The organism is Streptomyces tateyamensis (assembly GCF_003205575.1).
Lineage (GTDB): Bacteria > Actinomycetota > Actinomycetes > Streptomycetales > Streptomycetaceae > Kitasatospora > Kitasatospora tateyamensis.
The window spans coordinates 23469-81139 of the sequence record NZ_PYBW01000004.1; the positions used below are offsets into that span (position 1 = coordinate 23469).

The window sequence follows — 57671 nt, forward strand, 5'->3', positions numbered from 1 at the left end:
TGAGGTGCGTTCGGGGGCGCAGGGACGGGCCGGGCGGCCCCTACCTGTTCAGCGGGCGCCGAGCAGGTGCTCCAGCGCCAGCTGGTCGAGCTGCTCGAAGGCCATGCCCCGGACCGCCGCGCGATCGACGTCGAACTCCTCGAAGGCGGTGCGGTCGGCCAGCAGGCCGGCCAGGCCGTCCTCGGCCGTCCGGGCGGCGAGTTCGGGCAGGCGGGCGGCGGCCAGCGCGGCCTGCACCTCCGGGTCGGCCCGGAACGCGCGGGAGCGCTCGGCGAGCAGCAGGTAGTTGCGCATGCAGGCGGCGGCCGAGGCCCAGACGCCGTCGAAGTCCTCGGTGCGCGGCGGCTTGAAGTCGAAGTGCTTGGGGCCCTCGTAGCCCGCCGACTCCAGCAGGTCGACCAGCCAGAACGCCTGGCGCAGATCGCCGGCGCCGAACCGGAGGTCCTGGTCGTACTTGATGCCGGACTGGCCGTTCAGGTCGATGTGGAAGAGCTTGCCGTGCCAGAGCGCCTGGGCGATGCCGTGCGGGAAGTTGAGCCCGGCCATCTGCTCGTGGCCGACCTCCGGGTTGAGGCCGACCCGCTCGGGGCGCTCCAACTCGTTGATGAAGGCGAGCGCGTGGCCGACGGTGGGCAGCAGGATGTCGCCGCGCGGCTCGTTGGGCTTGGGCTCGATGGCGAAGCGCAGGTCGTAGCCCTGCTGCTCGACGTACTCGCCGAGCAGGTCGAAGGCCTCCTTGAGCCGGTCGAGCGCGGTGCGCACGTCCTTGGCGGCGCCGGACTCGGCGCCCTCGCGCCCGCCCCAGGCCACGTACACCCCGGCGCCGAGCTCGGCGGCCAGGTCGATGTTGCGGATGGTCTTGCGCAGCGCGTAGCGGCGCACGTCCCGGTCGTTGGCGGTGAACGCGCCGTCCTTGAAGACCGGGTGGGTGAACAGGTTGGTGGTGGCCATCGGCACCCGCAGGCCGTTGGCGTCCAGGGCGGCCCGGAACCGCTTGACCGCGGCCTCGCGCTCGGTGTCCGAGGCGCCGAACGGGATCAGATCGTCGTCGTGGAAGGTGACGCCGTGGGCACCGAGCGCGGCGAGCCGCTGCACGGTCTCCACCGGGTCCAGCGCCGGGCGGGTCGCGTCGCCGAACGGGTCCCGGCCCTGCCAGCCCACCGTCCACAGGCCGAAGGTGAACTTGTGCGCGGGGGTGGGGACCAGCGGGTCGGTGCTCATGGCAGGCTCCTGGCTCTATTCGTCATGACAGAAAACAAATTAGTATGCCGAGACCCGGAAGGAAACCCACCCAGCGGAGGAATGCATGGCTCAGCGCGTCGCGATCGGTGTGGACAGCTCGACGCAGTCCACCAAGGCGCTCGCCGTCGACATCGACACGGGCACCGTCCTGGGCCAGGGGCGGGCCGCGCACACCGTCAGCGGGGGCGCCGGTCGCGAGAGCGACCCCGAGCAGTGGTGGCGGGCGTTCGACGCCGCGGTCCGCCAGACCGGCTGGGCCGACCGCGCGGCCGCCGTCTCGATCGCCGGCCAGCAGCACGGGCTGGTCGCCCTCGACCCGGCCGGGCGGCCGGTCCGCCCGGCGCTGCTCTGGAACGACGTCAGGTCCGCGCCACAGGCGGCCGAGCTGGGCGAGCTGTTCGGCCCGAAGGAGCTCGCCGACCGCACCGGCAGCGTGCCGACGGCGGCCTTCACCGCCGCCAAGTGGGCCTGGCTGCGCGCCACCGAGCCGACCGCGGCCGACCGGGTCGCGGCCGTCCGCCTGCCCCACGACTTCCTGACCGAGCGGCTGACCGGTGCGGCCGTGACCGACCGCGGCGACGCCTCCGGCACCGGCTGGTGGGGCCCGCACGGCTACGACCAGGACATCCTCGACCGGATCGGCCTCGACGCCGCCCTGCTGCCGCAGGTCCTCGCCCCGGGCGCCGCGGCCGGCACCGTGCGGCCGGGCCTGGCGCTGCCCGAGGGAACCCCGGTGGCCACCGGCACCGGCGACAACATGGCCGCCGCCGTCGGGCTGGGCCTGACCCCCGGGCGGCCGGTGGTCAGCCTCGGCACCTCCGGCACCGTCTACGCCGTCGGCCGGACCCGCCCGGTCGACCCGAGCGGAACGGTCGCGGGCTTCGCCGACGCCCTCGGCCGCTGGCTGCCCCTCGCCTGCACGCTCAACTGCACCCTGGCCGTCGACCGCTTCGCCGCCCTGCTCGGCCGCGACCGCGCCGAGGTCGAGAGCGGCGGTACCGCCGTGGTGCTGCCCTACCTGGACGGCGAGCGCACGCCGAACCTGCCCGCCGCCTCCGGCCTGGTGCACGGTCTGCGCCAGGACACGACCCCCGGGCAGCTGCTGCAGGCCGCCTACGACGGCGCGGCCCACGCGCTGCTCACCGCCCTGGACGACGTGCTGCGGGCCGGCGGCGAACAGGGCGCGGCGGACGAGCCGCTGCTGCTGATCGGCGGCGGCGCCCGCGGGCGGGCCTGGCAGCAGACCGTACTGCGGCTGTCCGGCCGGGCGGTGCAGGTGCCGGTCGCCGAGGAACTCGTCGCGCTGGGCGCCGCCGCCCAGGCCGCCGCCCTGGTCACGGCGGAGCCGGCCGACGCCGTCGCCCGCCGCTGGGGCACGGCCGCGGGCCCGGTGCTGGCACCCGTGGCCCGCGACGAGTCCACCCTCGAACGGATCACGGATACCCTGCGTCGAGCCGGGGCCTTGCAGGGCGCCCCGGCGCAGGAGCGATAGGAGAGGAAGGCCCGTGGCGGCGGTCGGCAGCGCGAGCAGGGAGCAGCAGGGCGGCCCCGCCTCGCAGCAGGACATGCGTCGGCAGAACCTGGCGGTGGTCCTCGGCACCGTCGCGGCGCACAGCCCGCTCTCCCGCGCGGATGTCGCCGGCCGCACCGGTCTGACCAGGGCGGCCGTCTCCTCCCTGGTGGACGAACTGGCCGCCCGCGGCGTGCTGAGCGAGACGGAGACCGCGCCCAGCGGCCGGGTGGGACGCCCCGGCCGGGCACTGGCGGTCAGCGACCGCGGCCCGGCCGGCCTCGGACTGGAGATCGGCGTGACCCACCTCGGCGCGTGCGTGGTGGACCTGCGGGGCGAGCCCCGGGTGTGGCACCGGGTGGAGCGGAGCAACGCCGGCCGCGCGGCCGGGCAGGTGCTGGCGGAGGCCGCCGAGCTGGCCGCCGAGGCGGAGGCGGCGGCCGCCACCCTCGGGCTGCGGGTGGCGGGCCGGGTGCTGGCCGTGCCCGGTGTGGTGCCGAACGAGCCGCGCGGCCTGGTCGAGCACGCGCCCAACCTCGGCTGGCACGCCGTGCGCCCGGCCGACCACTGGCCCGATCCCGCCACCGCGCCCGAGCCGGAGAACGAGGCCAACCTCGGGGCGCTGGCCGAGTACTGGCACGCCGAGCAGGCGGCGGAGACCCTCGTGCACGTCTCCGCCGACGCCGGGATCGGTGCCGCCCTGGTCATCGGCGGCCGGCTGTTCCGCGGTGCCCGCGGCTTCGCCGGCGAGCTCGGGCACGTCCCCGTCCAGCCGGACGGGGTGCCCTGCTCCTGCGGCGCGCGCGGCTGCCTGGAGCAGTACGCGGGCGAGGCCGCCGTGCTCGGCGGGGCCGGACTCGTGGGCGGCGCCGACCCGGTCACCGTGCTGGCCGAGCGGGCCGGGGCCGGCCACCCGCCCACCCTGCTCGCCCTGGAGCGCGCGGGGCGGGCGCTGGGCCTGGCCCTCGTCTCGGCCGTGAACCTGATCGACCCGGACGGCCTGGTGCTGGGCGGTGCCTACGCCGAACTCGCCGACTGGCTGCTGCCGGCGATGCGCGCCGAGCTGGCCGCCCGGGTCACGGTCCGGCCCTGGGCGCCCGAGGCGCTGCGGCCCTCGGCGCTGGGCCGGCGCGGACCGGTGCTCGGCGCGGCCCAGTTGACGGTCCGCCGGATCCTCGCCGACCCCACCCTGCTGCCCGCCGCGGCCACCGAGTCGCCGACCGCGACGGCCACCTCGTCGGTCAGGTCGGCGGGCGAGGTGTAGGAGTGTGCCCGCAGAAGTGGTCCCAGGCGCGCGGGAAGTACGGCGCCACCACCCGGGCCGGCACCTCGGCGCCCGGACGGGGCCGGGCGCCGTACCTGATCATGTCGTATCGCTGCGGATACATAGGATGGATCTACCTAGGGTTCGTCATCTGGCGTCTAGATCGGGCAAGGACTCGGCCCATCTCTTCTCAGACATCGGACCACCTGTTAGGTTGACGCCGTGTCACTGACCGACCGGGCCATCTCCCGCATTCGTCAGCTGATCCGGGACGGAGAGCTGCCCCCCGGGTCCAAGCTGCCGCCCGAACAGCAACTGGCCGCCTCGCTGGGGCTCTCCCGGAACCTGCTGCGCGAGGCGGTCAAGGCGCTCGTCGTCGCACGGGTGCTGGAGATCCGGCGCGGCGACGGCACCTACGTGACCAGTCTGGAGCCCGCCGTACTGTTGGCGGGCCTCGCCGGTGCGGTGGAGCTGCTGCAGGGCGAGACCGTCCTGGAGCTGATGGAGGCGCGCCGCCTCCTCGAGCCGGCCGCGACCGCGCTGGCTGCGGACCGGATCACCGACGAGGAGCTGGCCGAGGTGGGCCGCCACCTGTCGGCCATGCGGCAGGCGCGCGACGACGCGGAGCTGATGAACCGGCACGACGCCGCCTTCCACCGGGCGGTGATCCGCGGCACCCACAACGAGACCCTGACCACGCTGCTGGAGCACATCGCAGGACGCACGCTGCGCGCCCGGCTCTGGCGCGGCCTGGTCGACGTCGCCGCGGCCGACCGGACGATCGCCGAGCACGAGGCGATCCACCAGGCCCTGCTCGCCCGGGACGCGGCTCTTGCGCAGGCCGCAGCCCTGATCCACGTCAGCACCACCGAGCGCTGGCTGCGCGAGCACCTTCCCGAGCGGGAGCACCCCGCGGCCGGCGGCCCGGCGGCCGCGGCCGTCCGGGAGCAGCGGGCCGCGGCCGGCCGGCGCCCACCGCCGCCGGACGACCGCAGCCGCACCGTCCTTTCGACCGGACCTGCCGGGCGCCGGTAAGCGCTCGGTCAGGCCTTCCCGGCGAGCCGCCAGATCTGGTTCTTCTTGGTGGCGAGGGTGCTGCCGGTGTCGCAGGTCCACTGGTGGATCAGGGCGCCGGGGGTGGTGGAGACACCGCTGACATCCACGCACTTGCCGCTGTGGGCGGCCACCAGCTGGTAGTCCTGGCTGTTGCCGAGGGCGGTGACGGGGCTGAGGGTGAACTGCTGGTTGGCCTGGCCGCCGCAGTTCCACTGGATCACCGCCGCGCCGTCGGCGGTGGAGGCCCCGGAGACGTCGAGGCACAGGCCGCTGTGCTCGTTGACGACGGTGTAGGTGTTGGGCTTCCCCACGACCGGCTTGAGGTCCAGCATCTGCTGGTAGCCGCCCTCGCAGAGGTACTGCTGGTACTGGGTGCCGGGGCTGCTGGAGAGGTTGGTGTCGTCCAGGCACTGGCCGCTGTTCTCGCTGACGGCGACGGTGGAGACGGTGGTGTTGGCGGGCGGCAGCAGGGTGACGGTGTAGCCGTCCTTGGCGTTGCCGTAGGGCAGGGTCACCGAGGCGGCGTTGCCGTTCACCGCCAGCAGGGTGTCGGCGATGGTGACCGGGCCGGCCACCGCGGCGCCGTTGCCGTCGGGGATGCGCTGCACCACGGCGCGGACCCGGCCGTTCTGCACCACGGACGTGGTGTTCAGGCCGGTCAGGTTGACGGTGGTGTTGCCGGTGTTGCCGTTGGACCCGAGCAGGACCTTGGCGTTGCCGGCGGCGTTGTCCTTGGTCGCGAAGCCGTCGACGCCGTTGCCGGGGACCAGGTTGACGATGTTGCCGGTCTGCGAGCCGTAGTAGCGGTAGGTGAACCACTCGCCGAGCGGCAGGTACTGGTTGACGCTGTTCCTGGTGAGCAGGTTGGCCTCGTCGTCGTGCAGGCCGGTGCCCGAGGCCCAGTTGCCGCGCAGGCCGTCGGCGCCGGCCCGCTCCAGGCGGCCGATGAACCAGGCGCCGCCGCCGGCGTTCTGCTGGGAGAGCGCGCCGTACTCGTTGATCTGGTACGGCCGGGTGTTGGTCAGTCCGTGCGCGGCCAGGGTGGCGTTGGCGCTCGCGGTGCCGGGGACGGGGTCAGCGGGTTCGTCGTGCCAGCTGTAGATGTCGGGCGCGACGTTGTTGGCCTTGACGTAGTCCAGGTAGGTGTTCCACCAGGCGTAGGAGGAGGAGGGCTGGCCCGCGATGCTGGGCCCGACGATGAGCTGGCCGGGGAAGTTGGACCGCACGTCGGCGTAGAAGCGGGACCACATCTGCAGGTACTGGCTCTGCGGCCCGGGCCAGAAGCCCCTGCCGTCCGGCTCGTTCCACAGGTCCCACTGGACCGTCATGTGGTTGGCCCTGACGTCGGAGAAGAGCTGGTTGACGAAGTTGTCGAACTGGGTCCAGTTGCCGTTGTCGCCGGGGAAGGACTGGTGGGTGGTGCCGTCGGCGCCCCACAGGTCGTGCGGGAGCAGGACGAAGGTGCCGCCGAGCGCGGTGGTCCGCTTGTACTGGGCCAGCGTGGCGTTCCAGCGGGTCTGGTAGTCGGCGAGGCTGGTGGCGTAGCCGCCGCCGTTGAGCTGGGCGCCGCCGGCCCGCTCGAGGTGCCACTTGATGTCCGTGTAGAAGTGGTCCTGCGGGAGCGACCCGTCCGGGGACATCCCGTACAGCGTGCCGGAGGCGTGGTAGGTCGGGGCGCCGCCGGCGGTGGCGAAGTCGACGGTCACCGAGGTGTCGGCGGCGTGCGCCGGACTCGCGGCGAGCGAGGTTCCGGTGGCCGCGGCCAGCGCGCACAGGAGCGCTCCGGCCTTCTTGGGCAGGTGCACAGCGGTTCTCCTCTGGGTGGGGAGGCCACCCGGCCGACCGGCCGGGTACGGCTCGGGGGTGGTGGGGTCAGCCGGCGAACGCGACGGCGGCAAGCCGTCGAAGGGGTCTGGGCATGGCGAACCGGTCCCTCGGTCGCCGAGCCGATTCATCGAACCGATTCGGCGAACCGGTTCGATGGGAACGTAGGGTCAGTTCCCGGCGGCGTCAAGGGATCTGACAGCACCTCGTCCTTACCGGTGCGTGCCTCGGTGGCTGCGGGCAGCGAAACGGTTCGATCCGCGCCTGCGGGGCGCCTCGCGACTTCTCCCTCGTCGGGGCCGCCGCCCGGCGTGATCCGAACGACCCGGGCCCCCGGGCCGGGCTCAGGGACCGCCGAGCGCCTGCGCGCACCAGATCGTCTTGCCGCCGGCGGAGTGCCGGGTGCCCCAGCGCTGGGTGAGCTGGGCGACGAGCATCAGACCCCGGCCGCCCTCGTCGAAGATCCGGGCCCGGCGCAGGTGCGGGCTGGTGTCGCTGGCGTCTGACACCTCGCAGATCAGCGAGGTGTCCCGGATCAGCCGCAGCCTGATCGGCGGCCGGCCGTACTTGATGGCGTTGGTGACCAGCTCGCTGACGACCAGTTCGGTGACGAAGGCCGCCTCGTCCAGGCCCCAGGCGGTCAGCCGGTCGACGGCGAACTTCCGAGCGAGCGGCACCTGCGCGGTGTCGGGCTCGACCTCCCAGACCGCGACGTGGTCGGGGGAGAGCGCGTGCGGGCGGGCGAGCAGCAGGGCCGCGTCGTCGCTGCGGTGGTCGGGGAGCATGGCCTGCATCGCCGCGTCGCACAGGGCGTCCAGCGAGTCGGCCGGGCGGCTGAGCACCTGGAACAGCTCGGCGGTGCCCTGGTCGACGTCGCGCTCGCGGTTCTCCACCAGTCCGTCGGTGTAGAGGGCCAGCAGACTGCCCTCGGGCAGTTCGAGCTCGGCGGCCTCGAACGGCAGGCCGCCGATGCCGAGCGGCGGCCCGGGGCGGGCGGGCACCGGGACCGCGGTGCCGTCCGGCCCGATGAGCAGCGGCAGCGGGTGGCCGGCGCTCGCCAGCGAACAGCGCCGCGAGACCGGGTCGTAGACGGCGTACAGGCAGGTGGCCCCGGCCTCGCCGGTCGACTCGTAGGGGCCCTCGGGAGTCAGGCCGCTGGGAAGGTGCATGACCAGGTCGTCCAGGTGGGTCAACAACTCCTCCGGCGGCAGGTCCACGTCGGCCAGGGTGCGGACCGCCGTGCGCAGCCGGCCCATGCTGGCCGAGGCGTGCAGGCCGTGCCCGACCACGTCGCCGACCACCAGCGCGACCCGGGCGCCGGAGAGCGGAATGACGTCGAACCAGTCGCCGCCCACACCCGCACTGGCACCGGCGGGCAGGTAGCCGCAGGCCACCTCGATCGCCTGCTGGCCGGGCAGCCGCTGCGGCAGCAGGCTGCGCTGCAGCGTGAGGGCGGTGGTGTGCTCGCGGGTGTACCGGCGGGCGTTGTCGATGGCCACGGCGGTCTTGGCGGCCAGCTCCTCGGCCAGGATCAGGTCGTCGGCGGTGAAGCTCTCGGGCCGCTCGCTGCGGGCGAAGGCGGCCACGCCGAGCAGGGTGCCGCGGGCCAGCAGCGGCACGGTGATCCGCCCGGTCAGCCCGGTCGCGGCGATGCTCCCGTCGATCACCGGGTTGCCCGGCGGCCAGTGGGCCGGGTCGGCGGCCAGCCCGGGGCCGAAGCCCCACTCGCCGCCGGGACCGGGTTCGGCGGCGAGCTGCACCGTCGACCTGCCGGAGGCCAGGCAGCGGACCGCGACGGCATCGGGGGAGTAGCGCACCGGCGGCAGGGGCTCGGTGCGCTGCTGCGCCTCCCCCTTCGCGCCGTAGCGGCCGGCCCGCCGCAGTGTGAGGGTCCCGTCCACGGTGAAGGTGGCGGACAGCGGCGGTTCGTCCCCGCGCAGCACCTCCTCGAAGAGGTCGACGGTGACGAGGTCGACGAAGCCCGGCACCGAGGTCCGGGCCAGCTCCTCGGCGGTGCTGACCACGTCGAGGGTCTGGCCGATGCCCCTGCTGGCCGCGCCGAGGAGCAGCAGGCGCTGCCGGGCCCAGTACTCGGCGCTCATGTCGAACCCCCAGTTGGCGACCGCGCGGACCCGGCCCTGCTCGTCCCGGACGGGCCACATGCTGGTGGCCCAGGCGTTGGCGTAGCTGCTGCCCAGCGGGCGGAAGACGGTGATCAGACGCGCTCTCCACGCGACACCTCCGTGCGGTGACAGCGGTGACCGCCGGAACGGCGTTCCGGCGCCTTTTCCCCACCGTAGGACGGGCCCTGGCCGTGCGCAGCAGCGGCCGGGCGGGTCGCCGGGGCGGGCGCCGCCGGCACGGCGGCCGGTGGCGCCCGCGGCCGGGTCAGCTGCTGAACACCTGCACGGAGTACAGCGAGTAGCTCCACCGGGTGGCGCGGGCCGTGCCGTACATCCGCAGGTACCGGCCGGAGCCGGACAGGCCGCTGATGTTCTCCACGCCGCCGCTGCCGCTGGTGGTGGTGTAGACCGTGGTCCAGTTGCTCGCGTCGTCGGAGGTCTGGAGCTGGTAGGCCGTCGCGTGCGAGAACTCCCAGTTGAGGACCACCCGCCCGATGGTCCGGCTGGAGCCGAGGTCCACCTGGAGCCACTGCGGGTCGGAGAACTGGCTGGACCAGCGGGTGGACGGGTTGCCGTCGACGGCGTTGGCCGCCGCCAGCGAGGTGTTCTCGTCGGAGGAGGAACTGGCGGGCCGGCCGAGGGCGAGGTCGCCGCCGGAGAGCGAGGGGTCGAGGAAGGGGCGGTCGTAGACCTCCAGCGAGCGGATCGACGCCCAGGTGCCGGCGTCCAGGCCGCCGGTGACGGTCACCCGGAGGTAGCGGGTCCGGGCCGCGAAGGTGAGGGCCTGTACCTGTGCGGCGGTGGTGCTGCCGGTCCGGTCGGCCAGGGGGGACCAGGTGGATCCGTCGGAGGAGCCGTCGATCCGGAAGCGGTAGGCCTTCGCGGGCTGCTCCCAGGCGATCCGCGCCCCCGTCACCGCGCGCACCGAGCCGAGGTCGACCTGGAGCCAGTGGCCGGTGCCGCCGTCGGCGGCGCACCAGCGGGTGGAGGTGTCGCCGTCCACCGCGTTGGCGGCCAGGTTGCCGTGCGCGGTCTCGACGCTGTCGGCCGTGGCCGGGCAGCCGCGGGCGATGTCGGCGGGGACCACCGGGCGGTCGAGCACGATCGCCACGACCGTGTCGTCGGGGTAGCGGGTGCGGTCGATGCCGGTGACGGTGACGCCGTTCCCACCGGTGGAGCTGAAGGAGAGCGTGTTCCTGGAGACGAGGTCGTAGACCGAGGTGACGTGCGCGTCGCCCAGCGAGGGGGTGGTGAAGCTGCTGCCGCCGCTGTAGCCGGCCAGCAGGTGGGCGTAGACGGTCTGGCCCGAGAAGGTGAACCCGTACTGGCCGTCCACCGGGTGCCACGGGCCGCCGCGGGTGCCGTGGAGGGCCTCGTGGTTGGCGCTCATGAAGCCGCCGACCTGGCGGAGCACCGCCGCCTGGGCGCTCGGAACCGTACCGGTCGCGTCCGGGCCGACGTTGACGATCGCGCACATGTCGCGGACGAAGCAGTTGACGAGCACCGCCATCACCGCGGCGAAGGACATGGCGTGGTTGCCGTCGTAGCCCCAGCTGGTGCCGGAGACGCTGAACGCCTTCTGGACCAGGCGGCCGTACCGGATGGGCCCGCTCGGCACCGCGCCGCCCTCCTCGACGTCGTAGTCGCCCACCCACCCCGAACGCGGGTTGGCCACGGCGTTCGGCTGGTGCCGGCGCACCAGGCCGGTGAGCCCCAGCGGCTTGCCGGTGCCCGGCTCGTTCTCGCCGTACGCGGCGTCGACCGGCCAGCCGTTGCCGGCGTCCCGGTACTGGCCGGGCTCCCAGAAGAACGACCCCTGTGCGTCGGTGCCCTGCTGCGCGAGCCAGCCGCCGTCCCACCAGATGTCGTCGATCGCGCCGTAGTCGGTGACCAGCTCCTTCACGGACTGGTACACCTCGTTCTTCAGGGTCCGGGCGTTCTCGTGGTAGTCCGAGGACGCCGGGTCGGTGCCCTCGTAGTTCCACGGGTACAGGCTGTTCGGCAGCACGCAGTCCGAGGTGAGCGCGGGGCTCGGCGGCTTCGCCCCGCTCACGTCGTAGTAGCCGGGGTAGCGCCAGTCGATCGGCGAGTAGTAGAGCCCGACCCGCAGGCCGGCCGCGCGCACCGCGTTCACGTAGCCCTTGACGAAGTCCGTGCCGGCGGGGAACGGGGTGTCGCCGGCGGTCCAGGCGTTGGGGTGGCCACTGGGCCACAGGGCGAAGCCCTCGTGGTGACGGGTGGTCAGCACCACCTGGGCGGCGCCGAGGTCCTTGGCCAACTGCGCCCAGGCGGTGGGGTTGTAGGACTGGGACTGGGTGGCGAACGCACCGGCGTACTGCGACCGGTAGGCGGTCGGCTTGACCTTCGAGGAGAACATGTACCACTCGCCGCGGGCCGGCACCGAATAGACGCCCCAGTGGATGAACATGGCCAGCTTGTTGTCGCGCATCCACTGGATCCCGCTGTCCGGCTGCTGCCAGACGCCCTGGTCCACCTGCGGGATGCGCAGCGGGACCAGCGGCAGCGGGTCGCCCTCGACCACGGCGGCTTCGGCAGCCGTGCCGGCGACGCCGGTGCCGACCACGCCGGCGACGGTCGCCACAGCCAGGCCGGTGAGCACGCTTCTGCGACTGACGGATCGTGACATGGATGCTCCGTAGGAGTGCTCGACGGGGGACGGGCGCCGCGGGCCACGTACATGTATCGCCGCTGCTGCCATCGCCTGTCAAGGTCTCGGACAGCTATAGATCCTATGTATTCAGCGAGCCGGCTTCGAGTGCAGCTCCCCTTCGACTGCCTCCGACGCGGCTGGATATGCGTGCCACTCGGCAACGCATCAGCTCAAGCTCGCAATTGCGCGACGCCGGCGAACACCCGTGCGTCGCGAAGGGCCCCGCAGTCATCTGTGCGGCTCCTTGGTGACGCTCTATTCATCGGATCAGTAGCGCGCCCGGCTCAGTCCGCGGACCGGACGGCGGGTGCCGCTCCGGGCCGGTGGAGGCGGTCTGACACCGCGTCGGCACCGGCGGGGAAGTACCGGGCGAGGAACTCGTTGCGGAACTTGCCCGCCGGATCGAAGTCGCCCAGCAGCGTGCCGAAGTCGGCCCAGCGCGGATACCGCTCCCGGACCGTCTCGGGAGCCATGGTGAAGACCTTGCCCCAGTGCGGCCGTGCGGCGAACGCGGACAGGGCCTCCTCGACCGTCCGGACCGCCTCCGCCACCGCGACCGCGTCGGGGTGCCAGGTGAAGTGGAAGGCGACGCAGTCGCGTGCGTACGCGGGGCTGAGCCACAGCGCGTCGGCCGCCACCGTGCGGATCTCGCTGATCTGCAGGGCCGGCGCGATCCGGTCCCGGACGGCGTCCAGCGCGTCGAAGGCGGCGACGGCGTCGGTCCTGGCGACGAAGTACTCCGACTGCAGCTCCTCGCCGCTGCTCGGCGTGAAGTCCAGCCGGAAGTGCGGCAGCCGGGCGTGCCACCGGCCCGGGACGCCCAGCTGCCGGGTACAGGGTTCGGGCGGACACCCCGGCACGGGGTGGCGCGGACCGTCGGCGAGCGCCGCACCGTGCCAGGTCGCGGGGGCGTCGGGACCGCCGCGCCGCTTGATCCAGACCTGGTCGATCTGCTCGCCCCGCCAGCGGGTGAAGAGGCTGACGCTGTACGCCGCCGCCACGATCTCCTCGAACCGTTCGCGCAGCGCGGCCGTCGGCAGACCCTCGTAGACCCACTGCCGGATCTCGAACGCGGGGACCACGTCCAGGGTCAGCCGGGTGACCACGCCGAGGGCACCCAGGGCCACCACCGACCCCGGGAACTGCGCCGCCCCCCGGTCGATGGTCCGAAGGCCGCCGTCCGCCGTGACCAGCTCGACGGCCCGCACCGCCGTGGCGAGCGAGCCGTTGGCGACCCCCGAGCCGTGGGTGCCGGTGGCGCACGCCCCCGCGACCGAGATGTGCGGCAGCGAGCCGAGGTTGTGCAGGGCGTACCCCGCCCGGTCCAGCACCTCGGCCAGCTCGCCGTAGCGCATCCCGGCACTCACCGTGACCGTGCCGGCCCGCTCGTCCAGCTCGACCGAGCGGGGCAGCCCGGCCACGGAGACCAGGTCGCCCGCGGTGTCGGCGATGGCGTTGAAGGAGTGCCCGCTGCCGAGGACCCGCAGCGACCTGCTGCCGGCCACGATCCGCTGCAACTCGGCCACCGAGGCGGGCTGGTGGAACCGTTCGGCGCCGAACACGATGTTGCCGGCCCAGTTCGTCGCGGCCACGGTCATAAGTGCTGCCTCCTCGGTTTCGGGAACGCGCCGGTGCGAGTCAGCAGCGCGTCAGGCGGACCGCGAGGCCGTCGTGGCGGTAGTGCGGCGTCGCCCGGTAGCCGTCCGCGTCGACCGTGACGCCGGCGAACTCGCCCTGCAGCGTACGCCCGGTGATCACCGGGATGAGCTCCTCGCCCAGCGCGCGGGCGTCCGGCAGCCGCAGGACGAGCTGCGCGCCCTGGCCCAGCGTCACCCGGCCCGCCACCGTCAGGACCGGGGCGTGCCCGTGACGGATCGTCAGTTCCAGTCGCGTCCCCGGGGCCGACTGCAGGTAGTCGCCGTGCACCCGCAGGGCGCCCTGCCGGGTGTCGACCCGCAGGGTGCCGCCGCGGACCTGGACGTCGCCGCGCCCGAGGGCGTCGCGGGAGGCGGCCGCCAGGACCCCGGCCGCCACCACGGTGGTGCCGGTGTACCGGTTGGTGCCGGTCAGGGTCAGCGTGCCGGTGCCGCGCTTGGTGAGGCCGCCGGGACCGCCGATGTCGTTGCGCCAGGCGTCGGCCGCGCAGAAGCCGCCGTCGGCGGCGTCCAGCTCCACGGTCACGTCGTGTTCGAAGGAGCCGTAGCCGTCCGCCGCGGCGAACAGGTTGAGCCGGCCCCACAGCTCCGGGCCGTCCAGCAGGGCGTAGCCGGAGGGCAGCGCGGTGGTGCGCAGCACCTCGCGGCGCTGGGCGGCGTCGAGGTAGGGCAGCCGGGTCTCCAGCAGCACCTCTGCGCCCTTGGGCACGGTCATCGGGACGTCCCGGCCGCCGCGGTGCAGGACGTACGTCAGCCGCGGGGTGACCTGCTCGGCGTTGGCGGCACGGTCGGCGTACGGGTCCTCGGTCACCGGGGCCCGGTGGGCGAAGGCGTACAGGGTGTCGGCGGTGGTGCCGGTCTTCGCCTGGAAGTAGGCGGCTGCCTGGGCCCGGGCGGCCGCCTTGAGCCCCGCGTTGCGCGGGTCGGCGAGGGTGGCGGCGGCGAGCGCGGTGGCCAGGGTGCGGCCGCCGACGACGTCGAGCGGGGAGTGCATGCCCGCGGTGATCCGGGTGTGGCTGAGGTCGAACGCGCGGGCGACCAGTTCCTGGAACCGCTCGGGCACCGCGTAGGCGAGGGCCAGCGCGGCCAGGTGGAAGGCGTTGGTGTGCCCGCTCACGAAGCCGCCGTCGTCGGCCGGGGAGGTGCTGCGCTGGCGCAGCAGTTGCGGGGCGACCACCACGTCCGAGGCGTAGACCGGGTAGCCGAGGGCGTCGGTGGCGCCGGTGTCGACCACCGCGCTGTCCTCGGTCAGCCGCCAGGGCCGCGGGTAGCGGTAGGCGTACTTGGCCGGATTGCCGGAGGCGTACGGTCCGCGGAGTGTGTTGACCAGGGCGACCACCTGCCCCAGCTCCGAGTCCACCGCCCCGGGGCCGATCTCGGATCCGGCGGGCGCACCGGCCGGGACGGCGTCGTCGATCTTCGCGGGCGGGGTGGAGTCGGGCGCCGTGGTGATCGAGGTGACCGCCCTGGCACCCGCCCGGTACAGGTCGGCGAGCGGGCCGAGGCCGGCGATGACGGCGTAACTCTGGTGCTGCCGGTCGTAGATGAAGGCCTCGCGGGCCTGCGCCGCGGTGCGCTGCCCGGTGGTCCGCACGCAGTAGCGGACGTTGGCGCGCAGCAGGTCGGCCATCAGCGGCGAACCGGTGTTCCAGGACCCGCCGGTGTGCCAGACCCGGTTCATCCCGGTGAGGATGCGCACGGCCGCGTTCCCCTCCGGGGTGAGGTCCGCCATCGTGTTGGTCGAGTAGGAGTCGACGAAGGCGGCGCCCTGGGCGGCGTCGGCCGGGGCCGCGGCAGCCTGCTGCTGGGCGGTCAGCAGGCCCAGGGCCGTGGGCGCGACGAGGATGCCGAGCGAGGTTCCTGCGGAGTTCCGCAGGAAGCGGCGGCGGTCCAGGGTGGGCTGATCGGTCACGGCTGGTTTTCCTAGGGTGGTCGGCCTGGTCGGCCTGGTGGGCGAAGCGGCGTCCGGGCGAAGGTCCCCGGCCCGGGTGGCGGCCCGGGCCGGGGAGGTGCGGGGTGGTCAGCGACGGGTGAACAGGAAGCCGAGCTTGTCGACCTCGTCGCCGGCGCGGCCGTGGAACCCGGCGAGCTGCCAGCCGGCGGGCGCGGTGCGGGTGACGCAGTCGGCGGTGGTGCCGCCGGCCAGGGAGCGGCCCAGGCTGGTGGTGAACGAGGCGTAGAAGATCCGGGTGTGCCCGTTGTACGAGCCCTGGCAGAGGGTGGCCGAGCTCAGGTACTCCCCGCTGCCCAGGGTGAGCGAGGAGGCGGTGCCGCCGGAGCCCCCGTGGACCAGGGAGGTGCCGTCGGCGAGGGCCAGGCCGACCTGGTCGACGCGGGAGCCGGACCGCAGACTGACCATGGTGGCCCGGGCTCCGGCGGTGACGCGGTCGATGTCGGTGTAGAAGTCGCCGTGCGGCCCGCCGAACTGATCGCTCGCCAGGTACGCCGGGTTCCGGCTCCAGCTGAAGCCCACGGCGACCGGGTCGTGGTCCGAGAGCATCCGGCCGGAGGCGTCCAGGAAGTCGGCGTGCTTGTCGGCGTACGAGGTCGCGGTCAGCGAGACGAGCGAACTGCTGCGGTACAGGACCTTGTCGACCACCTCGCAGGTGTCGGTGGGCGCGTTCTGGTCGCACAGCAGCGGGTCGCCGCCGCGCGCCGGGGCCACGCCGCCGCGCTCCAGCTGCACCCACGCGTCGGTCAACCGGTTGTCGGCGGCGAAGGCGGCGATGGTGTCGTCGGCCCGCGTGTAGCGCGTGTTGGTGTCGCCCATCACGACGACGGCGTTCCCGGCCGAGTGGGTCGCGATGTAGCCGGAGAGCTGCGCCAGATTGGCGGCGCGGGCGGTCTCGTCGCCGGCCGCCGTCCCCGCGTTCGCGTGCAGGTTGTAGAAGTCCACGTACACGCCCTCGGCCAGCCGGGTGCGCATGAAGGTGAAGCCCTTGGGGGTGAGGCAGTCACCGGAGTCCAGCTGGCAGTCGTTCCACTTGACCCGCTCGAAGTCGTCGGTGTCGTACGGGAGGTCGGACAGTGTGTTGAGGCCGCTGCCGAGGCCGGCTCCGCCACTGGTCGCCGTGCGGTCCGGGTGGGTGTCGGCGGCGTACAGCGCGGCGTGGTAGTTGAAGTCCTCCTGGACGTTCACCACGTCGTACGGCGCGAGCCGGCTCCCGATGGCGGTGGTGCTGCTCTGCCGGTCGGTCGAGGCGCTGGACAGCGCCTGCGGCAGGCCGGCGACGTTGTACGTCAGCACGGAGAGCGATCCGCCGTCGGTGGTGGCGGCCTGGGCGGGCGGTGCGGCGATCAGCGAGCCCAGTGCGGCGGCCGCGCCGAGGGCGCCCGCGAGCACGGAGCGGACACGTGGGTGGCGCAGACGGGCGTTGGACATCGGTGCTCCGATCGGAGGACGGCCAGGGGGATCCGGCGTTGGGAGCGTATGAGCGAACCATGAGTGCGTCAACATGCTTGAGCTTCCCCCGAATCGGTTCTGAACTGGCTGTTTGTGATGCCATGTCAATTCGTTCGGGAAGATTTTGTTAGCGTTAACGCAATGTTCTTGCCCTGCCGGCCGATGAGGACCGGGCCGCCGGGGGTTCCTGGCGGCCCGGCCCCCACCCCGCCTCACCTGCGGCTCAGCCCAGGTTCCACTGCTGGTTCGCCTGACCGTTGCAGCTCCAGAGCTGGACCAGGCTGCCGTTGCCGGTGGCGGCGTTGCCCACGTCGAGGCACAGGCCGGACAGCAGGCTCGTGACGGTCCCGTCGGGATTCAGGCTCCACTGCTGGTTGGTCTGGCCGTTGCAGGTCCAGGTGACGACCGCGGTGCCGTTGGTCGTGCCCTTCTGGTAGGCGTCCAGGCACAGTTGGCTGCCGCCGCTGTAGACGGTGACCAGGTTGGACGAGTTGTGGGTGAAGAGCTGGTTGCCGCTGCCCGAGCAGTCCCAGATCTGCAGCCGGGTCCCCGGCGTGGTGCTGGAGCCGTTGACGTCCAGGCACCGGCCGGCGCCGACCGCGTGGAGCGCGCCGGTGCCGGTGGTGCCGCTGCCGACGCCGGCCTGGGAGATCACCTCCTGGGCGCCCGCCGGCCAGTTCGTGCCGCTGACCTGGACGTTGCCGGACAGCACGTTGTTGTGCGGGGAGCCGGTCGCCACGTTGGCGGCGCCGTGGTTGTACCAGTTGCCGGCGAAGGTGCTGTCGCTGGTGTTGTTGCTGGCGCTGGCGTTGGTGAAGGCCCAGAGCCCGTTGTCCTGCAGGACGTTGCCGGTCAGTGTGAGGTAGCGCGAGCCCTCGTCCAGGTAGAGGCCGGTGGTGAACTGGTTGTCGTAGACGTAGTTGTCGCCGAACACGCTGCCGGGGTTCGCGGACAGGTTGTAGATGCTGCCGCCGTCGTGGAAGACCTTCTTGGTGCCGTGGACCTTGTTGTAGGTGACGACGGTGTTCTTCAGGGTGGTCGGCGTGGTGTAGGTCTGCTGGAAGTTGTAGGTGCCGCGGTTGACGTAGTCCTGGCTGCCGCCCGCGTCGTTGATCCCCCAGCCCCACCCGGTGTCGATGCCGTCGTAGGCGAGGTCGGAGACCTCGTTGTGGGTGATCACGGCGTGCGTGACGTAGGTGGACAGGATGCCGGGCATGTCCTTGTAGTCCTGCGCCACGCTGCTCACCCGGTTGTTGCTGACCGTGATGTTCTGGTCGGTCATCGCCGGGTTGGACGGGTGGTGGGCGTCGGGCTGGACCCCGCCGACCACCACGCCGCCACCGGAGTCGTTGCTGAAGGTGTTGCCGTTGACGGTGATGTTCGAGGCGCCGAGGCCGGTGCCCGAGGCGACGGCGTCCGCGTCCTGGCCGATGCCCAGGCCGACCTCGCCGAGGTCGCTGAAGGTGTCGCCGCTGAAGGTGATCCCGCTGGCGGCCGAGACCTGCACCGCTGCGGGGACCTGGCCCCAGCTGTTGCGGGTGGACTCGAAGGCCGGGCACCCGGTGGCGCAGGCCGACAGGAAGTTCGACGGCTCGTTGGAGTAGGCCTGGTTGAGGAAGGTGCCGGTCTGCTGGTCGGCGTAGCCGATGCTGCTGCTGGGGGCCAGCCACGTGGTGTGCTTGAAGGCGATGCCCTGGAAGGCGAGGTTGCGCACCGGGCTGCTGTAGCTGCCGCTGATGTTCAGCAGCGAGGTGGTCAGCGGCAGTTCGACGTCGTGGCCGGCGGGGTTCCAGCCGGCCGGCGCCTTGTAGTAGAGCTGGCCGGCCCGCGGGTCGAGGTACCACTGCCCGGCCGTGTTGAGGAACGCGTAGGAGTTCTCCAGCTGGAGTGAGCCGCCGGCGAACGGCTTCTCCATGGTGTCGTAGCCCCAGCCGTTGTTCTGCCAGGCCGGTTCCTGCATGGTCACGTTCGTGCCGCTGATGCTCTGCACCGGCGTGAAGCGGTCGGTGAAGGAGTTCTGGGCTTCGAGCTCGATCCGGTCCTGCTCCGGCAGGTTGGCGATCCAGTCGAGGTTCGGGTTCTGGATCGTCAGACCGGAGCTGGTGAAGGCGAGGTCGCTGCGGGCGACGGACATCGCGGCGCGTGGTGCGATCGAGCCGTCGACGAAGAGCTGCCGTGAGTCGGCGCCGACGGGGACCGGTGCGGCGTAGATGTTGTTGGTCGAGTCGTGCAGGGTCCAGCCGGTGACCTGCGTGCCGCCGGAGAGCACCGGCGACTGGCCGGGGGTGGCCTGCCAGCTGACGGTGTGTCCGTTGCTGCCCGAGTCGGCGCTGGTGAACCGCAGCGGCGTGGTGAGGCGGTAGGTGCCCCCGGCGAGCTGCACGACGATGTCGCCGGTCATCGAGCCGTTGATCGACTCGACGGAGGTCTTGGCCTGGGCCGGCGAGCAGGGCGCGGTCGCGGTGCACGCGGTTCCGGACCCGGTGGGGGAGACGTACAGGGTGGTGGAGGTGGCGGCGTGGGCCGTCGGCGGGGTGGCGACGGCCGCCGCGAGCGCGAGCGCGCCCACCGCGGCGGTCCGCACGGGGCGGCGGTCGCTCCGCTTGTGGGGTTGAGGCGTCATTGTCCCTCTGCCTTCTCGGTCAGGGTGCTGCGGTGTGCCCCGGGCGGGGCGATGGGACACCTTCGGACCGTCCGCAGGACCGGCGGAGCCCATCTCGGGTGGCGCAGTGACGACTTCGGGCCGACCGGGGGCGAGGGCCTGGCTCCGCCCTGCGCGTCGTCCCGGGCCGGCCTGCCCTCGAACAGGTGCACCAAGTCCGGATCCGCGACCCCATCGGGCACCTATGGATCGTATTTATCGGGTCATTAGCAGGCGATGTCAAGAGGATAGGCGGACATATATGACCGGAAACGGCACTGGGAACAGGGCTTCCGATCGGGCAAAGTGATGTCTGCTCAGGTCAGTGGCAGAGTTTCCGGCTTCCTGGCGGTCGCCCGACCCGTCGGGCAACCCTGATGTTGTTCGCCAGAGCTCCAAATGAGTCCGATACATCTTTCACGCTCTCGATGGCCCGTCGTCGGGGTCGGAACGATTCGGACGAGCGTTCCCGCCCGGCCGACCGGGCGCGCGGATAGGCTGGGCCCGGCACGCAGCCCCCGCTGCGGCCGTCGCGTCTCGGGAACGACCAAGGAGTTCGGATTGGGAACAGGGACCGTCGGGCCCCAGAGCCGTCAGCCGGTGATGGCCGACGTCGCGGTCCTGGCCGGGGTGTCGCACCAGACCGTGTCGAGGGTGCTCAACGACAGTCCCAACGTGCGGCCGGAGACCCGGGAGCGGGTGCTGACCGCGATCCGGGAGCTGGACTACCGGCGGAACACGGCGGCGCGGGCGCTGGTGACCAAGCGGTCGCAGACGCTCGGCGTGATCAGCTTCGACAGCACCCTGTACGGGCCCTCCCACATGCTGTACGGGATCGAGCAGGCCGCCCGGGGCGCGGGCTACTTCATCAGCATCGCCAGCCTGCGCCACCAGGACATCCGCTCGGTGCTCGAGGCGGTGGACCGGCTGCGGGACCAGGCAGTCGAGGGGATCGCGGTGATCGCCTCGCAGACCTCGACGGTGGCGGCACTGGCGCAGCGGGTCGGGACGGTGCCGATGGTCACGGTGGGCGCGACCGAACCGGGGCGGCTGCCCGGGGCCGGCGTGGACAACCAGGCCGGTGCCGAGGCGGCCGTGCGCTACCTGCTCGACCTGGGCCACCGCACCGTGCACCACGTCGCGGGCCCGGCGAACTGGCTGGAGGCGGGTGCCCGCGAGGCAGGTTGGCGCACGGTGCTGTCCGCGCAGGGCCGGGAGGTGCCGCCCGCGCTGCCCGGTGACTGGTCGGCCCGTTCCGGGTACGAGGCGGGTCTGCGGCTGGCCGCCGATCCGGCGGTCACCGCGGTGTTCTGCGCCAACGACCACATGGCGCTCGGCCTGCTGCGGGCCCTGCACGAGCACGGGCGCCGGGTGCCCGAGGAGGTCAGCGTGGTCGGCTTCGACGACATCCCCGAGGCCGGCTACCTGACCCCGCCGGTCACCACCGTCCGCCAGGACTTCGGCGAACTGGGCCGCCGCGGCTTCGAGTTGCTCCGCGACCTGGTGCGGGCCGCCGACCGGAGCGCGACCGGGGCCGGCCACCGGGTGGCGACCGTCGCCCCGGAGCTGGTGCTGCGGGCCAGCAGCGGTCGGGCGACGGGCTGAGCGGCGGGTCCGAGTGGCGGGTTCACGCGGCGGGGACTGAGCGATGCGGCCGCCTCCCGGCCGCTACGGCCCGCCCGCCGGCCCCGGTGCCACGCCGCGCGCCGACCAGGCGCGCAGCACCGCCGGCAGCGCGCTGACCGTGGCCGAGTAGCCGTCGTGCATCAGGACAATGCCACCCGGGTCGGCCGCGGCCGCCGCGTCGGTGATCGCCTGCGGGGTCGCGCCCGCCCAGTCGCGGGTGTCGGTGGTGCACAGCACCTCGGTCAGGCCGGCGTTCGCAGCCGCGGCCCGCACTGCGGGGCCGGTCTCCAGGTAGGGCGGGCGGAACAGGGTCGGCGCGGTTCCGGTGAGCTCGCGGACGATGCGCTGGGTGCGTGCGATCTCCTCGGCGAGGGCGGCGGGTGGCAGCTCGGTCAGGTGCGGGTGCGAGTAGCTGTGGTTGCCGATCCACATCCCCGCCCGGTGCAGGGCGAGCAGCAACTCCGGGTACCGCTCGGCTTGTTGGCCGCAGACGAAGAAGGTGGCCCGGTGGCCCGCCGAGCGCAGGACGGCGAGCAGGCGCGGGGTGGACTCCGGGTGCGGCCCGTCGTCGAAGGTGAGCGCGATGGTGGGCCGGCGGCGGCCGCCGTGGGGAGCGGCCGCCGCCGGTGACGAGGTGTCAGCCAACGGAGCAGGCGCTTCCGTTGAGCGTGAACGCGGTGGGCGCCGCGGCGTTGCCGGTGTGGTTGGCCTGGAACCCGATGGTGGTGGACGCGCCCGGTGCCAGCGTGCCGTTGTAGGACAGGCTGGTCGCGGTCACCGCGCCGCTGTTCGGGCTGATGCTCGCGTTCCAGGCCGAGACCAGGCTCTGGCCGGACGGGAGGGTGAAGCCGAGGGACCAGCCGTTGAGGGTGCTGGTGCCGGTGTTGGTGAGGGTGATGTTCTCGGTGAGGCCGGTGTTCCAGGCGTTCACCGCATCGGTGACCTTGCAGGAGCTTCCGCCGCCGGTCGGGGTGGGAGTGGGCGTCGGGGTCGGGGTCGGTGACGGGGTCGGCGTGGGGGTCGGGGTCGGTGTCGGCGAGCCGTTGCCGCTGCCCAGGGCTGCCGCTGCCGCGTAGTAGGCCGGCTTCGGCTGGTAGTTCGCGTCGTACATGGTCGCCGCCCCGTACCCGGAGAAGAACCCGGGGATCCACGAGTCGGCGTCGCCGACGCCCCACTGCGAGACGCCCACGCAGCGCGGCACCGCCAGGCAGTCGTTCACCACCGTGGTGTAGTCGTTCGCCTGCTGGGTCAGGTTGGCGCTGCTGGCGGGCAGTTGGATCCGGTCGTCGAGCTCGGTGATGGCCACGTCCAGGCCGAGTGCGGCGAACCGCTGCATGTTGGCCTTCATGCTGCCGGGCACCTGGCCCAGCACGAAGTGGCTCTCGAGGCCGATGCCGTCGATCGGTACGCCCTGGGCCTTGAAGCCGGCGACCAGGTTGTAGAGCGCGTCGCTCTTGGCGTTCTCGCCCTCGATGTTGTAGTCGTTCAGGTAGAGCTTGGCGCCGGGGTCGGCCGCGTGCGCGGTGCGCAGCGCGTCGGCGAGGTAGCCGCTGCCCATCGCGGCGTAGAAGGCGTCCTGGCGCAGCGTCCCGTCCTCGTTGAACGGCTCGTTGACCACGTCCCAGGAGTAGACCTGGCCCTTGTAGTGGGTGGCCTCGGTGGTGATGTGGGCCTCCATCGCCGCCTGCACCTGACCGGTCGGCAAGCTGCTGACCCAGTTGGGCAGTTGGCTGTGCCAGACCAGGTTGTGGCCGCGCACCCGCATGCCGTTGGCCTTGGCGAAGGAGACGATCTGGTCGCCGGGGCCGAAGTTGTAGCTGCCGTTGGCGGGCTCGGTGGTGTCCCACTTCATCTCGTTGCCGGGGGTCACCATGTCGAACTGGGCCGAAGCGGTGGAGGTGAGCGTGGAGTTGGAGAGGTCGGACCGTTGCACGGCGGTTCCGAAGTAGCGGTTGTTCGCCTCGGCCAGGGTCTTGAGGCTGGTCGAGGCGGCGCCGGCCGAGCCGCCGAGGCCGGCGATCAGCAGCGCGCCGGCGGCAGCCGCGGCGGCCGCCGCGCAGAGTGCTCGGCGGGTGCTGCGGGGGTGGGTGCTGCGAGGGTGGATGGTGTTGGGCACCGGTGTTGTCCTTCCGCGTCGGGTGGGGGAGCGGACGAGCGGTGGTGCGGGGACATGGCGGTGCCCTTGGCGGCAGATCCCGAGGGCGGTGCCCTTGGAGGGAGCCTCCGAATGTTTCGAGCACGTTGCCGAATGTCCGCGGCGACCGTAGCCGTCCTCCCGACGGTCCGTCAACAGGACCCGACCGGCCGTCAGGCGGCGGGCGGCGCGGTGCTGTCCCGTTCGACCAGGGTGGTCGAAAGTTCCACCCGCAGCGTGCCGGGCCGGTTGCCGCGGGCCAGGTCGAGCACCATCCGGGTGGCCACCTCGGCCATCTCGGTCAGCGGCTGGCGCACCGTGGTGAGCGGCGGGCCGACCCAGCGGGCCAGCGGCAGGTCGTCGAAACCCACCACGCTCAGCTGCTCGGGGATCCGCAGCCCCAGCTCGCGGGCCGCCTCGTAGAGCCCGAGCGCCTGCAGGTCGTTGCCGGTGAAGACGGCGGTCGGCCGGTCGGGCATCCGCAGCAGCTCCAGCCCGGCGGCGTACCCGGCCTCGTGGTGGAAGTCCCCCTCGCGCACCAGTGCCGGATCGAAGGGGACCCCGGCGGTCTCCAGTGCCGCGCGGTAGCCGTCCACCCGGGCCCGGCTGCACATCATCCGGCCCGGCCCGGCGATCACCGCGATCCGCCGGTGGCCCAGTTCCAGCAGGTGACGGGTGGCGGCCAGCCCGCCGTGCCAGTTGGTGGCGCCGACCGCCGGCACCTCCTGGCCCGGATCGCCGGCCGGGTCCATCACCACGAACGGAATGTCCCGGCTGATGAGTTGCTCCTGCTGGGCGCGGTCCAGGCCGGACAGCACGAGCACCACTCCGGTGGGCCGGCGGGCCAGTACCCCGTCCACCCAGGACTGCCCCAGGCTCAGGTGCCCGGCCGACTCGGAGAGCACCAGTGACAGGCCCTCGGCGCGGACCACGTTCTCCACCCCGCGGATCACCTCCATCGCCCAGGCGCTCTCCAGCTCGTGGAAGACCAGCTCCAGCAGCGGGGCGGCCTGGGCGGCACCCCGCCGCCGGCGGTAGCCGTGCCTGCGCAGCAGCTCCTCGACCCGCTCCCGGGTGGCCGGAGCCACGTCGGCGCGGCCATTCAGCACCTTCGAAACAGTCGGAGCCGAGACCCCCGCTTCGCGGGCGATCTCGGCCAGTGTCGCCGTCCCCGTCACTGCCGCCTCCATTCGGGTCGCTGCCTGCGGATTTCTGTCCGCTGAAGGTTCCACAGGACGGATGGTAGCCCCTGGCCGAGCTGTCGAGGCAAGGATCGGACCCTGCGCAGACCCTTGACGCCCCTGCCATGCCCGCCTACGTTTTCGCACAACATTCGGCAACATCGCCGAAACGATCGAAAGACAGGCAGCCGATGAGATCCCGCTCGACCGCTGTGCGCCCTCGATCCGCCCACCGCCGGCTGGCCGTCAGCGCCATGGCCTGCACGGCCGCCCTCGCCCTGACCGCCGGCTGCGGCTCCGGCAGTGCGGGCGTCGGCAACGCCGACTCCGGCACCATCCACGTCCTGGTCTACGGCGACGCGGGCAACACCGTGGAGAAGCAGATCGTCGAAACTTTCAACAAGACCTCCTCGGTCAAGGCCGTGCTCGACACCATCCCGGGCGCGGACTACCAGACCAAGCTGCAGACCGTGATCACCACCCCGCAGGCCCCGGACGTGTTCTTCAACTGGGGCGGCGGCAGCATCGCGCCCTTCGTCAAGGCCGGACTGCTGCTGCCGCTGGACGACCTGATCGCCAAGGACCCGGCGCTCAAGTCCAGCTTCCTGCCCGCCGTCTTCGACACCGCGGTGATCGGCGGCAAGTCCTACGGCGTCCCGATGCGCGGCACCCAGCCGGTGCTGCTGTTCGACAACAAGCAGGTGCTCGCCGACAACGGAATCACCCCGCCGACCAGTTGGGACCAGCTGCTGGACGAGGTGCGGGCGCTGAAGGCCAAGGGCGTCACCCCGATCGCGCTCGGCGGTGGTGACCAGTGGCCCACCCTGATGTGGTTCGAGTACGTCTTCGACCGGGTGGCCGGGCCGGGCCTGTTCCAGAAGGCGGTCGGCGGCGACCCGAGCGCCTGGGCCAGTCCCGAGGCGGCCAAGGCGCTCGGCATGCTCAAGCAGCTGATCGACGCCGGCGCCTTCGGCACCACCTTCGACTCGGTCAAGTTCACCGACGGGGGCTCGCCCGCCCTGCTGGCCAAGGGCAAGGCCGCCTTCGAGCTGATGGGCTCCTGGGAGTACGCCACCCAGCAGTCCGGCAACCCCCAGTTCGCCAAGGACAAGCTCGGCTACAGCTCCTTCCCCGCCGTCGCCGGCGGCCAGGGCGACCCGAACGACCTGGTCGGCAACACCAACAACTTCTACTCGGTGCGCGCCACCACCAAGCACCCCGAAGCGGTCGCCCAGTTCCTCAAGCTGATGTACTCCGACCAGTTCGTGAAGGCCCAGCTGGCCATCGGCAACCTGCCGACCACCACCAACACCCCGCAGTTCCTCAGCGGTTCGGCCTCGCCCGAGTACTCCGGCTACCAGTACGACCTGGTCAAGAAGGCGCCGAGCTTCCAGCTCTCCTGGGACCAGGCCTATCCGCCCGCCGCGATCACCCCGATCCACCAGGCCGTCCAGCGCTTCTTCGACGGCCAGCTGGACGCCGCGGGATTCGTCAAGGCGATGCAGGCCCTGCCCGCCTCCTGAACCGGGAGCGACCGAGTGATGACCCGCCCCAGCGCGCGCACCCGCCCCGGACTCCTCTGGGCGCTGCCCGCCACCGTCTTCTTCGCCGCCTTCGCCGTGCTGCCGCTGGTCCTGGTGGCCGTGCTCTCCTTCACCCGGTGGAACGGGCTCGGCGCGCCCAGCCTGGCCGGAACGGCCAACTGGACCGCCCTGCTGCACGATCCGGTGATGCTCAAGAGCCTGTGGCTCAGCGCCTTGCTGACCGCCCTCGGCGTCCTGGTCCAGACCCCGGTCAGCCTGCTGCTCGGGGTCTGGGCGGCCGGCCGGCAGCGCAACCGGGCGATCCTGTCCGCCGTCTACTTCGTCCCGCTGCTGCTCTCCGCCACCGCCGTCTCGGTGCTCTGGCGGGCCCTGCTCGACCCCAACTTCGGCCTGCCGGCCGAGGCGCCCTGGCTGTTCGGCGACGGCAACCTGCTGGGCAGCCGCAGCGGTGCGATCGGCGTGCTGGCCTTCGTCGGGGCCTGGCAGTGGACCCCGCTGCACACCCTGCTCTACCAGGGCGGCGCGCGGGCGATCCCCGCCGTGCTCTACCAGGCGGCCGAGGTGGACGGGGCGGGCCGGGTACGGCAGTTCTGGCACGTGACGCTGCCCCAGCTGCGGAACACGGTGGTCACCTCGACCATGCTGATGGTGGTCGGCGGGCTGACCACCTTCGACACCGTGCTGATCCTGACCCAGGGCGGCCCGGGCACCGACACCACGATCAGCGCCTACTACATGTACCAACAGGGCTTCAAGAGCTTCGACTTCGGTGGCGCCTCGGCGATCGCGCTGGTTCTGGTGGTGGTCGCCACGCTGATCTCGCTGGTGCTGGTGCGACTGTCCGGCTACGACGCGATGGCCGGCACGGCGGAGGGGATCTGATGCGCCGACGCCCCAACCGCCGACGTCCCAACTACCTTGCCGGGTTCGGCGCGCTGATCTGGCTCGGCGTGGTCGGTCTGCCGCTGTACGTGCTGCTGCTCACCACGCTGCGCAGCCAGTCGGACTACGCGACCAACGGCCCGCTGAGCCTCCCGCAACGGCTGACCTTCGCCAACTACCTGAACGCCTTCTCCGGCGGCTTCGGCGCGGACCTGCTCAACACCCTGCTGGTCACGGTCAGCGTGGTCGCCCTGGTGCTGCTGGTGGTCCCGCCGCTGGCGTACGCGATCGTCCGCGGTCGCGGTCGCGGCAGCACGCGGGTGTTCCGGCTCTTCCTGCTCGGACTGGCGATCCCCGCCCAGGCGGTGATCGTGCCGATGTTCTACGTGATCAGCCAGGTCGGGCTGTACGACGACCTGAGCGGGGTGGTGCTGCCGACGGCCGCCTTCTGCCTGCCGATCTGCACCCTGGTGCTCACCGGCACGATGCGCGACATCACGCCCGACCTGTACGAGGCGATGGCGGTGGACGGCGCCTCGCCCTGGCGGGTGTTCTGGCAACTGGTGCTGCCGCTGTCGCGCGGCGGGCTGGCCACCGTGGTGGTCTTCGCCGCACTGCAGGCGTGGAACGGCTTCCTCTTCCCCCTGGTGCTCACCCAGTCCGACGCGACCAAGGTGATCACCCTGGGCCTCTACAACTTCCAGACCGAGCACGGGGTCGACGCACCCGGCCTGCTGGCCGCAGTGGTGCTGTCGATGCTCCCGGTGCTGGTCGTCTACCTGTTCGCCCGCCGCGCCCTGATCCAGGGGCTGATGGGGGTCGGCGGAAAGTGACGGTGCCTCAGATGGAACCCTGGCGCGATGTCTCGTTGCCGGCGCAGGAGCGCGCCGACGCCCTGATCGCGGTGATGACACTGCGCGAGAAGGCGGCGCAGCTGGTGGGGGTGTGGGTCGGCGCGAGCGCGGACGGGGAGGAAGTCGCGCCGCACCAGCACGAGTTGGAGGAGGCGGTGGACCTGGCGCAGCTGCTGCCGCACGGATTGGGCCAGCTGACCCGCCCGTTCGGCACCGCACCGGTGGACGCGGGGCTGGGCGCCCTGTCGTTGCAGCGCTCGCAGCAGCGGATCGCCGGCGCGAACCGGTTCGGCATCCCGGCGATCGCGCACGAGGAGTGCCTGGCCGGGTTCGCGGCCTGGGGGGCCACCGCGTACCCGGTGCCGCTCTCCTGGGGAGCAACCTTCGACCCCGGGCTGATCCGGGAGATGGCCGCGGCGATCGGGCGCGACCTGCGGGCGGTGGGGGTCCACCAGGGGCTGGCACCGGTGCTGGACGTGGTCCGGGACGCCCGGTGGGGCCGGGTGGAGGAGACGATCGGGGAGGACCCCTACCTGGTCGGCACCATCGCCACCGCCTACGTGCGCGGGCTGCAGTCCGCCGGAGTGGTGGCCACCCTGAAGCACTTCGCCGGCTACTCCGCCTCCCGCGCCGGGCGCAACCTGGCACCGGTCGGGATGGGCCCGCGGGAGCGGGCGGACGTGATCCTGCCGCCGTTCGAGATGGCGGTGCGGGACGGCGGGGCGCGGTCGGTGATGCACGCGTACACCGACACGGACGGGATCCCGTCGGCAGCCGACCCGGAACTGCTGACCGGACTGCTGCGCGGCGAGTGGGGCTTCGAGGGGACGGTGGTGGCCGACTACTTCGGCATCGCGTTCCTGAAGCTCCTGCACGGGGTGGCCGAGGACTGGTCGGATGCGGCGGCACTGGCGCTGGCGAGCGGCGTGGACGTGGAGCTGCCGACGGTGCGGACCTTCGGGCAGCCGCTGCTGGACGCGGTGGCGGACGGCCGGCTGAGCGAGGACATGGTGGACCGGGCGCTGCGGCGGGTGCTGGTGCAGAAGGTGGAGCTCGGGCTGCTCGACCCGGACTGGTCGCCGGTGCCGCCCGCGCTGGAGGGGGTGGAGCCGGGCTCGCCCCGTGGCCGGGTGGACCTGGACGGGCCGGGCAACCGCGCGCTGGCCGAGCGGATCGCGGAGCGGGCGGTGGTGCTGGTGCGCAACGAGGGCCTGCTCCCGCTCGGCACCGGGGCGCGGCGGATCGCGGTGATCGGGCCGAACGCGGACACGCCGATGGCGTTCCTGGGGTGCTACGCGTTCCCGGTCCACGTGGGGAGCGCCCACCCGCAGGTGCCGTTGGGGATCGCGCTGCCGACGCTGCTGGACCGGGTGCGCGAGGAGTTCCCGGCGGCGGAGGTGCTGACTGCCGACGGCTCCGGGCTCGCCGACGCGGTGGCGCTGGCGCGGCAGTGCGACGTGGTGGTGCTCGCCCTGGGCGACCGGGCCGGACTGTTCGGACGGGGCACCAGCGGGGAGGGCTGCGACGCGGAGACACTGGAGCTTCCCGGCTGGCAGCAGGGGCTGTTGGACGTCATGCTCGACACCGGCACCCCCGTGGTGGTCACCCTGCTGGCGGGGCGTCCGTACGCGCTGGGCCGGGCGGTGACCGACTCGGCCGCGATCGTGCAGGCCTTCTTCCCCGGGGAGGAGGGGGCGCGGGCGCTGGCCGGCGTGCTCAGCGGGCGGGTGAACCCGTCCGGGCGCCTGCCGGTCAGCATCCCGGCCCGACCGGGCGGCCAGCCCACCAGCTACCTCGCGGCCCGGCTGGGCCAGGCCAGCCAGGTCTCCAGCGCCGACCCGACCCCGGCGTACCCCTTCGGGCACGGGCTGGGCTACACCGCGTTCAGCTGGTCCGAGATGACGGTCGATCAGGAGGAGGCCCCCACCTACGGCGAGTTCGAGCTGGGCGTCACCGTCACCAACACCGGGCGCCGGGTGGGCACCGAGGTGGTCCAGCTCTACCTGCACGACCCGGTCGCCTCCGTGGTGCAGCCGGTCCAGCGCCTGATCGGCTACCAGCGCGTCCTGCTGTCCCCCGGCGAGCGGACCCGGATCGGTTTCACCGTCCCGGCGGACCTGGCCGCCTTCACCGGCCGCAACGGGCAACGCATCGTGGAGCCGGGCGAGTTGGAGCTGCGGCTGGCCGCGTCGAGCACCGACGTGCGGCACGCGGCCCGGGTGCGCCTGGCCGGCCCGACCCGGGTGGTGGACCACCACCGCCGACTGCACGCGGAGGTGCACCAGACCGGGCTCGATCCGCTGGGCACCCCCCGTGGCGGTCTCCCGCGCAGCACCGCGGTGGGGTAGCTTGACCGGCTATGGCGAACTCGGCTTCCCGGCACGACGTGGTGATCGTCGGCGGCGGGCACAACGGACTGGTGGCGGCGGCGTACCTGGCCAAGGCGGGCTACCGGGTGCTGCTGCTGGAACGGCTGGCCTCGGTCGGCGGGGCCGCGGTGTCGGCCCGGGCGTTCGCCGGGGTGGACATCCGGCTCTCCCGGTACTCCTACCTGGTGAGCCTGCTGCCGGCGCAGGTGGTCCGGGAGCTCGGGCTGCGGGTGGAGCTGCGGCGGCGCCGGATCGCCTCCTACACGCCCACCGTCCGCGACGGCCTCCCCACCGGCCTGCTGGTGGACGCCGGTGACCCGGGCCGTACCCGGGAATCGTTCCGAGCGCTGACCGGCTCCGACCGGGAGTGGGCGGCCTGGCAGCGGTTCAACGCGATGACGGCGGCGGTGGCCGAGCGGGTGTTCCCGACGCTCACCCAACCGCTGCCGTCACGCGCCGAGTTGCGCCACCGGGTGGCGGACGAGCGGGCCTGGACCACGCTCTTCGAGCGCCCGCTCGGGGAGGCCATCGAGCAGGAGTTCACCGACGACCTGGTGCGCGGCGTGGTGCTGACCGACGCCCTGATCGGCACCCTCACCCACGCCCACGACCCCGAGCTGAAGCAGAACCGGTGCTTCCTCTACCACGTGATCGGCAACGGCACCGGTGACTGGGACGTCCCGGTCGGCGGCATGGGTGCGGTGACCAGCGCCCTCGCGGACGCCGCCCGTGCCGCCGGGGCGGAGCTGCGGACCGGCTGCGAGGTCACGGGCATCGGCACCGACGGCATCGGCGAGGCCGAGGTCAGCTACCGCGACGGCGAGCGCGAGCTGACGGCCACCGGGCGGCGGGTGCTGGTCAACCTGGCCCCGGCGACGCTGGCCCGGCTGCTCGGCGAGGACCCGGGGCCGGCCCCGGAGGGCGCCCAGCTGAAGGTCAACATGGTGCTGCGCCGGCTGCCGAAGCTGCGGGACGCGGCGGCCCGCCCGCACGAGGCCTTCGCCGGGACCTTCCACGTCGCCGAGGGCTACCGGCAGTTGGCCACCGCCTACACCGAGGCGGCGGCAGGCCGGCAGCCGGCGGCGCCCCCGTCGGAGATCTACTGCCACTCCCTCACCGACCCCTCGATCCTCGGGCCCGGGCCGGCCCGCGAGGGGTGGCACACGCTCACGCTGTTCGGCCTGCAGATGCCGGCCAGGCTCTTCACCGACCCGGCCGCGAAGGAGCGGGCCCTGGCGGCGACCCTGGCCCAGCTCGACGAGGTGCTGGCCGAGCCGATCTCCGACTGCCTGGCCACCGACGCCGACGGCCGGCCCTGCGTGGAGGCGCGGACCCCGCTGGACCTGGAGCGGGAGCTGGGGCTGCCCGGCGGCCACATCTTCCACCGTGACCTCGCCTTCCCGTTCGCCACCGAGGAGGACGAGGCGACGGCCGGGGCCGCCGCCAGCTGGGGCGTGGCGACGACCCGTCAGAACGTGCTGCTGTGCGGCGCGGGCGCGGTGCGCGGCGGCGGCGTCAGCGGCATCCCGGGCCACAACGCGGCCCGGGCCGTACTGGCCGAGCTCAGCCGCTGACCGCGGGGTGCGGGCGGGTGCGGGTGCGCTCGGCCCACCGGGCAGCCGGGCCCATCGCGCAGCCGGCCGCCAGGAAGAGCGCGCCCAGCAGCAGCCAGCCCGGGGTGCCCCAGGTGATCAGCAGGGCGGTGAGCAGCAGCGGCCCCAGGGTCCGGGCGACCGCCACACCGGTGCCGAAGAAGCCCTGGTACTGGCCGAGCTGACGGGCCGGAGCCAGGTCGAAGCTGAGCTGCCAGGACCCGGCCGACTGCATCATCTCGCCGATCACCTGGAGCACCGAGCCCGCCACCAGGACGGCGGCCACGCTCCACCGGGGGAGCGCGGCCGCCGACAGCGCGAAGGCCGCGCAGGCGGCGAGCAGCACGGCGCCCGAGCGGCGCACGGTGCGGGTGGCGGAGGGCAGGTCGGTGACGGCCCGGCTGGTGCGGACCTGGAACAGCATCACGGCCACCGTGTTGAGGACGAACAAGGGCGAGACCAGCCAGGTCAGTTGCTCGGCGCGGGCGGCTATCCAGAGCGGGATCGCCAGACTCAGCAGCGGCATCCGCAGCAGCAGGACCGTGTTGACCAGGGTGACCACGGCGTACGGCCGGTCGTGCAGGACGGCGAGCTTGGCCTCCCCGGCCGGTTCGGCCCGACCGGGCGCGACCGGGGGCAGCCGCAGCAGCAGCAGCGCGCAGGCCAGGAAGCCGAGGGCGTCCAGCGCGAAGACCGCGAGGTAGCCCGCCCGGGTGCCGTGGCCGAGCGCGAGCCCGCCGAGGGTGGCGCCGACGGCGAGTCCGGCGTTCAGCACCGACTGCAGTCGGGCCAGCAGGCCGGTGCGCGCCGCCGGGTCGACGAGCCCGCCCAGCAGCGCCTGCCGAGCGGCCGCCAGACCCGACTGGGCGGTGGCGTACAGGCAGGCGGCCAGCACGAACGGCACGAAGGTGCGGATGGCGAGGAAGGCGGCGACCGCCGCCGCGGCGGTGGCCAGGGCCAGCAGGACCGCCGTCCCGCGTGGCCCGCGGCGGTCGGCGAGGTGCCCCAGGGGCACGCCCGCCAGCGAGCCGACCGCCCAGGCGGTGGTCAGGCCGAGCCCGACCTGGGTGGCGGACAGGCCGACGACGCGGGTGAAGTACATCGCGGAGCAGACGTAGTAGGCACCGTCGCCGACGGAGTTGCTCAGTTGGGCCGCGGCGAGCAGGCGCGGCGCTCCGGCAGCGGGCAGGATCCAGATCGACATGACAGGTCTCAGCCGGCTGACGGGGCGTCAGCGGCAGACAGCGGGATCTTCGCCCCGGCGAGGGCGTTCGGGGAGGCGTAGCGGTCCCGCTCGCGCAGTCGGCGGGCCAGGGGCTCGAACCACCAGGCGCCGTGGCAGGAGCCGGGAACGAGTACGGAGGTCGTCATGTCGAGGTCCCGGGGGAGAAGGGGTCTGGCAAGGGCGCGGACCGGGTGGCAGGACCGGGCACGAGAGTGAACTGTACCGTCCAGTTCAGATGAACTCAACCGTTCGGTTCGGTCTGGTGAAGTAATCAGTTCACAGGGTTGCTGCTCAGCCGAACGGCCTTCGGCCGGGACCGTCATGGACGGTCCCGGCCGAAGGGGGTCGCGACGTACGCGCTCGGTCGCCCCGGGTCGTGCAGGGTGATGCCGAGTCAGATCTGCGGGGCCTGCTAGCGCAGGACGCCGTGCACGGCTTCCGGGTCGGTCGGGGCGAGCGGGGTGGTGGCTGTGGCCGGGGTGGCGGTCTTCGCGGTGGTGGCCGGGGGCGGGGTGACGTAGACGGGGGCCGGGTCGGCTTCGGGGGCGCAGGTCTTGGCGATCGGGCCCTTGCCGGTGGGGAGGCTGCCGTCGCGCAGGTAGGCGGTGAAAGTGTCGTCCAGGCAGGGGTTCTGGTGGAAGAGGATCTCGTGGAAGCTGCCGCCGGTCTGGACGACCAGCTTGGAGCCGGGCAGCGCGTCGTGCATGGCCAGCCCGCCCTGGTAGGGGGTGGCGGCGTCCTCGGTGGCCTGGAAGAGCAGGACCGGCGGCAGGCCCTTGCCGGTGACCTTCAGGCGGCCGGCCTGGTTGCCCTGGTAGGGCCAGAACATGCAGGCGGCGTTGTACCACATGTTGTTGTAGGTGTAGAACGGCGCACCGGCGTTGACCCTGGCCTGGTCCTTCTTCCAGTACTCCCAGTCGCGCGGCCAGTTGTTCTCGGTGCACTGCACCGCGTTGTAGGCCGGGAAGGTGCCGTCGTCGGCGCCCGGTGCCGCATAGCGGTTGTAGGCGATGTTCAGCGGCCGGGTGTCGTGCTGGGTGACGTACGCGGACAGCACGGTGGCCATCCGGGGCCAGCGCAGGAAGTTGTAGCCGCCGCCGTAGAAGGTGTCCTCGAACTCGGCGGGGCCGATCTTGCCGGGGGCCGGCGCGGCGTCCACCGGGTCGGTCCGCAGGGCGGCCTCGACCTGGTGGTAGGCCTGCTCGATCGAGGCGGCGTCAGTTCCCAGGTGGTAGACGGAGTCCGCCTTGGCTGTCCAGGCGGCGAAGGCGTCGAAGCGGCGCTGGTGCTCCTGGTCCTGCAGGATGTTGTGGTCGTACCAACTGATGCTCGGTCCGACGATGCTGTCCAGCACCATCCGGCGCACCCGGGAGGGGAAGAGCTGGCCGTAGGTGGAGCCCAGCGAGGTGCCCCAGGAGCCGCCGTAGAAGTTGATCTGCTTCGCGCCCAGCGCCCGGCGGATGCTGTCCATGTCGCGCGCGTTGTCGACCGTGGTCATGTGCGGCAGCAGCCAGGACCAGTCGGCGGTGCAGTCCGCGGCGTACCCGGCCGCCTTGGTCAGCCACGCCTTCGAAGTGCCCTGGCTGACCTGGTAGTCGGGGCGCTCGCCATTGAAGTAGGAGGCGTCGCAGACCACATGGGGCTCGCTGCCGTTGGTGCCGCGCGGGTCGAAGCCGATCCAGTCGTAGGTCGAGGCGAGGTCCTGCGGGATCTGCCCGGAGATGAAGGCGGGCATCCAGAGCCCGGAGTCGCCGGGGCCTCCGGGGTTGAGCAGGATCGGGCCCTGCTGCTTGTCCTTGGGCGCGGTGGCAGGCAGCCGGTTCACCTTGATCTGGATCTTGCGCCCGTGCGGGGCGGCGTAGTCCACCGGCACGTCGAGCATCGCGCACTGCAGTGCGGGTGTCGCGGAGTCGTTGCAGGAGGTCCAGGCGAGCTTCCCCTGCCCGGTGTCCTCCGGGGCGGCGGTGTCGGATGCGGCACTGGCGGAGGCTCCGCTGAGGGCGGCGACGGCAGCGGCGGCCGACAGGAGGGCGGTGAGTTTTCGCATGGGATGCATGATGTGACATGTGCAATGGCACTACTAGAGGGCTGACATGACGTTATCAAGGCGTTACGGCTGGGGAATGGGGGAACAGGGCGGGTCGGCTCCGGCTCCCGCTGCGTCGGCCCGCGGCTTTCGGCTCTGGGCCGCAGGGCCCACCTGAGCGCGCAGGAGCCACCAGCACCTAACGGTGGTCGGTCCGCAGCTTGCCCACCAGGCGGGTCAGCTCGGCGAGTTCGCCCTCGTCCAGGGCGAGCAGGGTGCGCGGCGGCCGGGACAGGATCTGCTCGGCCTGCTCGGCCGCCGTGGTGCCGGCGGCGGTGAGGGCGACCAGCTTGGAGCGGCGGTCCTGCGGGTGGACGCTGCGCTCCACCAGGCCCCGCCGCTCCAGCTCGTCCACGATCAGCGTGGTGTACGGCTTGTCGGTGCTCAGCCGCTCCGTCAGTTCACGCATCGTCAGCGGGCCCGGCAGCAGGCGGCGCAGCGCTTTGGCACGCAGGAAGCTCAGGCCGAGCGCCTGCTCCACCTCGGCCCGGCGGTTCTCCTGACGCAGCACCAGGTCGGACAGGGCCGCCCAGACCCTGGCCGCCGCGCCGCCACTGCCGTTCTCGTTCACGTGCTCCCGCCGTCCACTGCTCGTTCGGTCGGGACGGACTCCAGTCGCTGCGCCACCCGCGCGGCACTGCGTCCGGCCCAGCGTCCGGTGGTGAGGATACCGAGCGCGAGCACCGTCAGGGCGCAACCGGTCGCCACCCACCAGCCGACGTGGCTGGCCGCGGCGAAGCCCGAGTGCAGCGGGCCGCGCACGGCGGAGGTGGCCAGCGAGCCGAGCACGGTGACCCCGAGCAACTGCCCGGTCTGCCGGCTGGTGCTGGCCACCGCGGCGGCCACTCCGGCCCGGTCGCGCGGCATGCCGGAGACGGCAGTGGTGGTGATGGGAGCGTTCAGCATCCCGAAGCCGATGCCGAACAGGCTGTAGGCGACCACCAGTTGCCAGTCGGGCGTGCCGGCGGTCAGCCCGGTCAGGGTGGCGGTGCCGGCGGCCATCGCGGCGCCGGCCGCGATCAGCGGCAGCCGCGGGCCGCGGGTGGCGACCAGTCGCCCGGAGAACGGCGAGCAGACCATGGCCAGCACCGCCAGCGGCAGGGTCAGGAGTCCGGCGTGCAGCGGCGAGTAGTCGCGCACGTCCTGCAGGTAGAGGGTGTTGAGCAGCAGGAAGCCGCCGAGCGCGGCGAACCCGCAGACGGCGATCGCGGCGGCCCCGGCGAACGGCGCGCTGCGCAGCAGGCGCGGGTCGATCACCGGCGCGCGGTTGCGCAGCTCGTACGGGACGAAGCAGGCCGCGGCGAGCAGGGCCGCCGCGCCGCACAGCAGGGTCTGGGGCGCCGTCCAGCCTGCGGTCGGCGCCTCGATGACCCCGTAGGTGAGGCTGCCCAGCAGGACCACGATGAGCAGCTGGCCGACCGGGTCGAGCGGGCGGGCGCGCTCGGCCCGCGACTCGGGGACGTACCGGGCGCAGAGGGCCAGGGCCGCCAGGCCCACCGGGACGGTGGCCCAGAAGACCCCGCGCCAGCCGACCGTGTCCACCAGCAGACCGCCGAGCAGCGGGCCGAGCGCCAGGCTGACGCCCGCCACCGCGCCCCACACGCCGATCGCCCGGGCCCGCTCGCGCGGCTCGGTGAAGGTGTTGGTGATGATCGACATGGCGACCGGGTTGAGCATCGACCCGCCGACCGCCTGCGCCATCCGGGCCGCGACCAGGGTGCCCAGGCCCGGTGCGACCGAGCAGAGCAGCGAGCCGAGGGTGAAGAGCACCAGCCCGGTCTGGAAGGTGCGCCGCCGCCCGAACCGGTCGCCGGCCGCGCCCGCGGGCAGCAGCAGGGTGGCCAGCACCACGGTGTACCCGGCCACCACCCACTGCAGGCCGGAGACGCCGACGTGCAGGTCGCGCTGGATGGCGGGCAGGGCGAGGTTGACGATCGTGTTGTCCACGCCGACCAGGAACAGGCTCAGGCAGCAGATCGCCAGCACGCGGGTGCGGCCGCGGCGGTCCAGCGGCCCGGCGGGGGCCCGGTGGGTCCGGTGGGCTCGGGGGAGCCAAGTAGTTAATGTCATACAACGATTATAGGCACACAACTAAGTGGGGGCGGAAGGAGGGGGACGGAGATCGGAGGGGGCAGGTGCAGGTGCGGACTGCGGGTGGACCTGCTGTGGGTGGAACTGTTCGAGGGCGATTCGATTCGCCGCACCCGGGTACGTGCCGTGTGGTACAGCCGTGTCGAAGCGCGGGCGAACTGCTGTCAGGAGAGATCGTGATCGACAGCGATACCGATCAGCCGGTCCAGGCGGGGGGTGGACTGCCGGACGACCTGCCGCCGCGGTTCAGCGAGCGGGAGCTACGGGCGATGAGCAAGAGCGAGGCCCGGGCGCTGAGTGATGCGCTGTTCCGGCGGCTCGCCGGCCTGGAGCGGGAGAGCTATGCCTACAGCTATGTGCGGTCCACCATCATCGAGCTCAACATGCCGCTGGTGCGCTTCATCGCCGCCAGGTTCCGGCACCGCTGCGAGGAGATGGCGGACATCCTGCAGGTCGGCACGGTGGGCCTGATCAAGGCCGTCGACGGCTACGACCAGGAGCGCGGCGCCGAGTTCGTCACCTACGCCATCCCGACCATCGCCGGCGAGATCAAGCGGTTCTTCCGGGACACCTCCTGGCCGGTCCGGGTGCCGCGCAGCATGCAGGAGCGCTACCTGGCGGTCGCCCGCGGCTCGGACCGGCTGGAGCAGGACCTGGGCCGGCTGCCGCGGCCCGAGGAACTCGCCGAGGACCTCGGCATCACCGAGGAGGAGGTGCTGGAGGGCCTGGTGGCCGCCCGGGTCTACCGGCCGAACTCGCTGGACGCGCTGCGTGAGCAGGACGCGGACGAGTCGGGCAGCGCGCTGCTGGACCGGCTCGGCACCGAGGACCTGGAGCTGGACCTGGCCGACTTCCGGGTCGCGGTCACTCCGCTGCTGGGCAAGCTGCCCAAGCGCGAGCAGGCCGTGCTGGTGCTGCGGTTCTGGGAGGGCCGGACCCAGTCGGAGATCGCCGACCGGATCGGGGTCTCGCAGATGCACGTCTCCCGCCTGCTGACGGCCACCCTGGCCGGACTGCGGGCCGACCTGGAGGACGCGGACGCGCCGGGCTGGCAGGACCAGGACCAGGACCCGGACGCGGCCACTGCCGGCCGCCCGGACGCGGGGTCGGACGCCGCCGGCTGACCGTGCGGCGCCGCCACCGGGCCCGGGGCGGTGGCGGCAGCTGAACCCGGCGCCGGGCTCAGCTGCCCCCATCGCCCCGGGCCCGCGGTCAGAGGCCGGCCAGGTTGGCCTCCAGGTCGTCGAGGCCGTAGGAGCCCTGGGAGATCGCCTTCATGTGCCAGGTCTTCAGGTCGAAGTCGGCGCCCAGCCGGTGCCGGGCGGCTTCGCGGCCGCGCAGCCAGGCGCGCTCGCCGAGCTTGTAGCCGATGGCCTGGCCGGGCCAGCCGAGGTAGCGGTTGACCTCGCTGGCCCGGCGGGCGGCGGGGCTGCCCTGGTATTCGGCCAGGAACCGGTCGGCCAGTTCCGGGGTCCAGGTCTCGCCCGGGTGGAAGCCGGAGTCGGCGGGGATGGCCAGGCGCAGGTGCATGCCGATGTCGGTGATCACCCGGATGATGCGCAGCATCTGCTTGGTCAGGTATCCGAGGCGGTGGGCCGGGTCGGTGAGGAAGCCCAGGTCGTCCATCAGCCGCTCGGCATAGAGCGCCCAGCCCTCGACATTGGCGCTGACCTTGCCGAGGGTCACCTGGTAGCGGCTCAGCTGGTCGGCGACGGCCGTCCAGCGGGCGAGCTGGAGGTGATGGCCGGGCACACCCTCGTGGTACCAGGTGCTGACGAGCTGCCAGGTCGGGAAGGTGTCCCGGCCCAGGGTCGGCAGGTAGGTGCGACCGGGGCGGGTGAAGTCCAGGCTGGGGCCGGAGTAGAACGGTGCGGCCGCGCTCCCCGCCGGGGCGATCCTGGACTCGACCTGGCGCAGCGGGCCCACGATGTCGAAGTGTGTTCCGTCGAGGCGCTCGATCGCCTCGTCCATGACCTGCTGGAGCCAGTCGCGGACGGCCTCCTCGCCCTTGATCGCGTGGCCGTGCTCGTTCAGGAACTCCATCGCCTCCACGACCCCGGCGCCGGGCAGCACCCGGCCGGCCTCCACCCGCATCTCGGCCAGCGTGCGGTGGAATTCCTCCCACGCCCAGTCGTACGCCTCGGCGACGTCCACGTTCGAACCGGTGGCCAGGCGGGCCGATCGCAGGTAGCGCTCCCGGCCGACCGCGTCCGGGACGCCCGCCGCCGCGGGGAGGTAGTCGCCGTGCAGCCAGTCGCGCAGCTCGCCGACGGCGGCGGTGGCACCCAGCGCAGCGGAGTCCAGTTCGCTACGCAACCGCTCCGGCCCGTCCGCCACGAATCCGGCGAACCAGCCGGCCCCGCCGTCGGCCCGTCCGGTCCACGCGTCCAACTGCGCGAGTACGGACTCGACCTGACGCGGTGCGGAGAGCAGCCCGCGCCCGACGCCCTGCTCCAGCGTGCGGCGATAGCCGGCCACCGCGCCCGGCACGGCCCGCAGCCGCCCGGCCACCACCGCCCAGTCCTCCTCGCTGGTGGTGGGCATCAGGGTGAAGATCGACCGGACGTAGTGGATCGGGGAGGCGGTGTTGCGCAGCGCCCGCACGTGGTCCCCGGCGTCGTGCACGGCCAGCTGCGCCGCCAGCCGCTCACGCAGCAACTGCGCACAGGCCGCCTCCGCCGGGTCCGCCGCCACCGGATCCGCCGCCGCCCGGCCGGGCAGCCGGTCGAGCGCCTGCAGGGTCTCCCGAGCCAGGTCGGCCATCGCCTCGAACCCGTCGGGCGACGCCGTGGTGCAGTCGATCGCGGTCGGTTCCGACGGTACGCAGGTGATCCTGGACAACTCGGGGACGGTCCTGGCGAAGAAGGGGATCGGTCTCTACAACTGGACCCAGGAGAGCGACCCGGTCGTCAAGGCCATCGGGGTCGGTTCGGACGGCACGCAGATGATCCTCAGCCGCTGACCGACAGCCGGTGATCGACCGAGCCGGGAGCGAGCGTGAGCACCCGGACCTCCTGCGCAGCTCGCTGTTGAGCTGCGCAGGAGGCCGACAGGCGAACGGGCTCAGACGGCGCCGAGGTCGGCGGCCTTGACCCCGGCGACGAACGCGGCGAACGCGTGGCTCTGAAAGACCAGGGCGGGGCCGGTGGGGTTCTTGGAGTCGCGCACGGGGACGACGTCGGGGAAACCGTCGGCAACTTCGATGCAGTTTCCCCCGCCGCCAGAATGAGTGCTCTTGCGCCAGGCAGCCGCGGACAGGTCAGGGTGCATGTTGAAAGGCCTCTCTAAGCTTGCGGATCCTGGCCAATGACGCTGCGCGGGGCAGCGCATCGGCTGTGAGGCGATCGTAGTCTTCGGTCCACGCCGCCACTGTTGCGGTATCCCGCTCCAGGAACCCCCGGTGCAGCCCCTCCGTGTACCCGAGTACCTGGTGGCCGGACAGGATGAGCAAGGTCAGCGGATGGTTGATCGGGTGCGATTCCCCCAGGGAATCCGGGGCGATCTGGATGGTCGTCTTCGGCTGCTGGGCCACTTCTTCGAGGTACGCGAGCTGTCTGGCCATGACTCCGGGGCTGCCGATCTGGCGGCGCAGGCAGGTCTCGTCCATGACGACGTGGAGGGTGGGTCGTGGGGTCTTGGCAAGGATCCGTTGCCGGTCGAGAAGAAGGCTGACCCGGGAGTCTGCCTGATCCTGTGTGACCTTGCCGCGCAGGACGTATCCCGACTCGATTGCCGTTGCGTACTCGACTGTTTGCAGGAGACCGTCAATGGTGCGGGGCTGAAAGACGCGCAGTGCAGCGGCGGCCGCCTCCTGGACCGTGTACTCGGGGAAGCCCTGTAGCAGGGAGTGCCCGTGGATCTTGCCGTACAGGTCAACGAACTTGGTCCCAGAGTCGAACGCTTGATCAACACTCTTCGCGAACGGGAGGGTGGGAGGCTTGCGGCCGGTTTCCACTGCCGAGATGTGGACCGCCGAGTAGCCGGTACGCAGCCCCAGTTGACTTTGCGTCAGACCCAAAAACTCGCGAATGTGACGCAGTTGAGTTGCGAAGTGCTCGCGCGGCGTGGTGGGCGGAGGTAGGACGATGCGGCTCATAGCGCACTCTTCCTTCCGTGCTGGCCGATTGAAGACTGTCTGAGCGTAGAGCACAGTATGTCTCCCTGGTAGTGAATCGACTACGGAGAGGAGCGACGCTGTGGCAAGGCAAGCTGGCCCGCCGGTGGTGGTGTTGAAGCCCCGAGTGGGTGATGTGGTGCAGGACTTGGCCACCAGGAGGCAGGGGCGGTACATGGGTGAGATGTACGGCAAGGCGCACCTTCGCCCGATCAAGGGCGGCATCGAGTGGACGACCGATCCCGCCTGCCTTCAGGCGGTGGCCGATGCGCCCACGCTGCAGCCGGTGGCGCGCCGCAGCAAGCCGCGTAACGAGGCCGCCATCAGCCTGCCCGACGTGCACGGTGGCTGAATGGTTGGGCCGGCACCCCGACGTGGTCAGCCGCCCAGCCGGGCGGCGGCTTCCAGCAGCAGGGCGTGGACGAAGGCCTGGGGCAGGTTGCCGCGCAGTTGGCGCTGGGCCACGTCGTACTCCTCCGCGTACAGGCCGGGGCCTCCGCAGGCGGCGCGGTTGCGTTCGAACCAGCGGGCTGCTGCCACCCGGTTGCCCTGCTGCTGCTCGGCGAGGGCCATCAGGAAGCCGCAGAGCAGGAAGGCGCCCTCCGCATCGGCCGGCGGGCGGTCGTCCTGCCGGAACCGGTACGCGAAGTGGTCCTCGCCCAGCTCGGTGCGGACCGCGTGCAGGGTGGCCCGGGTGCGCGGGTCGTCGGCGGGCACCGCCCCGCGCAGGCCGGGCAGCAGCAGGGCGGCGTCCACCCGCGGGTCGGTGGGGGAGCGCTGCCAGCGGCCGCTCGGGTGTAGGCAGTCGGCCGTCCCGGCGACGATCCGGTCGGCCAGCGCGAGCCAGTCGGCGCCGCCGAGGCCGGCCGCGGCCGCCGCCCGCAGGCCGGCCGCGCAGATCAGCCGGCTGTGGGCCCAGCGGTCCGGGTAGAGCTCCCAGATCCCGGCGTCCGGCTCCCGGTGGCGGTCCCGGACGGCGCGCGCGGCGAGCCGGGCTGCCGCCCGGCCGTCGGGGCCCAGCCGGTCCAGGCGGGCGGCGGCGGCCAGCAGCAGCAGGCCCTCGCCGAACACGTCCAGCTGGAACTGGTGGCGCACCTGGTTGCCGACCACGTCGAAACCGCCCGGGTAGCCCGGCAGGTTCAGCCGCTGCTGGTCCGGGATGCGGCGGCCGGCGGCGGTGTAGGCGGGGGAGAGGTCGGGGCCGTGGTCGAGCAGCCTGGCGGTCAGGAAGTCCACCGCGCCGTCCAGCAGGGGCAGGTCCCCACCGGCGGCCGCGGCCTGGCCGAGGTAGCACAGGTCGCGGATCCAGACGAAGCGGTAGTCGTAGTTGCGGCCCTGGGCCGCGCGCTCGGGCAGCGAGGTGGTGGCGGCCGCGACGGTGCCGCCGGAGCCGGTGGTCAGACCGTGCAGCACGACGCGGGCGTGCCGGGCGTCGCGCGCGCCGAGCATCCCGGCGGGCTCGGGGTCGGGCACGGTGCGCTGCCAGGCGAACTCGGTCGCCCGCCACAGGTGGTCGGGCGGCTCGGGGTCCGGCAGCGGCCGGTCGGAGAGTTCCAGCACCAGGTCGGACTGCTCGCCCGGGGCCAGTCGGACGGCGGCCGCCAGTTCGGTGCCGTGGGCGCCGGGGACGGCCTGCGGGGCCCCGGTCCAGCGCAGCCGCAGCGCGCCGGCCCGGGCCCGCCAGGTCCCGTCCTCCGCCCGGCGCAGCCGGCGCAGCGGGGCCTCGCCGAACTCCGCCGCGGGTCGCAGCAGCACGTCCACGGCGGCCGGGCCGTCCACGGCGCGGATCCGGTGCAGCAGCACCAGACGGTGCGGGTCGCCGGGCATGGCCAGTGCCTGGCGGCACTCGACCATGCCGCCGGTGGTCACCCAGCGGGCGCGCCAGACCAGGCTGCCCGCCTCGTAGTAGCCGCTGTGCACGGCCGGGCCCGCCGGGCCGACCCGGTACCAGCCCGGTCCGCCGATCAGCGTCGAGAAGACCGCCGGGCTGTCCCAGCCCGGCGCGCAGAGCCAGACCGCCTCGCCGGCCGGTCCGACCAGCGCACCGCGCTCGCCGTCGGCGAGCAGTGCGTAGTCCCGCAGGACCTGGGGGGAGGGGGCTTCGGGTGGCATGCGGTCAGGCCTCCGTCGGGGAGATCACGGCTGGCGCCTACCCGGTCTCCGGCCGGGCACTCCGAGCACTCCGAGCACTCCAGGCACTCCAGGCACTGCAGGCACTCCGAGCCCCACTGGCGCCTCCTGGCAGCTGGCGGTGGGCCTGGTGGTCGGGGCCGGCTCAGGCCGAGCCGGACTCGCTGAAGCCGGTGGCGAGGTGGGCGACCACCCCGGCCAGTCCCTTGCCGTTGGCCCGGGCCGCCCGCTGGCGCGCCGCGCCGGTCCCCAGGCACAGCACGCGCCGGATCAGGTCCTCGGCCGCCGCCCGGTCGCCGTGCGCGGCCAGGCCCGGCAGGGCCCGCGCGTACAGGTGGGCCAGCAGCCGGGCCATCGGCAGGTGCTCCCCGGTCAGCGGGTCCACGGCCTCGCCCGTCAGCCCGGACCGCGCGGCGTACCAGTGCGCCGAGGTGAGTGCGGGGGCGCGGCGCGGGCGGGTCGGCGCGGCGAGCAGGGACCAGGCCAGCCCGCGCAGCAGGACGGCCAGCAGGACCGTCACGTCGAGGTCGGTGTTGACGTCGAAGACCCGCACCTCCAGGGTCGGCAGGTGCTCCGAGGGCCGGGAATACCAGTAGATCATCCGCCGGTCCAGCACCCGGGAGCGGGCCACCAGGGCGTCGGCGGTGCGTTCGTAGCCGTCGAGGTCGAGCAGCGGGGCCGGGCCCACGGTCGGCCAGTTGCGCTGGAACAGCCAGCGGCCGCTCGCCAGGCCCAAGTCGCTGCCCTCGGTGAACGGTGAGTTGGAGCTGAGCGCCTGCAGCACCGGCAGCCATGGGCGCAGCGCTGCGCTCAGTTGCAGCGCCGTGGCCCGGTCGAGGTCGCCGAGGTGCACGTGGCAGCCGCACAGTTCCGCGCCGGTCTGGTCGGCGACCGGCCCGACCAGCTCGGCGATCCGGTGGTAGCGCGGCTGGTCGGTGACGGGCAGCGGGTGGCGGCTGGGCAGCACGGCGGTGCCGCAGGCCACCGGCACGCAGCCGAAGGGTGCGGCGGCCCGGGCCATCGCCGCCCGCATCGCGACCAGCTCCGCGCGCAGCTGCGCCGCGGTCTCCACGGGCGGGGTACAGGCCTCGATCTGGGTCGCCAGGAACTCCGGCTGGGCGCGCGGCCCCAGCTCCGCCTCGGCCCGTTCCAGCACCTCCGGCGCGCGCGGGACGGTGCGGCCGGTGTGCGGGTCGACGAGCAGGTACTCCTCCTCCACTCCGAACCGCAGCCGGTCGGTGGGGCGGTGGTCAGCCGCGGGATCGGTGGTCATCAGCATCCTCCGCCGGGCGTCTGCCCCGACCGCGTCCCGGTACGCCTGGCTGGCCGGTGCGCGTGGCTCCGGTGGGGAAAGAGTCCGGTTTGCCCGGCTCGTCACCGGGCAGCCGTGCCGCGGGGCGTCCCGGGCCGCCCCGCGACAGCCGTCCGGAGGCTGCCCAGGAGCCCAGGAAGCCGCCCAGGAAGAGGAGGACCGCGTGATGACCACCAACCCCGGCCCGCCCGAAGGCCGTCCGCCCGCGTCACCGGCCACCGGGAGCCCGGCGCCAGCGACCCACAACCCGGGGCCGCCCGTCGACACCGACCGGGGCACCGCCGACCGGGAGACCGCCGAGCGGGAGACCGCCGTGCGCGATGTCCCTGAGCGGGACGCCGCCGACCGGGGCACCGCCGACCGGGACGCCGACGAGCGAGGGACCCCGGAGCGGGACGCCAAGGACCTGGCGCTGGACGCCCACCGGGCACCCCACCCGCGCGGCGCCCTCACCACGGACCAGGGCGTGGCCGTCGACGACACCGACAACTCGCTGCACCTGGGCGAGCGCGGCCCGACCCTGCTGGCGGACTTCCAGCTGCGGGAGAAGCTGACCCGGTTCGACCACGAGCGGATCCCGGAACGGGTGGTGCACGCCCGCGGCGCCGGCGCCTACGGGTTCTTCGAGCCGTACGAGTCGCTGGCCGAGTACACCTGCGCCGACTTCCTGCAGGAGCCCGGGCGCCGCACGCCGGTGTTCGTGCGCTTCTCGACCGTGCAGGGCCCGCGCGGCTCGGCCGACACGGTGCGGGACGTGCGCGGGTTCGCCACCAAGTTCTACACCCGGCACGGCAACTACGACCTGGTCGGCAACAACATGCCGGTCTTCTTCATCCAGGACGCGGCCAAGTTCCCCGACTTCGTGCACGCGGTGAAGCCCGAGCCGCCGAACGAGATCCCCACCGGCGCCAGCGCGCACGACACCTTCTGGGACTTCTGCTCGCTGCAGCCCGAGTCCACCCACATGCTGATGTGGGTGATGTCCGACCGGGCGATCCCGCGCAGCTACCGGATGATGCAGGGCTTCGGCGTGCACACCTTCCGGCTGGTGAACGCCGAGGGGCGCGGCACCTTCGTGAAGTTCCACTGGCGGCCGAAGCTCGGCGTGGCCTGCCAGGTCTGGGACGAGGCCCAGCTGGCCGCCGGGCGCGACCCGGACTTCCACCGCCGCGACCTGTGGGAGGCGATCGCCTCCGGCGCGTACCCGGAGTGGGAGCTCGGCGTCCAACTGATCCCGGAGGAGCATGAGTTCGCCTTCCCCTTCGACCTGCTGGACCCGACCAAGCTGGTGCCGGAGGAACTGGTGCCGGTGCGGCCGGTGGGCCGGATGGTGCTGGACCGCAACCCGCAGAACTTCTTCGCCGAGACCGAGCAGGTGGCCTTCCACACGGCCAACATCGTGCCCGGCATCGACTTCACCAACGACCCGCTGCTGCAGGGCCGCAACTTCTCCTACCTGGACACCCAGCTGCTCCGCCTGGGCGGGCCCAACTTCGCCCAGCTGCCGGTCAACCGCCCGCTCACCGAGGTGCGCACCAACCACCGCGACGGCCAGGGCCAGCAGTTGATCCAGCCCGGCACCAGCTACTCGCCCAACTCGGTCGGCGGCGGCTGCCCGTTCACGATGGGCGGCGGCCGGCTCGCCGAGGGCGTCTTCGAGCACTACCAGGAGCGGGTGGACGGGCAGGCGATCCGGCGGCGCAGCGCGAGCTTCGCCGACCACTACAGCCAGGCCGCGATGTTCTGGCACAGCATGGCCGACTGGGAGCAGGAGCACATCACCGCGGCCTTCGCCTTCGAACTCGGCCATGTCGGCGACCGGGCGGTGCGCCGCCGGATGGTCGGCAACCTGGTCCGGGTGGACGCCGAGCTGGCCGCCGAGGTGGCCCGGCGGATCGGTGAGCCGGTGCCGGAGCAGGAAGCCGCCGCGCCGGCCCCGGAGGTCCCGCGCATCTCGCCGGCGCTCAGCCTGGCGGCGCTGGGCGGCAGCGGGATCAGCACCCGCAGCGTCGCCGTGCTCGCCTGCGACGGCGTGGACGGTGCCCAACTGAGCGCCGGACGCGACTGGTTGGCGGCTCAGGACGCTGCGGTGGCGGTGCTCGCCCCGCACGGCGGCGAGGTGTCCGACCGGGCCGGCGACGGGGTGCCGGTGGACCGCGCGCTGTCCGCGACCGCCTCGGTGCTGCACGACGCCGTGCTGCTGCCAGACGGGACCGGGGCGCTCGCCGAGGACCCGGACGCCGTGCGCTTCGTGGCCGAGGCGCTGCGGCACGGCAAGCCGATCGCGGTGCTCGGCTCCGGCCGCGAGCTGGCCCGGGCGGCGGGACTCGCCGATCCGCAGGACACCCCGGGCGTGGCCGTGCCGGCCCCGGACGGGCAGGCGGACGCCGACTTCTGGCGCCACGTCACCCACCTGATCGAGCAGCACCGCTTCCCGCAGCGCTGAGGCAGGGCTGCCGCCAGGAGCGCCCCTATCCGTCCTGCCCGGCCGAACCCGGCGGTTCGGCCGGGCAGGGCCGCACCAGGCCGGACTCGTAGGCGGCGATCACCGCCTGGGCGCGGTCGCGGACGCCCAGCTTGGCGAAGACGCTGGTGATGTAGTTCTTGACCGTGGAGAGGCTGATCGCCATGGCCTGCGCGATCCCGGCGTTGTCCAGTCCGGTGGCGAGCAGCCGCCACACCTCCACCTCACGGGGCGTCAGGTCGGCGTTCCCGAGGTCCGCAGCCGGGAGGGCGGCGGGTGACTGCGGCCGCCCGGGCGCGGTGACGTAGGTGGAGATCAGCCGGGTGAGCAGCCGGGGCGCGACCACGGCCTCGCCGCGGTGCACGGTGCGCACCGCCGCCAACAGCTCCTCCGGGGAGATGTCCTTGGGCAGGAAGCCGTACGCGCCCGCCCGCAGGGCAGCGACCACGTACTCGTCGAGGTCGAAGGTGCTCAGCGCCAGCACCCGGCAGGCGGGCAGTTCCCGGGTGATCCGAGCGGTCGCCCCGACCCCGTCGAGGACCGGCATCCGGATGTCCATCACCACCACGTCGGGCCGGTGCTCGTGGGCGAGGGCCTGCTCGCCGTGCTCCGCCTCGGCCACCACCTCGACGGCCGGGTCCGGGGCCAGGATCAGCGCCAGGCCGCGCCGCACCAGCGGCTGGTCGTCCGCGATCAGCACCCTGATCCGCTCGGTCGTTCCCGTCCTGCTCTCGGCCGTCCCCGTCACACCGGCAGTTCCTCTCCCTCGACCGGCACCAGCGGCAGGTCGGCCGCCACCCCGAACCCGCCGTCGTCGAGCTGTCCGGCCACCAGGCTGCCGCCGTGCAGCGCGACGCGCTCGCGCATGCCGATCAGACCGTACCCGCCCCCGCGGCCGGCCCCGGCGGCCCGCGGTGCCGTGCCGCCGGTACCCGTGTTCCGCACCTCGACGGTGATCTGCTCCGGCCGGTACGTCAGGTGGACCCTCGCCCGGGCGCCGCCGGCGTGCTTGCGGGCGTTGGTGAGGGACTCCTGGACGACCCGGAAGACGGCCAGGGCGGTGCTGGGCGGGAGCGGGCGCTGCGCGCCGCTGACGGTGAGTTCGGTGGGCAGACCGGCCAGGCAGGACTCCTCGACCAGCCGGGCGAGGTCCCCGACCCCCGGCTGGGGCGCCGCGACCGCCTGCTGCGGCTCGTCGTCGGCCCGCAGCACGTCGAGCAGTTGGCGCATCTCCCGCAGCGCCGTGCGCCCCGAGCCCTCGAGCACGGTGAGCGCCTCGCGCACCACCTCCTGGTCGCCGCCGAGGTTGGCCCGGGCGCCGCCGGCCATCAGCTGCATGGTGGTCAGGTGATGGGCGACGATGTCGTGCAGCTCGCGGGCGATCCGGCGGCGCTCGTCGGCCACCGCGCGCTCCGCCAGGAGCCGGCGCCGCACCTCCAGCGCCTGCTGGTGCCGCCGGAACGCCAGGGCCGCGCCCACCACCAGCGCGGCAGCGACAGACTGCCGATCAGGCTGCCGACCGACGGGGGGAACGGCGCCACCCGCCCGACCAGCGAGAGCGCGCAGGCCGCCACGGCCGCCACGGCGGTCACCGCCGCGCGCTGCGAACGGGCGATCCCGAACAGCGCGACAGCCAACGCGGCGCCGAAGTGGCTCGCCACGGGCACGCTGAGGTTCAGCGCCAGGGCGATGACCAGCACGGCACTCGCCGAGCCCAGCGGGCGGCGGCGCAGGGTGAGCAGCGGCAGGGCGCCGAGCACGACCAGGAGCAGCCCCAGCGGCGCGAGCCGGCCGTGCTGGCGGCCGCCGGGCGCAAGCTCTACTGGCCCTCGCGAGCCCACCGGCGTGAGCCCCGTCAAGGCGCGGGGGCACGGTTCGCCGCGCTGCTGGTCCGCCGCCCGCTGGCCTTCACCCTGGCCTCGATCGCACTGCTGGGGACGCTGTCCGCCGGGTTGATCGGGCTCACGATGGACTACGGCCAGGGCGGCGGCGGCCCCCGCACCGCCGCGCGGGCCACCGCTGCCGAGATCTCGCGCGCCCTGCCGGCCGGAGTGGCCGACCCGACCAGCGTCTACCTGCGGGCCACCGACAACGCGCCGCTCACCGGCCGCCCGTTGGACGGGCTGGCCCGTGACCTGGCCCAGGTCCCCGGCATCGGCCAGGTGGCCGCACCGGTACTGAGCGAGAACGGGCGGGCCGCCAGGATCGACCTGTTCCCGACCGCCGACGCGCAGTCGGTCCAGGCGCGCGAGCTGGTCAGCGGTCCGCTGCGCGCGGCCCTGGCCAAGGACACCCCCGCCGGCCTGGAGGCCCACGTCGGCGGCACGGCGGCGATCCTCGCCGATGTGTCCAGTGCCGTCGACCACGACCTGCGCCTGGTGTTCCCGGTGGCGGCCGGGCTGATCGCGCTGATCCTGGTCCTGCTGCTGCGCAGCCTGCTGGCGCCGCTGATCCTGCTGCTCTGCGTCGGACTGGGCTTCGCGGCCACCCTCGGCGCGGCCACCACGCTCTTCCAGCACGTGATGCACCGCCCGGGCGTCGACTTCACCCTGCCGCTGGTGCTGTTCCTGTTCGTGGTCGCCCTCGGAACCGACTACAACATCCTGATCAGCGACCGGATCCGGGAGGAGATGGAACGCCCGGGACCGGCCCGCCGCGCGGTGGCACGGGCCGTGCGCCACACCACCCCGGCGATCGCGACGGCGGGCCTGGTGCTGGCCGGCTCGTTCGCCACCCTCGCGGTCACCCCGTCCCCGTCGACCCAGCAGGTCGGCTTCGCGATGGCGCTCGGCATCCTGCTCGCCGCCTTCCTGCTCTCGATCGTGCTGGTGCCCGCGCTGCCCGCGCTGGCGGCGCTGCTGGGGCGCGGCATCTGGTGGCCGCTGCGACCGGGCCGGACGGCCCCGCGCCCGCAGCCGGCCCGGTTCGCCGACCTCCAGCGCCACGAGGACCTGGACCCGTACCGGATCGGCGCGACCGACCGCTGACCGGCGGCCCGGCCCGGGTCGGTGCTCGACACGGCAGGGCGGGTGCGGGGCGGCAGTGGCCGCGCCGCACCCGCCCTGGTGGTGCGTCAGATACTGATGAAGCGTCAGTACCGGGTGCTGATGGTCACGCCGCTGAAGTCGGTCACGGCGTACAGGCTCAGGTAGTGGTACCCGGGCTCCGGGTTGGTGACGGTGACGGTCTGGGCGGTACCGGAGTTGGTGCCCGAGGCGGTGAACGCGTCGGGGGAGGCCCAGGTGTCGTCGTTGTAGTACAGGTAGGCCAGCCCGGTGCCGCCCGAGGTGGAGACGGTCAGCTTGCTGGTGCCGGCGGGCACGTAGACGTACTTGTAGACCAGGTGGCCCGCGGTGGCGGACTGCCCGGCCCGGGAGCAGTTCTGGCCCAGCGCCTCGGCCCGGGGGTCGGTGCAGGCGGGCGGGGTGGCCTGGCCGCCGCCGACGGCGACGGTGGCCGAGGTCGCGGTGCTGGTCGACTTGCCGTTGCTGTCGACGGCGGTCTCCACCACGGTGTAGGTCCCCGGGGCGGCGTAGGTGTGGCTCACGTTGCGCCCGTCACCGGTGCTGCCGTCGCCGAAGGTCCAGTGCCAGGCGGTGATCCGGCCGGGGCCGGTCTGCACCGAGCGGTCGGCCACCGTGACGGTCGCGCCGCTCACGCTCTCGTCGAAGAGCGCGGTCGGGCCCTGGGCGTAGCAGGCGCCGGCGGCGCAGGCGGTCAGCCAGGAGTCGAAGTCGGCGTCCAGGCTGGTGCCCAGCGAGTTGTAGACCGCGTAGCCGCCGGTGTAGTCACCGGTGCGGAAGTGGCCCAGCATCGACTGGATCACGTCGGGGTGCTTCTCGAACATGTACCGCACCGCCAGGTAGCCCCACGGGTAGGTGCGCACCGAGTCCGAGTTGTCGTAGGTGTTCTGGAAGATGGTGCTCAGCTTGTAGGTGTGGCTGCGGGCCTGGTCCAGCGCCTCGGTGTCGGTCTGGCCGCGGTACGCGTAGGACTCGTACTCGGCCACGCCCTCGATCCACCAGATGTTCGGCACCGAGGTCTCGGTGCCGAAGGTGCCCTTCATGTCGTAGATGCCGTCGAGGTAGTGGGTGTACTCGTGGTTGAGGTTCCACACGTTCGCCGGGAAACTGTCGTTCCACGACTTGAGGAACATCACCGACACGGCCTGGTTCTTCGGGTCGGTCGGGTCCATCAGGGTCTCGCCACCGTTGTCGGTGTCGTTGCCGAAGATGGCCCAGGAGTAGGTGGCGTAGTCCGCCTTGTTGGCGAAGACGGCCAGCGTGATGGTCTTGTCGTACTGGCCCGGGACCGGCCCGCTGTCCGTGACCAGGTGGTGGAAGAAGCCGTCCTCGCCGCGCAGGCTGGTGCAGACGGCGGCCTGGTCGGCGGCCGACAGCGACTCGGTCTCGATCAGCCGGTTGTCGCAGACCAGCCTGGTCGGCAGCACCGCGGCGGTCAGCTTGGCCGGCAGGTCGCAGACGCCGTAGGTCGAGCAGTTGGCGGAGTCGTAGGTGTTGGCCTGGAACGCGGTGTGCACGTACAGCGGGCCGGTGGCGCCGGTGATCGGCGCGGAGTCCAGCACCTGCTTGACCAGCGGGCGGGCCTTGGCCTCGATGGTGGCGCTGTCGCCGGTCAGCCGGGCCAGGTCGTTGCCGGCGTTCACGTCCAGGGCGCCGTTCGGGCCGGAGAGCAGGTCCTGGTGGCTGAGCGCGAAGTCGGACAGCGTGTTGAGGATCCGCGGGTCGGCACCGACCGCCTTGACGAAGTCGGCGTTCCAGTTGCCCCGCCACAGCGGCGTCTGGAGCACCGAGTTGACGGCGTCGACCAGCTTCGGGAAGGCGTTGTAGGAGTTGTCGTAGCTGTCCAGCACCTCGCGGTAGGTGCTGAGGTAGCTGCCCTGCAGGTTGGCGCTGTCGGTGAGGACGAGGACCTCGCGCAGCACCGCGCCGTTGGCGTCGCTCCGGTCCTCCCAGTGGTCGCTCCTGAAGAAGGCGTCCAGGCCGGCCTTGGTGGCCCTGGTCAGGGCGGCGTCGTAGGGACCGACGGCTGACGAGTTGTTGGACTGCACGAAGTAGCCGGCCCGCAGGAAGAGCACCAGCTGCAGGATGCCGGTGGAGTCGTCGCCGGTGTAGCCGGTGGCCAGGCTGTGGAAGGCGTTGGCCACGGTGAGCATCTGCTGCTGCTTGAAGACCTTGCCGGCGTCGGTGCCGGTCAGGTTGAACAGCGTGTTCACGCAGTCCGTCGTGGAGCCCTTGAGGAAGGCGACCAGGTCGGCGCCGCTGCGGCCGGCGAAGTCGGCGGTGGTGCAGCTCTGCGGGGTGGGCGACGCGCTCGCGGCGGCCCTGGCGGACCGGGTGGCGGCCGGGTGGGCCGCGGCGGGGTGCTGGGTCAACTGCAGGGTGGTGCCGGCCCGCTGGGCCATCACGGCCTGGCCGAGCAGGGCCGGCGGCAGCGGGGTACGGGTCTGGGTGATCTCCTCGCCGGGGTCGGCGGCGAGGAAGGCGCCCACGGGCTTGGGGACGGCGGTGGCGGCGCTCACCGTTCCCGGGGCAGCGGCAGCCGCGGCGGCGAACGCCGGGGTGGTGGGCAGCAGGGTGGCCGCGGTGGCGCAGCCGGCCACCAGACCGGCGAGCACGGTGGGCAGGGATATCCGCAGAGGCAACGGCTTCGTCCTTCTCGGGTGCGGGGATCTCACGGGGTGTCAGGCGCGAGGTTGAGGGGGTCTGCGGCGTGGATCCTGTCACCGAACGAAGGGTTAATACAATGTCACAGGTCATACGACATTGGATCTCCAGGTCATCAAGCCCGCTTAGGGGGTGTGACGTGGGGGCGGTCAGCCGGCCTGATGGGTCGGGTGGCCCGATGTCCTATGGCTTGGCGCGTTGCTCCCGCTCCGAGGCTGCGCAATATTACATGTCACACCTGGCTCGGTGATCGCGTCAGTGAACCCCCCCCCCACACCCCCAGGAGCAGAGATGCGCCTTCGATCAGCTGTGCCCAGAAGCCTCGCCGCGGCAGCGGCGACGCTCGGCACGGTGGTCGGCCTGCTGGCCGTTCCCGCGGCCGCGAGTCCCCCCACCGCCCAACCCGCCCACCTGCCCGCCGCCCACCAGCTGCCCGCCGCCCCCACGGCCGCGGTGCTGCCGCCCCGGGGCGCCGCGAACCAGGGTGACGCCGAGCGCTTCGCCGAGCGGTCCCAGGCACTGCCCGCCGCGCAGCGGGCGCAGCCGGCCGCGCGCGCCGCGGCGTCCGCGAGCAAGCCGGCCGCCCGGGTCGCCAAGACCGCCACCCCCACGGCGGCCCAGACCTGCAACGCCTCGGACTTCACCGGCCGCAGCGGCAGTTCGCTGGCCGCCTACGTCGCGGCCTCCACCACCGACTGCATCAACTCGCTGTTCAGCCTCACCGGCGCCAACGCCGCCGGCGCGTTCAAGCAGGCGCAGATGCTGCCGGTCGCGACCGCGCTCAACACTGCCGCCCGCCGCTACGACGGCACCGACGCCTCGGGCATCCAGCAGCTCGTCCTCTTCCTGCGGGCCGGCTACTACGCCCAGTTCTACGACCCCCAGGACGTGGGCCAGTACGACGCGAGCCTGGCCACCGCGACCAGGACGGCGCTGGACAGCTTCTTCGCCGGCCCGCACGCGCTGGACGTCACCGCGGCCAACGGCGACGTGCTGGCCGAGGCGATCACGCTGACCGACAGCGCGGTGCTGCAGGACCACTACCTGGGCACCTACAAGCGGCTGATGGCCGCCTACACCAGCTCCTGGGACGCCGTCGCCAGCATGACCGGCGCGCTGAACAACGTCTTCATGGCCCCACTGTGGCGCGGCAACCAGAACCCGGCCTTCGTCAGCGCGGTGACCGCCGACCCGAGCATCGTCGACGCGCTGAACTCCTTCACCCGGGCCAACACCCGGCTGCTGAGCACCGACAACGACGTGATGGACGCCAACGCCGGCCTGGACATGACCCGGCTGGTCGGCTACCCGGCGCTGCAGGCCAAGGTGCGCCCGCTGGCCCAGGGACTGCTCGGCATCTCGCAGATCACCGGCCCCACCGCCCGGCTCTGGGTCGAGGTGGCCAACCAGGCCTACAACTACGACGGCGACAACTGCTCCTACTACGGCGTCTGCAACCTGGCCGACCGGCTCACCGCCGCCGCGCTGCCGCAGACGCTGGCCTGCGACAACCGCACCGTCATGGCCCAGTCGCTGTCGGCCGCCGACCTGAACGCGGTCTGCGCCAGCCTGCGCAACCAGGACCCGTACTTCCACCGGCTGGTCAAGGACAACGGCCCGATCCCCGGGCAGTACGAGTCCAGCGTGCGGATGGCGGTGTTCGCCAGCCAGCGGGACTACGCGATCTACTCCTCGCCGATCTTCGGCAACGACACCAACAACGGCGGCGAGACGCTGACCGGCGACCCCGCCGACCCGAACAACAAGCCGGTCTCGATCGAGTACCAGAAGCCGTACGACGACGGCTTCGTGGCCCGGGTGTGGAACCTCAACCACGAGTACACCCACTACCTGGACGGCGTGTACAACACCAAGGGCACCTTCGCCCAGGAGACCGTCGTCCCGGACATCTGGTACGTCGAGGGCTTGGCCGAGTACGTCTCCTACTCCTACCGCGGCGTCAGCTACGACGACGCGACGGCCCAGGCCGCGCTGCACACCTACAAGCTCAGCGACCTGTGGCAGACCCAGTACGGGGACACCACCCGGGTCTACAACTGGGGCTACCTGGCGGTGCGTTACATGTTCGAGAAGCACCCGGCCGACATGGCGAACATGCTGTCGCACTTCCGGACCGGGGACTACGCCGGTGGCGCCGCGGTCTACCTGACCGGGATCGGCACCCGCTACGACGCCGACTTCGACAACTGGCTGAACGCCTGCGCGGCCGGCGCCTGCCAGCAGGGCGGCAACCTGGCCAACGGCGGCTTCGAGACCGGCTCGGCCTCGCCGTGGACCACCACCGGCACCGCCACCGTGGTCAACTCCGCTACCCACAGCGGCGGCTACGCGCTCCGGCTGGGCGGCACCAGCCCGACCAACGGCGACTCGACCGCGGCGCAGACCTTCACCGTGCCCAGCGGCAGCACCCAGCTCTCCTTCTGGTACGACGTGGCCTGCCCCGACCGGGTCCAGTACGACTGGGCCACCGCGACGCTCAAGGACAACACCGCCGGCACCAGCACCACCGTGCTCGACAAGACCTGCGCCGCCAACTCCGGTTGGACCCAGGCCAAGACCCCGGTCACCGCCGGCCACAGCTACACGCTGACCCTGGCCAGCCACGACGACGACTACGCGGGTGACCCCACCTACACGGCCTTCGACGACGTGGTCCTCGGGGCGCCGGTCTCGCTGCCGGCCTGCACCGGCAACTCCTACACCCTGGGCCAGAACTGCTCGCTGGCCAACCAATCGGCAAGCGCGGGCGGCCTGGACTACCTGGACGTCTACCTGCCGGCCGGCACCAGCACGCTGACCGTCACCACCAGCGGCGGCAGCGGCGACGCGGACCTCCTCTACAACGCCTCCACCTGGGCCAACTCCAGCAACGCCACCACCAGTTCGACCGGTGGCGGGACCGAGCACTCGATCACCGTCAGCAACACCGCGGCCGGCTGGCGCTACGTCAGCCTGTACGGCCGCAGTGCCTTCAGCGGGGTCACCGTGAGCGCCCAGTTCTGACGGACGACCACGAGTCGTCCCGGACGGGACCGGTTGACCCGTCGGCCGGGCAGCGACCCTGACCCGGCCGACCGGACGGGCCCGCACCGAGTTCCCCGGTGCGGGCCCGTCGCGTCCAGCCGGAGCCGTCGCGGTCAGCAGCGCGGGAGCCGGTACTTGCCGCTCGCCCAGGTCTGGAAGTGCGGGACGTGGGCGATGAGGTCCTGGTAGGCACGGGCAGCGGCACCGAACAGGGTGACGGCGGTGGCCGCGGGCACCCGCTCGGGACTCCACACCAGCACGTACCTGGTCCACAGCGGCGTGCCGGCCAGCGGCTTCACTGCCACCCCCGCGATCGGGCGCAGGGTGGCCTGCACCACCGACGCGCCGAGGCCGGCCGCGATCATCGCCTGCAGCTGGTGGTGGTCGCCGAGGAACTCGTGCACGGCGGTCGGCGCGAAGCCGCGGGCCCGGCAGGCGGAGTAGAAGACCCCCGGCCAGCCGGCGCCGTCGTCGGGGGTGAGGAACCAGGGGCTGTCGGCCAGGTCGGCCAGGTCCACCTCCTGCTGCCGGCTCGCCGGGTGCTCGCGGCTGAGCGCCACGAAGGCGGGCTCGGTGACGATCCCGCGGTGGGCCAGGGCCGGCGAGTGGTGCAACTCCATGCCGGGGTAGTCGACCGCCAGGCCCGCGTCCGCCTCGCCCTGCTCGATCTGCCGGACGATCTCCACCGTGGCGTACACGCTGCTGACCAGCGGAGCGAGCTGTGGCAGGGCGGTGCGCGCATGGCCGATCATGCCGGCCAGGATCGGCGTGTTGGTGGTGGCCAGGCGCAGCGGGGAGCCCGGATCGGGCGCCGCGTCGGCGCTGTCGCGGCCCAGCGCGTCCACCCGGTCGAGCACCTCGCGGGCCTGCCCGATGACCTGGGCGCCGAGCGGGGTGGGGCGCACCCCGGCGGCCGAGCGCTCGAACAGAGCGCTGCCGAAGTAGCTCTCCAGTCGCTTCAACTGGCCGCTGACGGAGGGCTGGGAGAATCCGGTGGCCACCGCGGCCCGGCCCAGGCTGCCGGCCTCGGCGATGGCCAGCAGCATGCGGAGGTGACGGAATTCCAGGTCCACTCTGTACGCCTCCCGTGCGAGTTCAACAGAGCGACCCTAAAGCTTGCGCAACAGCTGGAACAGAGGCGCCGGGAGGCCTTTTCCCCCGATGAATCCGGCCCGGGCGGATAACAGAATTGCCCGCAGATCCCGGTGCACGCTCTCCGGCTCAGGCCGGGTGGCCGGCCTCGATGTCCGACGCCTGCTGGAAGGTCAGCGGCGCAGCACCGGTGCCGCGGCCGGCCGCCACCGGTTCGAGCAGGAAGCCCAGGTGGTCGCCGCCGTCGAACCGGTCGAGCACCCGGCCGACGAACCAGGCGGGCACGTCCTGCAGCAGGACGGTGCCGCGGGGTCCGGGGGACCAGTCCGCCTGGGCGAACTTGTCCACCTCGTCGCCCGTCTGCCCGCCGAACAGCTCGGCCAAGGCGTGCCGGCGGGGCAGCAGGTGCACGGCCAGGTGGTCGGCGCCGCGGGCCACCCGGTAGGTGCGGTTGGCCCGCGAGAGCCAGACCGCGAAGCGCGGCGGCTCGATCGAGCACTGGCTCGCGAAGCCGACCAGGCAGCCGGCGCGCTCGGTCGCGGTGGCCGCGGTGACCACGTAGAGCGGGTAGTCGAGCAGGTCGGTGAAGGCGTCGAGGCCCTCGGGCGCGGCGCTCACCGCGGCGCTCCGTCGGTGTTCGAACCGTCCGCCCCGGGGGCGTCGGCCAGCGGCTGGAGCAGCGAGCTGCGCCCGTGCTGCCAGCTGTCCAGCAGGTGGCGGGCGAGCGCGTCCTCGACCACGCCCGTGGCCGCGATGCCGAAGGCGATGCCGTCGGCCAGTTCCGGCTCGGCGGCCACCAGCGGTGCCACCACGGTGCGCCGCACCAGCTGCTCGTGCACGGCGTCGGCGGTGAC

At 72.9% G+C, this 57671-nt stretch carries 44 protein-coding genes (1 of these 44 only partly in view); 15 read left to right on the plus strand and 29 right to left on the minus strand.

Annotated elements, in window-relative coordinates:
- Positions 1–48: 48 nt before the first annotated feature.
- Entirely contained in the window at positions 49–1221 is a 1173-nt protein-coding gene (gene xylA / locus C7C46_RS00380) for a xylose isomerase (protein ID WP_110664493.1), read from the minus strand.
- A gap of 85 nt (positions 1222–1306) precedes the next feature.
- Between xylA and xylB the strand changes: the two genes are divergently transcribed.
- Both xylB and C7C46_RS00390 read left to right on the plus strand, forming a co-directional pair.
- Positions 1307–2734 (plus strand): xylulokinase, encoded by a 1428-nt coding sequence (xylB, locus tag C7C46_RS00385; RefSeq protein WP_110664494.1) that lies wholly within the window; start codon positions 1307–1309, stop codon positions 2732–2734.
- A 73-nt stretch (positions 2735–2807) separates the two neighbouring features.
- The gene (locus tag C7C46_RS00390; protein WP_110664543.1) at positions 2808–4016 is read left to right on the plus strand and encodes an ROK family transcriptional regulator; all 1209 of its coding nucleotides are present in this window, start codon (positions 2808–2810) and stop codon (positions 4014–4016) included.
- Here C7C46_RS00390 and C7C46_RS34625 read toward each other — a convergent pair.
- Entirely contained in the window at positions 3994–4140 is a 147-nt protein-coding gene (locus C7C46_RS34625) for a hypothetical protein (RefSeq protein WP_181442108.1), read from the minus strand. The genes C7C46_RS00390 and C7C46_RS34625 overlap by 23 nt on opposite strands.
- Before the next feature lie 98 nt (positions 4141–4238).
- Between C7C46_RS34625 and C7C46_RS00395 the strand changes: the two genes are divergently transcribed.
- On the plus strand, positions 4239–5051 hold the full coding sequence (locus tag C7C46_RS00395) for a FadR/GntR family transcriptional regulator (protein ID WP_110664495.1): 813 nt from the start codon (positions 4239–4241) through the stop codon (positions 5049–5051).
- Positions 5052–5059: 8 nt separating this feature from the next.
- Here the strand turns inward: C7C46_RS00395 and C7C46_RS00400 are convergent, their stop codons facing one another.
- The 7 genes from C7C46_RS00400 to C7C46_RS00430 all read right to left on the minus strand — a co-directional run bounded on the left by C7C46_RS00400 (position 5060) and on the right by C7C46_RS00430 (position 19371).
- Positions 5060–6877, minus strand: a complete 1818-nt coding sequence (locus C7C46_RS00400; RefSeq protein WP_245983926.1) for an RICIN domain-containing protein — start codon at positions 6875–6877, stop codon at positions 5060–5062.
- A 363-nt stretch (positions 6878–7240) separates the two neighbouring features.
- The gene (locus tag C7C46_RS00405) at positions 7241–9058 is read right to left on the minus strand and encodes an ATP-binding SpoIIE family protein phosphatase (protein WP_110664497.1); all 1818 of its coding nucleotides are present in this window, start codon (positions 9056–9058) and stop codon (positions 7241–7243) included.
- 226 nt (positions 9059–9284) lie between these two features.
- On the minus strand, positions 9285–11666 hold the full coding sequence (locus C7C46_RS00410; protein ID WP_110664498.1) for an alpha-L-fucosidase: 2382 nt from the start codon (positions 11664–11666) through the stop codon (positions 9285–9287).
- A gap of 308 nt (positions 11667–11974) precedes the next feature.
- Positions 11975–13288, minus strand: coding sequence for an FAD-binding protein (locus C7C46_RS00415; protein ID WP_110664499.1), 1314 nt, complete (start codon positions 13286–13288; stop codon positions 11975–11977).
- A gap of 40 nt (positions 13289–13328) precedes the next feature.
- Complete coding sequence (locus tag C7C46_RS00420; protein WP_245983928.1) at positions 13329–15257, minus strand: phosphatase PAP2 family protein; 1929 nt, start codon at positions 15255–15257, stop codon at positions 13329–13331.
- A gap of 108 nt (positions 15258–15365) precedes the next feature.
- Positions 15366–16727, minus strand: a complete 1362-nt coding sequence (locus tag C7C46_RS00425) for a jacalin-like lectin (protein WP_110664500.1) — start codon at positions 16725–16727, stop codon at positions 15366–15368.
- 244 nt (positions 16728–16971) lie between these two features.
- Entirely contained in the window at positions 16972–19371 is a 2400-nt protein-coding gene (locus C7C46_RS00430; RefSeq protein WP_110664501.1) for a ricin-type beta-trefoil lectin domain protein, read from the minus strand.
- A gap of 579 nt (positions 19372–19950) precedes the next feature.
- Between C7C46_RS00430 and C7C46_RS00435 the strand changes: the two genes are divergently transcribed.
- The gene (locus C7C46_RS00435) at positions 19951–20994 is read left to right on the plus strand and encodes a LacI family DNA-binding transcriptional regulator (RefSeq protein ID WP_245983930.1); all 1044 of its coding nucleotides are present in this window, start codon (positions 19951–19953) and stop codon (positions 20992–20994) included.
- A 63-nt stretch (positions 20995–21057) separates the two neighbouring features.
- Here C7C46_RS00435 and C7C46_RS00440 read toward each other — a convergent pair whose 3' ends face one another.
- From C7C46_RS00440 to C7C46_RS00450, 3 genes are all read right to left on the minus strand, one after another.
- Entirely contained in the window at positions 21058–21660 is a 603-nt protein-coding gene (locus C7C46_RS00440; RefSeq protein ID WP_110664503.1) for a polysaccharide deacetylase family protein, read from the minus strand.
- Positions 21653–23131, minus strand: a complete 1479-nt coding sequence (locus tag C7C46_RS00445) for an endo-1,4-beta-xylanase (protein ID WP_245983932.1) — start codon at positions 23129–23131, stop codon at positions 21653–21655. The genes C7C46_RS00440 and C7C46_RS00445 overlap by 8 nt, the downstream gene beginning before the upstream one ends.
- Before the next feature lie 191 nt (positions 23132–23322).
- On the minus strand, positions 23323–24339 hold the full coding sequence (locus C7C46_RS00450) for a LacI family DNA-binding transcriptional regulator (RefSeq protein WP_110664504.1): 1017 nt from the start codon (positions 24337–24339) through the stop codon (positions 23323–23325).
- 203 nt (positions 24340–24542) lie between these two features.
- On the opposite strand from C7C46_RS00450, the gene C7C46_RS00455 reads away from it, so the two are divergent.
- The 5 genes from C7C46_RS00455 to C7C46_RS00475 are packed head-to-tail and all read left to right on the plus strand — an operon-like array spanning position 24543 to position 31553.
- Complete coding sequence (locus C7C46_RS00455) at positions 24543–25853, plus strand: ABC transporter substrate-binding protein (RefSeq protein WP_425470001.1); 1311 nt, start codon at positions 24543–24545, stop codon at positions 25851–25853.
- An 18-nt stretch (positions 25854–25871) separates the two neighbouring features.
- On the plus strand, positions 25872–26756 hold the full coding sequence (locus C7C46_RS00460) for a carbohydrate ABC transporter permease (protein WP_110664505.1): 885 nt from the start codon (positions 25872–25874) through the stop codon (positions 26754–26756).
- The gene (locus C7C46_RS00465) at positions 26756–27589 is read left to right on the plus strand and encodes a carbohydrate ABC transporter permease (RefSeq protein ID WP_110664506.1); all 834 of its coding nucleotides are present in this window, start codon (positions 26756–26758) and stop codon (positions 27587–27589) included. The genes C7C46_RS00460 and C7C46_RS00465 overlap by 1 nt, the downstream gene beginning before the upstream one ends.
- An 11-nt stretch (positions 27590–27600) precedes the next feature.
- Positions 27601–29958: a beta-xylosidase/alpha-l-arabinosidase gene (locus C7C46_RS00470; protein WP_110664507.1), complete on the plus strand. Its 2358-nt coding sequence runs from the start codon at positions 27601–27603 to the stop codon at positions 29956–29958.
- 11 nt (positions 29959–29969) lie between these two features.
- Entirely contained in the window at positions 29970–31553 is a 1584-nt protein-coding gene (locus tag C7C46_RS00475; RefSeq protein WP_110664508.1) for a phytoene desaturase family protein, read from the plus strand.
- On the opposite strand, the gene C7C46_RS00480 is transcribed toward C7C46_RS00475, so the two are convergent.
- The 5 genes from C7C46_RS00480 to C7C46_RS00495 form a co-directional block, all read right to left on the minus strand.
- Positions 31543–32775: an MFS transporter gene (locus C7C46_RS00480; RefSeq protein WP_110664509.1), complete on the minus strand. Its 1233-nt coding sequence runs from the start codon at positions 32773–32775 to the stop codon at positions 31543–31545. The two genes, C7C46_RS00475 and C7C46_RS00480, sit on opposite strands and share 11 nt — an antisense overlap.
- Positions 32776–32783: 8 nt before the next feature.
- Entirely contained in the window at positions 32784–32942 is a 159-nt protein-coding gene (locus tag C7C46_RS34630) for a hypothetical protein (protein ID WP_181442109.1), read from the minus strand.
- Positions 32943–33208: 266 nt separating this feature from the next.
- Positions 33209–34843 carry an alpha/beta hydrolase gene (locus tag C7C46_RS00485; RefSeq protein WP_110664510.1) on the minus strand — a complete coding sequence of 545 codons (1635 nt, stop codon included), beginning with the start codon at positions 34841–34843 and terminating at the stop codon, positions 33209–33211.
- A gap of 178 nt (positions 34844–35021) precedes the next feature.
- Complete coding sequence (locus C7C46_RS00490) at positions 35022–35453, minus strand: MarR family winged helix-turn-helix transcriptional regulator (protein WP_110664511.1); 432 nt, start codon at positions 35451–35453, stop codon at positions 35022–35024.
- Positions 35450–36952 (minus strand): MFS transporter, encoded by a 1503-nt coding sequence (locus C7C46_RS00495; protein ID WP_110664512.1) that lies wholly within the window; start codon positions 36950–36952, stop codon positions 35450–35452. The genes C7C46_RS00490 and C7C46_RS00495 overlap by 4 nt, the downstream gene beginning before the upstream one ends.
- 197 nt (positions 36953–37149) lie before the next feature.
- Here C7C46_RS00495 and C7C46_RS00500 point away from each other — a divergent pair, with 197 nt between their 5' ends.
- Positions 37150–38097, plus strand: a complete 948-nt coding sequence (locus tag C7C46_RS00500; protein WP_245983935.1) for a SigB/SigF/SigG family RNA polymerase sigma factor — start codon at positions 37150–37152, stop codon at positions 38095–38097.
- An 88-nt stretch (positions 38098–38185) separates the two neighbouring features.
- Here the strand turns inward: C7C46_RS00500 and C7C46_RS00505 are convergent, their stop codons facing one another.
- A complete protein-coding gene (locus C7C46_RS00505; protein ID WP_245983939.1) occupies positions 38186–39814 on the minus strand; it encodes a DUF885 domain-containing protein in 1629 nt (542 codons plus the stop codon).
- On the opposite strand from C7C46_RS00505, the gene C7C46_RS37175 reads away from it, so the two are divergent.
- The gene (locus C7C46_RS37175; protein WP_281278505.1) at positions 39801–39935 is read left to right on the plus strand and encodes a hypothetical protein; all 135 of its coding nucleotides are present in this window, start codon (positions 39801–39803) and stop codon (positions 39933–39935) included. The genes C7C46_RS00505 and C7C46_RS37175 overlap by 14 nt on opposite strands.
- A gap of 101 nt (positions 39936–40036) precedes the next feature.
- Here C7C46_RS37175 and C7C46_RS00510 read toward each other — a convergent pair whose 3' ends face one another.
- Both C7C46_RS00510 and C7C46_RS00515 read right to left on the minus strand, forming a co-directional pair.
- A complete protein-coding gene (locus C7C46_RS00510; RefSeq protein WP_110664514.1) occupies positions 40037–40243 on the minus strand; it encodes a DUF397 domain-containing protein in 207 nt (68 codons plus the stop codon).
- On the minus strand, positions 40233–41069 hold the full coding sequence (locus C7C46_RS00515) for a helix-turn-helix domain-containing protein (RefSeq protein WP_181442110.1): 837 nt from the start codon (positions 41067–41069) through the stop codon (positions 40233–40235). Before C7C46_RS00515 ends, C7C46_RS00510 begins: the two co-directional genes overlap by 11 nt.
- A 193-nt stretch (positions 41070–41262) precedes the next feature.
- Here C7C46_RS00515 and C7C46_RS34635 point away from each other — a divergent pair, with 193 nt between their 5' ends.
- Positions 41263–41439 (plus strand): hypothetical protein, encoded by a 177-nt coding sequence (locus tag C7C46_RS34635; RefSeq protein ID WP_181442111.1) that lies wholly within the window; start codon positions 41263–41265, stop codon positions 41437–41439.
- Between the two features lie 26 nt (positions 41440–41465).
- On the opposite strand, the gene C7C46_RS00520 is transcribed toward C7C46_RS34635, so the two are convergent.
- Both C7C46_RS00520 and C7C46_RS00525 read right to left on the minus strand, forming a co-directional pair.
- On the minus strand, positions 41466–43199 hold the full coding sequence (locus C7C46_RS00520; protein ID WP_110664516.1) for a glycoside hydrolase family 15 protein: 1734 nt from the start codon (positions 43197–43199) through the stop codon (positions 41466–41468).
- A gap of 163 nt (positions 43200–43362) precedes the next feature.
- Positions 43363–44490 carry a carboxylate-amine ligase gene (locus C7C46_RS00525; RefSeq protein WP_181442112.1) on the minus strand — a complete coding sequence of 376 codons (1128 nt, stop codon included), beginning with the start codon at positions 44488–44490 and terminating at the stop codon, positions 43363–43365.
- A gap of 205 nt (positions 44491–44695) precedes the next feature.
- Here C7C46_RS00525 and C7C46_RS00530 point away from each other — a divergent pair, with 205 nt between their 5' ends.
- The gene (locus C7C46_RS00530) at positions 44696–46975 is read left to right on the plus strand and encodes a catalase (RefSeq protein WP_181442113.1); all 2280 of its coding nucleotides are present in this window, start codon (positions 44696–44698) and stop codon (positions 46973–46975) included.
- Positions 46976–47000: 25 nt separating this feature from the next.
- Here the strand turns inward: C7C46_RS00530 and C7C46_RS00535 are convergent, their stop codons facing one another.
- From C7C46_RS00535 to C7C46_RS36155, 3 genes are read right to left on the minus strand one after another with little or no spacing between them, the layout of a single operon-like run.
- Positions 47001–47741, minus strand: coding sequence for a response regulator (locus tag C7C46_RS00535; protein ID WP_245983942.1), 741 nt, complete (start codon positions 47739–47741; stop codon positions 47001–47003).
- Positions 47738–48397 carry a sensor histidine kinase gene (locus tag C7C46_RS34640; RefSeq protein ID WP_181442114.1) on the minus strand — a complete coding sequence of 220 codons (660 nt, stop codon included), beginning with the start codon at positions 48395–48397 and terminating at the stop codon, positions 47738–47740. Before C7C46_RS34640 ends, C7C46_RS00535 begins: the two co-directional genes overlap by 4 nt.
- On the minus strand, positions 48337–48753 hold the full coding sequence (locus tag C7C46_RS36155) for a hypothetical protein (protein WP_181442115.1): 417 nt from the start codon (positions 48751–48753) through the stop codon (positions 48337–48339). The genes C7C46_RS34640 and C7C46_RS36155 overlap by 61 nt, the downstream gene beginning before the upstream one ends.
- 33 nt (positions 48754–48786) lie before the next feature.
- Between C7C46_RS36155 and C7C46_RS00545 the strand changes: the two genes are divergently transcribed.
- Positions 48787–49980, plus strand: a complete 1194-nt coding sequence (locus C7C46_RS00545) for an MMPL family transporter (RefSeq protein WP_110664519.1) — start codon at positions 48787–48789, stop codon at positions 49978–49980.
- Positions 49981–50084: 104 nt separating this feature from the next.
- Here the strand turns inward: C7C46_RS00545 and C7C46_RS00550 are convergent, their stop codons facing one another.
- On the minus strand, positions 50085–52658 hold the full coding sequence (locus tag C7C46_RS00550) for a collagenase (RefSeq protein WP_110664520.1): 2574 nt from the start codon (positions 52656–52658) through the stop codon (positions 50085–50087).
- 313 nt (positions 52659–52971) lie between these two features.
- On the opposite strand from C7C46_RS00550, the gene C7C46_RS00555 reads away from it, so the two are divergent.
- Positions 52972–55704, plus strand: coding sequence for a collagenase (locus C7C46_RS00555; protein ID WP_181442116.1), 2733 nt, complete (start codon positions 52972–52974; stop codon positions 55702–55704).
- Between the two features lie 134 nt (positions 55705–55838).
- Here C7C46_RS00555 and C7C46_RS00560 read toward each other — a convergent pair whose 3' ends face one another.
- The 3 genes from C7C46_RS00560 to C7C46_RS00570 form a co-directional block, all read right to left on the minus strand.
- Positions 55839–56798 carry a LysR family transcriptional regulator gene (locus tag C7C46_RS00560; RefSeq protein WP_110664521.1) on the minus strand — a complete coding sequence of 320 codons (960 nt, stop codon included), beginning with the start codon at positions 56796–56798 and terminating at the stop codon, positions 55839–55841.
- A gap of 148 nt (positions 56799–56946) precedes the next feature.
- Entirely contained in the window at positions 56947–57435 is a 489-nt protein-coding gene (locus tag C7C46_RS00565) for a flavin reductase family protein (RefSeq protein ID WP_110664522.1), read from the minus strand.
- Positions 57432–57671, minus strand: the end of a protein-coding gene (locus C7C46_RS00570; protein ID WP_110664523.1) for an iron-containing redox enzyme family protein. Its footprint extends 825 nt past the window's final position; only the last 240 of its 1065 coding nucleotides appear in the window; the start codon falls outside the window, past its right edge — the gene reads right to left on this strand; it ends in the stop codon at positions 57432–57434. The genes C7C46_RS00565 and C7C46_RS00570 overlap by 4 nt, the downstream gene beginning before the upstream one ends.

Excerpts from the sequence above, each read along its gene's own strand:
- xylA (WP_110664493.1), bottom strand. The coding sequence starts at position 1,221 with ATGAGCACCGACCCGCTGGTCCCCACCCCCGCGCACAAGTTCACCTTC.
- xylB (WP_110664494.1), top strand. The coding sequence starts at position 1,307 with ATGGCTCAGCGCGTCGCGATCGGTGTGGACAGCTCGACGCAGTCCACC.
- C7C46_RS00390 (WP_110664543.1), top strand. The coding sequence starts at position 2,808 with ATGCGTCGGCAGAACCTGGCGGTGGTCCTCGGCACCGTCGCGGCGCAC.
- C7C46_RS34625 (WP_181442108.1), bottom strand. The coding sequence starts at position 4,140 with ATGTATCCGCAGCGATACGACATGATCAGGTACGGCGCCCGGCCCCGT.
- C7C46_RS00405 (WP_110664497.1), bottom strand. The coding sequence starts at position 9,058 with ATGTGGCCCGTCCGGGACGAGCAGGGCCGGGTCCGCGCGGTCGCCAAC.
- C7C46_RS00410 (WP_110664498.1), bottom strand. The coding sequence starts at position 11,666 with ATGTCACGATCCGTCAGTCGCAGAAGCGTGCTCACCGGCCTGGCTGTG.
- C7C46_RS00415 (WP_110664499.1), bottom strand. The coding sequence starts at position 13,288 with ATGACCGTGGCCGCGACGAACTGGGCCGGCAACATCGTGTTCGGCGCC.
- C7C46_RS00425 (WP_110664500.1), bottom strand. The coding sequence starts at position 16,727 with ATGTCCAACGCCCGTCTGCGCCACCCACGTGTCCGCTCCGTGCTCGCG.
- C7C46_RS00430 (WP_110664501.1), bottom strand. The coding sequence starts at position 19,371 with ATGACGCCTCAACCCCACAAGCGGAGCGACCGCCGCCCCGTGCGGACC.
- C7C46_RS00450 (WP_110664504.1), bottom strand. The coding sequence starts at position 24,339 with ATGGAGGCGGCAGTGACGGGGACGGCGACACTGGCCGAGATCGCCCGC.
- C7C46_RS00460 (WP_110664505.1), top strand. The coding sequence starts at position 25,872 with ATGACCCGCCCCAGCGCGCGCACCCGCCCCGGACTCCTCTGGGCGCTG.
- C7C46_RS00465 (WP_110664506.1), top strand. The coding sequence starts at position 26,756 with ATGCGCCGACGCCCCAACCGCCGACGTCCCAACTACCTTGCCGGGTTC.
- C7C46_RS00470 (WP_110664507.1), top strand. The coding sequence starts at position 27,601 with ATGGAACCCTGGCGCGATGTCTCGTTGCCGGCGCAGGAGCGCGCCGAC.
- C7C46_RS00475 (WP_110664508.1), top strand. The coding sequence starts at position 29,970 with ATGGCGAACTCGGCTTCCCGGCACGACGTGGTGATCGTCGGCGGCGGG.
- C7C46_RS00480 (WP_110664509.1), bottom strand. The coding sequence starts at position 32,775 with ATGTCGATCTGGATCCTGCCCGCTGCCGGAGCGCCGCGCCTGCTCGCC.
- C7C46_RS34630 (WP_181442109.1), bottom strand. The coding sequence starts at position 32,942 with ATGACGACCTCCGTACTCGTTCCCGGCTCCTGCCACGGCGCCTGGTGG.
- C7C46_RS00485 (WP_110664510.1), bottom strand. The coding sequence starts at position 34,843 with ATGCGAAAACTCACCGCCCTCCTGTCGGCCGCCGCTGCCGTCGCCGCC.
- C7C46_RS00495 (WP_110664512.1), bottom strand. The coding sequence starts at position 36,952 with ATGACATTAACTACTTGGCTCCCCCGAGCCCACCGGACCCACCGGGCC.
- C7C46_RS00510 (WP_110664514.1), bottom strand. The coding sequence starts at position 40,243 with ATGCACCCTGACCTGTCCGCGGCTGCCTGGCGCAAGAGCACTCATTCT.
- C7C46_RS00515 (WP_181442110.1), bottom strand. The coding sequence starts at position 41,069 with ATGAGCCGCATCGTCCTACCTCCGCCCACCACGCCGCGCGAGCACTTC.
- C7C46_RS34635 (WP_181442111.1), top strand. The coding sequence starts at position 41,263 with ATGGGTGAGATGTACGGCAAGGCGCACCTTCGCCCGATCAAGGGCGGC.
- C7C46_RS00520 (WP_110664516.1), bottom strand. The coding sequence starts at position 43,199 with ATGCCACCCGAAGCCCCCTCCCCCCAGGTCCTGCGGGACTACGCACTG.
- C7C46_RS00525 (WP_181442112.1), bottom strand. The coding sequence starts at position 44,490 with ATGACCACCGATCCCGCGGCTGACCACCGCCCCACCGACCGGCTGCGG.
- C7C46_RS00530 (WP_181442113.1), top strand. The coding sequence starts at position 44,696 with ATGACCACCAACCCCGGCCCGCCCGAAGGCCGTCCGCCCGCGTCACCG.
- C7C46_RS00555 (WP_181442116.1), top strand. The coding sequence starts at position 52,972 with ATGCGCCTTCGATCAGCTGTGCCCAGAAGCCTCGCCGCGGCAGCGGCG.